At 67.5% G+C, this 57671-nt stretch carries 56 protein-coding genes (1 of these 56 running past the window's edge); 34 read left to right on the top strand and 22 right to left on the bottom strand.

The features are described 5' to 3' along the window. Window positions 1-121 carry the final stretch of an ABC transporter permease gene (locus VFA08_12210; protein ID HYZ14349.1) on the top strand. The gene continues 668 nt to the left of window position 1, outside the view, so the window shows 121 of its 789 coding nt (coding positions 669-789); its start codon lies beyond the left edge, outside the window; its stop codon occupies window positions 119-121. 54 nt (window positions 122-175) lie between these two features. Here the strand turns inward: VFA08_12210 and VFA08_12205 are convergent, their stop codons facing one another. After that, complete coding sequence (locus VFA08_12205; GenBank protein ID HYZ14348.1) at window positions 176-1120, bottom strand: hexose kinase; 945 nt, start codon at window positions 1118-1120, stop codon at window positions 176-178. Window positions 1121-1155: 35 nt separating this feature from the next. Between VFA08_12205 and melA (VFA08_12200) the strand changes: the two genes are divergently transcribed. Continuing rightward, window positions 1156-2478, top strand: coding sequence for an alpha-galactosidase (gene melA, locus VFA08_12200; protein ID HYZ14347.1), 1323 nt, complete (start codon window positions 1156-1158; stop codon window positions 2476-2478). A gap of 12 nt (window positions 2479-2490) precedes the next feature. Here melA (VFA08_12200) and VFA08_12195 read toward each other — a convergent pair whose 3' ends face one another. Continuing rightward, complete coding sequence (locus VFA08_12195; GenBank protein HYZ14346.1) at window positions 2491-3246, bottom strand: DeoR/GlpR family DNA-binding transcription regulator; 756 nt, start codon at window positions 3244-3246, stop codon at window positions 2491-2493. A 59-nt stretch (window positions 3247-3305) separates the two neighbouring features. On the opposite strand from VFA08_12195, the gene VFA08_12190 reads away from it, so the two are divergent. From VFA08_12190 to ugpC, 5 genes are read left to right on the top strand one after another with little or no spacing between them, the layout of a single operon-like run. Then, window positions 3306-4223, top strand: a complete 918-nt coding sequence (locus tag VFA08_12190; protein ID HYZ14345.1) for an SIS domain-containing protein — start codon at window positions 3306-3308, stop codon at window positions 4221-4223. 19 nt (window positions 4224-4242) lie between these two features. Then, window positions 4243-5562 carry an extracellular solute-binding protein gene (locus VFA08_12185; GenBank protein ID HYZ14344.1) on the top strand — a complete coding sequence of 440 codons (1320 nt, stop codon included), beginning with the start codon at window positions 4243-4245 and terminating at the stop codon, window positions 5560-5562. A gap of 21 nt (window positions 5563-5583) precedes the next feature. After that, window positions 5584-6585, top strand: a complete 1002-nt coding sequence (locus VFA08_12180) for a sugar ABC transporter permease (protein ID HYZ14343.1) — start codon at window positions 5584-5586, stop codon at window positions 6583-6585. Window position 6586: 1 nt separating this feature from the next. Next, complete coding sequence (locus VFA08_12175) at window positions 6587-7486, top strand: carbohydrate ABC transporter permease (protein ID HYZ14342.1); 900 nt, start codon at window positions 6587-6589, stop codon at window positions 7484-7486. Between the two features lie 6 nt (window positions 7487-7492). Next, a complete protein-coding gene (gene ugpC, locus VFA08_12170) occupies window positions 7493-8692 on the top strand; it encodes a sn-glycerol-3-phosphate ABC transporter ATP-binding protein UgpC (GenBank protein HYZ14341.1) in 1200 nt (399 codons plus the stop codon). Window positions 8693-8697: 5 nt separating this feature from the next. Here the strand turns inward: ugpC and VFA08_12165 are convergent, their stop codons facing one another. After that, a complete protein-coding gene (locus VFA08_12165) occupies window positions 8698-9816 on the bottom strand; it encodes an amidohydrolase family protein (GenBank protein ID HYZ14340.1) in 1119 nt (372 codons plus the stop codon). Next, on the bottom strand, window positions 9774-11129 hold the full coding sequence (gene melA / locus VFA08_12160) for an alpha-galactosidase (protein ID HYZ14339.1): 1356 nt from the start codon (window positions 11127-11129) through the stop codon (window positions 9774-9776). Before melA (VFA08_12160) ends, VFA08_12165 begins: the two co-directional genes overlap by 43 nt. Before the next feature lie 96 nt (window positions 11130-11225). Here melA (VFA08_12160) and VFA08_12155 point away from each other — a divergent pair, with 96 nt between their 5' ends. Genes VFA08_12155 through VFA08_12145 form a run of 3 tightly spaced genes read left to right on the top strand, consistent with a single transcriptional unit; the run spans window position 11226 to window position 13831 of the window. Next, window positions 11226-11978 carry an SDR family oxidoreductase gene (locus VFA08_12155; protein HYZ14338.1) on the top strand — a complete coding sequence of 251 codons (753 nt, stop codon included), beginning with the start codon at window positions 11226-11228 and terminating at the stop codon, window positions 11976-11978. A gap of 12 nt (window positions 11979-11990) precedes the next feature. Then, entirely contained in the window at window positions 11991-12833 is an 843-nt protein-coding gene (locus tag VFA08_12150; protein ID HYZ14337.1) for an MBL fold metallo-hydrolase, read from the top strand. Window positions 12834-12862: 29 nt separating this feature from the next. Next, window positions 12863-13831 (top strand): alcohol dehydrogenase catalytic domain-containing protein, encoded by a 969-nt coding sequence (locus VFA08_12145; protein ID HYZ14336.1) that lies wholly within the window; start codon window positions 12863-12865, stop codon window positions 13829-13831. Between the two features lie 18 nt (window positions 13832-13849). Here VFA08_12145 and VFA08_12140 read toward each other — a convergent pair whose 3' ends face one another. Both VFA08_12140 and VFA08_12135 read right to left on the bottom strand, forming a co-directional pair. Next, a complete protein-coding gene (locus tag VFA08_12140) occupies window positions 13850-14770 on the bottom strand; it encodes a carbohydrate kinase family protein (GenBank protein HYZ14335.1) in 921 nt (306 codons plus the stop codon). A 151-nt stretch (window positions 14771-14921) separates the two neighbouring features. Beyond that, window positions 14922-15239, bottom strand: coding sequence for a hypothetical protein (locus VFA08_12135; GenBank protein ID HYZ14334.1), 318 nt, complete (start codon window positions 15237-15239; stop codon window positions 14922-14924). A gap of 151 nt (window positions 15240-15390) precedes the next feature. On the opposite strand from VFA08_12135, the gene VFA08_12130 reads away from it, so the two are divergent. The 5 genes from VFA08_12130 to VFA08_12110 all read left to right on the top strand — a co-directional run bounded on the left by VFA08_12130 (window position 15391) and on the right by VFA08_12110 (window position 19340). Continuing rightward, complete coding sequence (locus tag VFA08_12130; protein ID HYZ14333.1) at window positions 15391-16077, top strand: response regulator transcription factor; 687 nt, start codon at window positions 15391-15393, stop codon at window positions 16075-16077. A 3-nt stretch (window positions 16078-16080) separates the two neighbouring features. Beyond that, the gene (locus VFA08_12125) at window positions 16081-17412 is read left to right on the top strand and encodes an ATP-binding protein (protein HYZ14332.1); all 1332 of its coding nucleotides are present in this window, start codon (window positions 16081-16083) and stop codon (window positions 17410-17412) included. A gap of 69 nt (window positions 17413-17481) precedes the next feature. Then, window positions 17482-18222: a hypothetical protein gene (locus tag VFA08_12120; protein ID HYZ14331.1), complete on the top strand. Its 741-nt coding sequence runs from the start codon at window positions 17482-17484 to the stop codon at window positions 18220-18222. A gap of 22 nt (window positions 18223-18244) precedes the next feature. Continuing rightward, window positions 18245-18586, top strand: a complete 342-nt coding sequence (locus VFA08_12115) for a PepSY domain-containing protein (protein ID HYZ14330.1) — start codon at window positions 18245-18247, stop codon at window positions 18584-18586. 46 nt (window positions 18587-18632) lie between these two features. Further along, complete coding sequence (locus VFA08_12110; GenBank protein HYZ14329.1) at window positions 18633-19340, top strand: fibronectin type III domain-containing protein; 708 nt, start codon at window positions 18633-18635, stop codon at window positions 19338-19340. Between the two features lie 11 nt (window positions 19341-19351). Here VFA08_12110 and VFA08_12105 read toward each other — a convergent pair whose 3' ends face one another. Next, window positions 19352-19783, bottom strand: coding sequence for a hypothetical protein (locus VFA08_12105; protein ID HYZ14328.1), 432 nt, complete (start codon window positions 19781-19783; stop codon window positions 19352-19354). An 18-nt stretch (window positions 19784-19801) separates the two neighbouring features. Between VFA08_12105 and VFA08_12100 the strand changes: the two genes are divergently transcribed. Next, window positions 19802-20239, top strand: a complete 438-nt coding sequence (locus VFA08_12100; GenBank protein HYZ14327.1) for a TIGR03668 family PPOX class F420-dependent oxidoreductase — start codon at window positions 19802-19804, stop codon at window positions 20237-20239. A 40-nt stretch (window positions 20240-20279) separates the two neighbouring features. Here the strand turns inward: VFA08_12100 and VFA08_12095 are convergent, their stop codons facing one another. Next, complete coding sequence (locus VFA08_12095; protein ID HYZ14326.1) at window positions 20280-20642, bottom strand: carboxymuconolactone decarboxylase family protein; 363 nt, start codon at window positions 20640-20642, stop codon at window positions 20280-20282. Window positions 20643-20735: 93 nt separating this feature from the next. Here VFA08_12095 and VFA08_12090 point away from each other — a divergent pair, with 93 nt between their 5' ends. Together VFA08_12090 and VFA08_12085 are read left to right on the top strand one after the other, a co-directional pair. Beyond that, window positions 20736-22343 (top strand): MATE family efflux transporter, encoded by a 1608-nt coding sequence (locus tag VFA08_12090; GenBank protein HYZ14325.1) that lies wholly within the window; start codon window positions 20736-20738, stop codon window positions 22341-22343. Then, on the top strand, window positions 22340-22729 hold the full coding sequence (locus tag VFA08_12085) for a GNAT family N-acetyltransferase (GenBank protein ID HYZ14324.1): 390 nt from the start codon (window positions 22340-22342) through the stop codon (window positions 22727-22729). The genes VFA08_12090 and VFA08_12085 overlap by 4 nt, the downstream gene beginning before the upstream one ends. 95 nt (window positions 22730-22824) lie before the next feature. Here VFA08_12085 and VFA08_12080 read toward each other — a convergent pair whose 3' ends face one another. After that, a complete protein-coding gene (locus VFA08_12080; GenBank protein ID HYZ14323.1) occupies window positions 22825-23022 on the bottom strand; it encodes a hypothetical protein in 198 nt (65 codons plus the stop codon). Between the two features lie 93 nt (window positions 23023-23115). Here VFA08_12080 and VFA08_12075 point away from each other — a divergent pair, with 93 nt between their 5' ends. Then, on the top strand, window positions 23116-23544 hold the full coding sequence (locus VFA08_12075; protein ID HYZ14322.1) for a VOC family protein: 429 nt from the start codon (window positions 23116-23118) through the stop codon (window positions 23542-23544). 8 nt (window positions 23545-23552) lie between these two features. Here the strand turns inward: VFA08_12075 and VFA08_12070 are convergent, their stop codons facing one another. The 5 genes from VFA08_12070 to VFA08_12050 are packed head-to-tail and all read right to left on the bottom strand — an operon-like array spanning window position 23553 to window position 29438. After that, entirely contained in the window at window positions 23553-24044 is a 492-nt protein-coding gene (locus VFA08_12070; protein HYZ14321.1) for a TIGR00725 family protein, read from the bottom strand. After that, entirely contained in the window at window positions 24041-26302 is a 2262-nt protein-coding gene (locus VFA08_12065; GenBank protein HYZ14320.1) for a DEAD/DEAH box helicase, read from the bottom strand. The genes VFA08_12070 and VFA08_12065 overlap by 4 nt, the downstream gene beginning before the upstream one ends. Window positions 26303-26341: 39 nt before the next feature. Next, complete coding sequence (locus tag VFA08_12060) at window positions 26342-27664, bottom strand: sodium:proton exchanger (GenBank protein ID HYZ14319.1); 1323 nt, start codon at window positions 27662-27664, stop codon at window positions 26342-26344. Between the two features lie 54 nt (window positions 27665-27718). Further along, the gene (locus VFA08_12055) at window positions 27719-28687 is read right to left on the bottom strand and encodes an LCP family protein (GenBank protein ID HYZ14318.1); all 969 of its coding nucleotides are present in this window, start codon (window positions 28685-28687) and stop codon (window positions 27719-27721) included. Between the two features lies 1 nt (window position 28688). Next, on the bottom strand, window positions 28689-29438 hold the full coding sequence (locus tag VFA08_12050; GenBank protein HYZ14317.1) for a hypothetical protein: 750 nt from the start codon (window positions 29436-29438) through the stop codon (window positions 28689-28691). 200 nt (window positions 29439-29638) lie between these two features. Here VFA08_12050 and nhaA point away from each other — a divergent pair, with 200 nt between their 5' ends. From nhaA to VFA08_12035, 3 genes are all read left to right on the top strand, one after another. Continuing rightward, the gene (nhaA, locus tag VFA08_12045) at window positions 29639-30931 is read left to right on the top strand and encodes a Na+/H+ antiporter NhaA (GenBank protein HYZ14316.1); all 1293 of its coding nucleotides are present in this window, start codon (window positions 29639-29641) and stop codon (window positions 30929-30931) included. 111 nt (window positions 30932-31042) lie between these two features. Then, the gene (locus VFA08_12040) at window positions 31043-33313 is read left to right on the top strand and encodes a sodium-translocating pyrophosphatase (GenBank protein HYZ14315.1); all 2271 of its coding nucleotides are present in this window, start codon (window positions 31043-31045) and stop codon (window positions 33311-33313) included. A 10-nt stretch (window positions 33314-33323) separates the two neighbouring features. Further along, window positions 33324-33692 carry a DNA-binding protein gene (locus tag VFA08_12035; protein ID HYZ14314.1) on the top strand — a complete coding sequence of 123 codons (369 nt, stop codon included), beginning with the start codon at window positions 33324-33326 and terminating at the stop codon, window positions 33690-33692. On the opposite strand, the gene VFA08_12030 is transcribed toward VFA08_12035, so the two are convergent. Genes VFA08_12030 through VFA08_12015 form a run of 4 tightly spaced genes read right to left on the bottom strand, consistent with a single transcriptional unit; the run spans window position 33682 to window position 37252 of the window. Further along, entirely contained in the window at window positions 33682-34419 is a 738-nt protein-coding gene (locus tag VFA08_12030) for a TrkA family potassium uptake protein (protein ID HYZ14313.1), read from the bottom strand. The two genes, VFA08_12035 and VFA08_12030, sit on opposite strands and share 11 nt — an antisense overlap. A 1-nt stretch (window position 34420) precedes the next feature. Then, window positions 34421-35080, bottom strand: a complete 660-nt coding sequence (locus VFA08_12025; protein ID HYZ14312.1) for a TrkA family potassium uptake protein — start codon at window positions 35078-35080, stop codon at window positions 34421-34423. A 58-nt stretch (window positions 35081-35138) separates the two neighbouring features. After that, window positions 35139-35834, bottom strand: coding sequence for a response regulator transcription factor (locus VFA08_12020; protein ID HYZ14311.1), 696 nt, complete (start codon window positions 35832-35834; stop codon window positions 35139-35141). After that, window positions 35831-37252: an ATP-binding protein gene (locus tag VFA08_12015; GenBank protein ID HYZ14310.1), complete on the bottom strand. Its 1422-nt coding sequence runs from the start codon at window positions 37250-37252 to the stop codon at window positions 35831-35833. The genes VFA08_12020 and VFA08_12015 overlap by 4 nt, the downstream gene beginning before the upstream one ends. 135 nt (window positions 37253-37387) lie before the next feature. Between VFA08_12015 and VFA08_12010 the strand changes: the two genes are divergently transcribed. The 4 genes from VFA08_12010 to VFA08_11995 are packed head-to-tail and all read left to right on the top strand — an operon-like array spanning window position 37388 to window position 42843. Beyond that, entirely contained in the window at window positions 37388-37624 is a 237-nt protein-coding gene (locus VFA08_12010; GenBank protein ID HYZ14309.1) for a hypothetical protein, read from the top strand. Next, the gene (locus VFA08_12005; GenBank protein ID HYZ14308.1) at window positions 37625-39913 is read left to right on the top strand and encodes an APC family permease; all 2289 of its coding nucleotides are present in this window, start codon (window positions 37625-37627) and stop codon (window positions 39911-39913) included. Window positions 39914-39967: 54 nt separating this feature from the next. Then, on the top strand, window positions 39968-42298 hold the full coding sequence (locus tag VFA08_12000; GenBank protein ID HYZ14307.1) for an APC family permease: 2331 nt from the start codon (window positions 39968-39970) through the stop codon (window positions 42296-42298). Next, a complete protein-coding gene (locus VFA08_11995; protein HYZ14306.1) occupies window positions 42298-42843 on the top strand; it encodes an HDIG domain-containing protein in 546 nt (181 codons plus the stop codon). Before VFA08_12000 ends, VFA08_11995 begins: the two co-directional genes overlap by 1 nt. Window positions 42844-42846: 3 nt before the next feature. Here the strand turns inward: VFA08_11995 and VFA08_11990 are convergent, their stop codons facing one another. Continuing rightward, window positions 42847-43524, bottom strand: coding sequence for a hypothetical protein (locus VFA08_11990; protein HYZ14305.1), 678 nt, complete (start codon window positions 43522-43524; stop codon window positions 42847-42849). 115 nt (window positions 43525-43639) lie between these two features. Between VFA08_11990 and VFA08_11985 the strand changes: the two genes are divergently transcribed. After that, window positions 43640-44122, top strand: a complete 483-nt coding sequence (locus tag VFA08_11985; GenBank protein ID HYZ14304.1) for a GNAT family N-acetyltransferase — start codon at window positions 43640-43642, stop codon at window positions 44120-44122. A 9-nt stretch (window positions 44123-44131) separates the two neighbouring features. Here the strand turns inward: VFA08_11985 and VFA08_11980 are convergent, their stop codons facing one another. Beyond that, window positions 44132-44824, bottom strand: coding sequence for a DedA family protein (locus VFA08_11980; GenBank protein HYZ14303.1), 693 nt, complete (start codon window positions 44822-44824; stop codon window positions 44132-44134). 232 nt (window positions 44825-45056) lie between these two features. Between VFA08_11980 and topA the strand changes: the two genes are divergently transcribed. The 4 genes from topA (at window position 45057) to VFA08_11960 (ending at window position 51275) form a co-directional block, all read left to right on the top strand. Then, a complete protein-coding gene (gene topA / locus VFA08_11975; GenBank protein HYZ14302.1) occupies window positions 45057-47585 on the top strand; it encodes a type I DNA topoisomerase in 2529 nt (842 codons plus the stop codon). A gap of 118 nt (window positions 47586-47703) precedes the next feature. Continuing rightward, window positions 47704-49698: a dTMP kinase gene (gene tmk, locus VFA08_11970; GenBank protein HYZ14301.1), complete on the top strand. Its 1995-nt coding sequence runs from the start codon at window positions 47704-47706 to the stop codon at window positions 49696-49698. Further along, a complete protein-coding gene (locus tag VFA08_11965) occupies window positions 49679-50803 on the top strand; it encodes a DNA polymerase III subunit (GenBank protein ID HYZ14300.1) in 1125 nt (374 codons plus the stop codon). Before tmk ends, VFA08_11965 begins: the two co-directional genes overlap by 20 nt. Window positions 50804-50900: 97 nt before the next feature. Further along, complete coding sequence (locus tag VFA08_11960) at window positions 50901-51275, top strand: response regulator transcription factor (protein HYZ14299.1); 375 nt, start codon at window positions 50901-50903, stop codon at window positions 51273-51275. On the opposite strand, the gene VFA08_11955 is transcribed toward VFA08_11960, so the two are convergent. Beyond that, window positions 51206-53386 carry a histidine kinase gene (locus tag VFA08_11955; GenBank protein HYZ14298.1) on the bottom strand — a complete coding sequence of 727 codons (2181 nt, stop codon included), beginning with the start codon at window positions 53384-53386 and terminating at the stop codon, window positions 51206-51208. The two genes, VFA08_11960 and VFA08_11955, sit on opposite strands and share 70 nt — an antisense overlap. Window positions 53387-53559: 173 nt before the next feature. Between VFA08_11955 and VFA08_11950 the strand changes: the two genes are divergently transcribed. Next, window positions 53560-53967 carry a universal stress protein gene (locus VFA08_11950; GenBank protein ID HYZ14297.1) on the top strand — a complete coding sequence of 136 codons (408 nt, stop codon included), beginning with the start codon at window positions 53560-53562 and terminating at the stop codon, window positions 53965-53967. Between the two features lie 2 nt (window positions 53968-53969). Here VFA08_11950 and VFA08_11945 read toward each other — a convergent pair whose 3' ends face one another. Further along, a complete protein-coding gene (locus VFA08_11945; protein HYZ14296.1) occupies window positions 53970-54638 on the bottom strand; it encodes a response regulator transcription factor in 669 nt (222 codons plus the stop codon). Window positions 54639-54679: 41 nt separating this feature from the next. Here VFA08_11945 and VFA08_11940 point away from each other — a divergent pair, with 41 nt between their 5' ends. Both VFA08_11940 and VFA08_11935 read left to right on the top strand, forming a co-directional pair. Further along, complete coding sequence (locus VFA08_11940; protein HYZ14295.1) at window positions 54680-55972, top strand: adenylate/guanylate cyclase domain-containing protein; 1293 nt, start codon at window positions 54680-54682, stop codon at window positions 55970-55972. Beyond that, on the top strand, window positions 55969-57671 hold a 1703-nt coding region (locus VFA08_11935), incomplete at its 3' end, for a histidine kinase (GenBank protein HYZ14294.1). The genes VFA08_11940 and VFA08_11935, both read left to right, overlap by 4 nt.

The following is a 57671-nucleotide window of genomic DNA, read 5'->3' as shown; positions in this document are numbered from 1 at the left end:
GTGGGGAAGCCTCCCATGGGCGTTCGCGCTCGACGTCGTGTACGGGGCAATCGCGTTCTGGTTCGCAAGGCGGATGTTCGGCACGTTCCTGCGGCGCGGCTTCGTGACGAGGTACATGTGAACGGCAACGAGGTTGCCCTGGGACCTCGACCCGCGATGGGCGACTCGTCCCTGCTCAGTACACCGACTCGATGACGGCGCGGGGGGCGAGCTCGATCGCGCGGACGCCGTCCAAGCGCCCGGCGCCGGGTCGCTCGGCGTTGGCTGCGGCAGCACCGAGCGCCAAGCGAAGCGCCGCCTCCCAGCCCTCGTCACGGTCCAACGCGGTTACGAGTCCTGCGAGAAACGCATCGCCGCTGCCGACGGGATACGGACCTCGCTCGTACAGACGCGCTCGCAGGACCTCATCCGCTGAGCGACAGACGAGCGCGCCCTCGACACCTCGCGTGACGATCGCGGCCGCATCGGGAGACGCCACCCGAGCCCGAATCTCACGCGCCGCCGCAGCGGCTTCCCTCTCGGTGGGGATGGGCGAGCCGAGGAACGCGCCCGCCTCATCGGCGTTCACCTTCACGATCGCCGGTTGCGCCTTCAGCGCGTGTGTCAGCGCATCGGGCTCCGCATCGATCGCCACACGAGCTCCGTTTTCGCTTGCGATCTCCGCGAGCCTCAGATACCCGTTAGCGCTGACACCGGGAGGCAACGATCCGGAGATCGTCGTCCACGAGGCATCGGACACGATGTCGCCGAGAAGCTCTTCGAGCCGGCCCCAGACGACGGGTTCGATGTCGGGTCCGCGCTCGTAGAACTCGGTCAGCAGTCCGTCCTCAGTCGCGGATGCGACCGAGAGGCAGGCCCGGGATTCGCCATCGGTCCATACGAACCGTCGCTCCACGCCTTCGCCGGCGAGCGATTCCTCGATCCAGCGACCTGTGTGTCCGGCCAGGATCCCGGTGGCGGTCACGTCGGCGCCGAGCGCGGCCGCAGCCCGCGCGCAGTTCAACCCCTTGCCCCCGGGAACCTGCGTGAACGAGCGAGGTCTGTGGATCGCCCCGATGTGGAGACGTTCCACCTCGAAGAGCTTGTCGATCGAAGGATTCGCGGCGACGCAGACGATCAAGTCATTGACTCCGTCGTCGCCGCTACACTCCGCCCATGTCGCGCTTGGCGGTGATCGGGGCGGGCAGTGTCGAGTTCACTCGCAACATCATCGCCGACCTGTGCTCGTACCGCGAGCTCCACGGGTCGCTGACGGTCGCGCTTCACGACATCGACGATGAACGTCTCGAGTACTCCGCACGAGCGGCGCGATCGATCGTCGAACGCACCGGTGCGGGATACACCGTTGAGGCGCACGCGGATCGACGCGCGGCGCTCGGCGGCGCGTCCTACGTGATCAATGAGATCCAGGTCGGCGGCTATCAGGCCACGCTTCGAGATTTCGAGATCCCCAAGAAGTACGGCCTCAGGCAGACGATCGGCGACACCATCGGGATCGGCGGCATCTTCCGCGGTCTCCGCACGATCCCGGTGATGGTCAGCATCGGAAACGATCTGAACGAGTTGGCGCCGAACGCGCTTCTCCTGAACTACACGAACCCGATGGCCATGGTTCCGTGGAGCGTGTACGCGGGGACGCCGTTCTCGAACGTTGTGGGGGTGTGCCACTCGGTGCGCGACACACACGCGTTCCTCGCCGAGACCGTCGGCGTACCGGAAGAAGACATCGCCTTTCGCACCGCCGGCTTCAACCATCAGTGTTTCGTGTACCTGTTCCGACGACGCTCAACGGGCGAGGACCTGTACCCCGTGCTTCGGCGGATCGTGGAAGCCGATCCAGAAGGGCTCGGTCGGCGCGTCCGGGTGGAGATCTTCCGACGCTTCGGGTACTTCCCGACCGAATCGAGCGAGCACTCGAGCGAGTACGTCCCGTGGTTCCTGCACCACGAGGACCAGGTCGAGCACTTTCGGGCGGAGATCGACGAGTACATCCGCCGGAGCGACGAGAACCTGCTCGAGTGGGAGCAAACGAAGCAGCGGCTCGATGCCGGTCACGAGCTCGAGGTGGAGCCCGCTTCGGAGCTCGCCTCCGAGATCGTCCATTCGCTGGAAACCGGCACGCCGCGTGAGGTCTACGTGAACGTCCGAAACGGCGGCCTGATCGAAGGGCTGCCGGAGGACGCATGCGTCGAGGTTCCGGCGCTCGTCGACAAGAACGGGGTGCAGCCGACGCGGGTCGGAGCCGTGCCGCCGCAGTGTCTGGCGCTGAACCGGACGTTCCTCAACGTGGTCGAGCTCACGGTGCGCGCGGCACTCGAACAGCGGCGCGAGCTCGTCTACCAGGCAGCGCTGCTCGACCCGAACACGGCCGCGACGCTCGCCATCGAACAGATCCTCGACATGGTGGACGAGCTGATCGACGCACATGGCGAGCTGATCCCCGAGGCGATCCGGGCGGCGCCCCCGGCGGCCCGCTAAGCGAAGAGGGGACTAGACGACCGTGACGGTCACTCCCGCGTGGCGGATCGCGGCGAGCTCGTCCGAGTCGCCATCCGTGTCCGTAACGATCTCGTGGACTGCATCGATCGGGCAGATCTGCACGAACGCGGCGCGACCAAGCTTTGAGCCGTCGACCACGACGACGACCATCGAGCCCCGGTCCATCACCGCGCGGTCGGTGTGCGCCTCGATCTCGTGGTGGGTGGTGAGCCCCGCCGCCGCGCTGATCCCGTCCGTGCCGATGAACACGACGTCGAGGTTCAGATCCGCGACGGCCGCGCCGGCGATCGGGCCGACGAGCTCGTAGGTCTCGGCACGGGCCACGCCGCCGGTCACCACCAACTTGATGTTGGGCCGGATGGCGAGCTCGCTCGCGATGTTGAGCGCGTTGGTGACGACCGTCAAAGATTTGTGCGCGATCGCTCGGGCGACCTCCGTCGTGGTGGTGCCGCCGGTGAGGCCGATCACCGCACCGTCGTACACCCGTCGAGCGGCCTCCTGTCCGATCCGGCGCTTCTGCTCCTGGCGTGTCGCGGAGCGGTACCGCAGCGGGAGTTCGTACGACACCATCTGCGCGACGGCCCCGCCGTGAGTCCGAGTCAGTAGGCGCTGCTCCTCCAGAAGCTCGAGATCGCGGCGCACCGTGGCCGCGGAAACGCCCAACCGGTCGCGGAGCTCGGTCACGCCGACGCTCCCCGATGTAGAGAGGTCCTCGAGGATCGCCCCGAGGCGCTCCGCCTGGCGCATGGCGCCAAGTATAGGAGCGCATTGCGCGAATGAGCGGTTCTGATCTAGAGTGCGCCGAAGTGAGCGAAATCGCGCACGAAATAGCCACTCAGCCAGGATGCTGGCGAGCGAGCGAGCTGCTCGCGGCGGACGTGACCGACGCGCTTCCATCGAACGGCGACCGCGTCGCCGCCGTCGGGTGCGGCACGTCGCTGTTCGTGGCCCGCGCCTTCGCCGCGCGGCGGGAGTCCTCAGGACGGGGTGAGACGGACGCCTTCGCGGCCTCGGAGTTTCCGTTCGGCCGACGGTATGACGCCGTCGTCGCGATCACGCGGAGCGGCACGACCACGGAGGTCCTCCGCCTCCTCGAACGGTTGGCGGGCGAGACGCCGACCGTGGTGATCACCGCCGAAGGCAAGACGCAGGCGCAGTCGCTCGCCAACCGGGTGATCGTGCTCGACTTCGCCAACGAGCGCTCCGTCGTCCAGACGCGGTTCGCCACCTCCGCGCTCGCGCTCCTGCGGACCGCGCTGGGGGATGACATGGCTGGGCCGATCGCGGACGCAGAGTCCGCGCTGACGATGGAGGCGACGGCGGAGCCGACCCTGTTCCATCGCTTCACGTTCCTGGGACACGGCTGGACCGTGGGCATCGCGGAGGAGGCCGCCCTGAAGCTCCGCGAGGCGGCACTCGTTCACAGCGATGCCTACCCGGCGATGGAGTACCGACACGGGCCGATCAGTCTCTCGGACGATCGGACGTTCGTCTGGATCCTCGGATCGCCTGACCCGGCCGTCGGTGTAGACGCCGAGGAGACCGGGGCGACCGTGCGCCGCGCGACGCTGGATCCGATGGCCGAGCTCGTGATCGCACAGCGGCTGGCCGTCGCGCTCGCCGAGGCGCGAGGCTTGAACCCGGACCGGCCGCGCTACCTGGCACGCTCGGTCGTGTTGTCGAGCTCGGGCGCCGTCGCAGATAGCGCACAGGACCGTATGTAGGAACTGACGAGGGGGAGCCATGATCTCGGGACGGTTCGGACGGTGGCTGGTCGGGATGCTCGTGATCGCAGTGGTCGCCAGCGCGTGCACGTTCGGCGAAGAAACGACGGACGACGACGGCGACGGTGGTGATGGTGGATCGGTCGAGCTCAGGATCTGGGCGCACCGGAGCCCATCGTTCAACGACGCGATCCGGGACGCGGCGCGCGCGTACGAGGCCGACCACCCGGGGGTGACGATCACGCTCGAGACGTTCGGCTACGACGAGTACATCCAGACGCTGCAGACCGCCCTGCCCGCAGGCAACGCGCCGGACCTCATCCATATGTTCGGGACGTGGGCGTGCACGTACACCGACTTCCTTCGGCCCGTCCCCGACGACGTGATCTCGCTCGCGGACGCACAGGAGCGCTTCTATCCAGGCCCGCTCGGTGGGTACACCTGCGACGACACGCTGTACGGCCTGCCGCAGGAATCGAACGTCGAGTACGGCGCCACGCTCGTGAACACGCAGATGGCCGAGGACGCCGGCACCAGCACCGAGGGCTGGTCGAGCTGGGATGAGCTCATCGCGGATGCCCAGCAGCTGACGGTGATCCAGGACGGCGCCATGGTGCGCGCGGGCTACAACTTCACCGCGGGCGACGGCCTGGCGCACTCGCTGCTGTCGCTGATCCTCCAGGCCGGCGGCAGCTACCTGAACGACGACGGCACGGCGTTTACGTTCAACACCCCCGAGGGTCAGGAGGCTCTGGGGCTGCTCAAGCGCATGGCGGACGTGCCGGTGGTCGATCCAGTGCTCTTCAACGACGAGGAGAACTGGGTCGGTGAATGCTACTTCACCGAGCTCTGCGCGATGGGTCTGGTGGGTCCGTGGGCTGTCGCCGACTACGCGCCGGACTATCCCGAGGTTGCAGAGAACACCGTCTACGCCAAGCTGCCGCCGCTCGAAGGGTCGGACGCGTTCGTTGCCGACTCCGGGTGGGGGATGACGGTGTCGACGGACAGCGCGAACCCCGACGTGGCGTGGGACTTCGCGGCGTTCGCCACGCTCGACCCGGAGGTAGCGAAGGACTTCAACCTCACCTCCGCGACGTTGCCGGCGCTTCGCGAGAACGCGGAGGGCGCGGCTCGCGACGAGCTGATCGCCGAGTTCCCGCACTTCGAGACCTGGTTCGAGGTCCTGCCGAACGCCCAGTTCGTCGGCCAGCTCCCGGACCGCGACAAGCTCTACTACGACATCATCTACAGCAACGGGCTGGAGGCGCTCCGCGGCGACGTGACGGTCGAACAGGCGTTGCAGTCGATCGAGACCGAGGCGAACGAGACGTTCGGATAGGCGCGGGGAGACAGAGCCGTCATGGCGAGCGAGACGATCCGGCTCAAGCGGGGTCGCCGCATCTTCGGCGGGCGCGAGGGTGCGCAGAAGAGGTTCGTGTTCGCCGTCATGAGTCCGGCCGTCATCTTCATGGCCATCTTCTTGGCGCTTCCGATCGTCTGGGCCTTCGCGCTCTCCTTCTTCGACTTCAGTCCCCGTCGTACGGGGTCGCCGATCCTCGGACTGGGCGCCGACAACCCGTTCGTCGGGTTGGAGCACTACCGGCAGATGACCGACTTCTCGCCAGACGCGACGCTCAACGTGCGGCAGTTCCATACGGCTGTGAAGGTCACGCTGCTCTTTGCGTTCCTCGTCGTGCCGCTGAACCTGCTGGTCACGCTCCCGCTCGCGGCGATGATCGAATCGGTTCACCAGCGTGTTCGTGTGCTCTACCGGACGATCTTCTTCCTTCCGGTGCTGGCGTCCTCGGTCGGCGTGGCGATCATCTGGGGCTTTATCCTCCACCCGCAGAACGGCCTACTGAACGGATTCATCGCGAAGATCACGGGCAAGACCACGATCATCGCATGGCTCGACGACCCCAACCTCGTGTACTTCGGGGTCCCCGTAGCGCTGCTGATGGTGATTGCCGCCTATCTATGGCAGGACATCGGATACAACCTGGTGATCTTCATCGCGGCGTTGCAGGCGATCCCTCGGTCGGTCACCGACGCTGCGCGGGTGGACGGGGCAAGCGCATGGCAGATCTTCCGTCACATCACGCTGCCGCTGCTGCGACCGACGATCCTGCTCGCCTCAATCCTCACGCTGATCTCCGCGTTCCAGGTGTTCGACCTGTTCCAGGTGATGACCGAAGGTCGTCCTGACGACCAGACGTTGGCGATGCCGCTGAACATCTACCGCAACGCGTTCAGGTATCAGCAGATGGGATGGGCAGCCGCGATGTCGGTCGTGCTGTTCCTGATCGTCTTCGTGATCTCGCTCGCGCAGGCGCGCATCTTGCGAACGAAATGGGAGTACTGAGTTGGCGACGACGACGCAGGGAAAGGTCCGCGTACTCGCGGCTCCACGCGCGACCGCGGCGAAGCCCTCTCGGAGCGCCCGTCACCGGTCCGGCCGTGTCACGCTGTACGTCGTCCTGACGGTCCTCGGCGTGATCGCCGCGCTGCCGTTCGTCTGGATGATCTTGTCGTCGTTCAAGCCGGAGGCGGAGGTCCGCGCGATCCCGCCGACGTTCTGGCCACAACAGGGGACCCTCGACAACTACCGGACGATCCTCAGCGACCCGGAGCTGCCCCTCGGGTTGTTCTACCGGAACTCCGCGTTCGTGGCAGTGCTGAACGTGATCGCGACACTGTTCACCGGATCGCTGCTCGGCTACATCTTCGCGAAGTTCGAGTTCCGGTTCCGCACGGCTCTGTTCTGGTTCATCCTCGCCACGATGATGATCCCGACCCAGGTGACGATGCTCCCCGGGTACCTGATCCTGCTCCAGCTGCACCTGCTGAACAACCTGTGGGGGTTGATCATCCCTTCGTTCATCGACGCGTTCGCGATCTTCGTGATGCGGCAGTTCATCCTTTCGATCCCGAACGACGAGATCTGGTCGGCGCGTGTGGACGGCGCCTCGGAATGGCGCATCTACCGCTCGATCGTCCTGCCACAGCTGCTGGCACCGCTCGCGACGCTTGGCCTGCTCACGTTCATGTTCAACTGGAACGCCTACCTCTGGCCGTTGATCGTACTCACCGAGCAGAACAAGCGGACGCTTCCGATCATCCTGACCTGGTACTCGACGCACCACTCGGTCCAGAACAACCTCGTCATGGCCGCAGCCGTCCTGATGGTCGTCCCGGTGCTGATCGTCTTCGCGGCTTCGCAGAAGTGGATCGTCCGCGGCCTGACTCTCACGGGCGGGAGGTAGGACACCGTGGCGACGATCACGTTCGAGGGCGTGACGAAGGTTTATCCGGGTGGAACCGAGGCCGTCAGCGACCTCGATCTGGAGATCGGTGACGGTGAGTTCATGGTTCTCGTGGGGCCGTCCGGCTGCGGCAAGAGCACCGCGCTCAAGATGGTCGCCGGTCTCGAAGGCATCTCCGACGGAACGGTGGCGATCGGCGACGACATCGTGAACGATCTGCCACCAAGGGACCGCGACGTCGCGATGGTCTTCCAGGACTACGCCCTCTACCCGCACATGACCGTGTTCGAGAACCTCGGCTTCGCCCTCAAGATCCGCAAGGTGCCGAAGAGTGCGATCGAGGAGCGCGTGCGCCAGACGGCCGCGATCCTCGGTATCCAGGACCTGCTCGAGCGCCGGCCAAAGGCGCTGTCCGGCGGTCAGCGCCAGCGCGTGGCGATGGGACGCGCGATCGTGCGCGAGCCGCGCGCGTTCCTGATGGACGAGCCGCTTTCGAACTTGGACGCGAAGCTCCGGGTCCAGATGCGCGCCGAGATCCGGCGGATCCAGACGGAGCTCGCCACGACGACGATCTTCGTCACCCATGACCAGACCGAGGCGATGACGATGGGCGACCGTGTCGCGGTGATGAAGAAGGGAGTCCTGCAGCAGGTCGACACGCCGCAGGCGTTGTACGACCGGCCGGCGAACCTCTTTGTCGCGGGCTTCATCGGTTCGCCTGCGATGAACCTGGTCGACGCCGCGCTCATGCGGAGGGACGGACGCGTCGTTGCTCGTTTCGGGTCGACGGAGCTCGCGATGGAGGATGCGTTCGTCGAGACTCACCCCCAGATCAAAGGGTACGAAGGCGGGCGCGTCGTCCTCGGGATCCGCCCCGAGACGATCGAACACGAGAAGTTCTCCGCGCTTCAGCCCGACGGACGCCGGCTCAACGCGACCGTCGACCTACGGGAATCCCTGGGGTCGGATGCGCTCGTGCACTTCAAGGTCGACGCGCCACCGGTAGTAACCGAGGACACGGTCGAGCTCGTGAAGGATGTTGAGGACGTCGACGAGATCGACGAGGCAGTCGAGGATCGCGCGTCGGTGTTCGTCGCGAAGATCGACGCTCGCGCCGACGCCCGGGCAGGTGAGTCGGTGGCGCTCGTCGTCGATACGTCGCGAGTGCACGTCTTCGACCCGAAGGACGGTCGGGCAATCGCTTGACGCCGCTACGGGCCGAGGCCTGGCACCAGGCGGAGCGCGTTCTCCGCGTACACCTTCCGGAGCACGTCGTCCGGCAGGTCCAACCCGCTGATCGCCCACCGCCCCATCAGCGGCACCTCCTCCGTCGAGTGTGCGAAGTGCTCGTCGCGCGTCTCGAGGAACCGGAAGTAGATCTCGTAGTTGTCGCGTTCGGGCGGGAACTCATCGATCCCGAACAGCACCCGGTCGGGGTGCGAAACGATCAGATCTCGGGTCGCCCTGGGCTGTCGTCCGAGCTCGGCCACTCGCGCCGCGATGTCGACGTGGAAGTTCGAGTTCGTATCGAGCATCCGTCCAACCCACGAGAGGTTCTCGGCATAGCTGCCGACGTGCACGCCGACGAACGTCGTCGACGGATTCGCGCTGACCAGATTCTCGAGCGACTCGATCAGTCGCTCGAACCGCGGGAACGACGGATCGGCGAAGGACCATTCGGGAAACGCGACGAGCTGCTCATACCGCTCGTTTCGTTCGTCGACCGGATCGAAGAACGCGACCGGATCGGCGGTGTGGATGAAGACCGGCACATCGAGATCGCCGGCGGCATCCCACAGCCGCGTGAGCCGGCGGTCGTCGGGAAGGATCAGCTCGCCTCGGTCGTCGCGTACGTGAAGGCCGAGGTCCTTCCAGATCTTGATGCCTCTCGCTCCTTCCCGAACGCTCTCGCGCAGGGAGGCAGCCGCGGCGTTGCCGACGTCTCTCGACGCTGCGGCCGACGACCAGTCGATGTGACAAAACGTCGCGAACCGTCCGGGATGAGCTCCGTCGTAGCGGTCGATGTTCGCCTTCAGCTCCGCGCCCCACCGGCCGTCGAGGTTCACGATCGCGCGGATGTTGCAGGCGTCCATCAGCTCGAGCAGCGCGCCGACGTCGGGGACCGTCCACGCTTCTGCGTCGTCGCTCACCAACGCCGACAGCCACCGGCCCAGATGGTTGTGCGCGTCGACGGCGGGAAAGCGGGACCGCTCGACCCGGTGAGCCGGCACGACCAGCTTGGGTTCGGGACGCCACTCAGCCAGAGGCAGGTCCCGCCGCCCGGCGTTCACCGAGCGAGCGCGGAGGCGCCGGCGAACCGCGGCAGCCATGGCGCCTCGGCCTCGAGCATCCGGTCGACCATCTCGTGGATCCGCGGCAGCGTCAGGACGGCGCTCGTCAACGGATCGAGCGCCACCGCGGCGTGCACCAGATCCCGATCGCCGTTCATCGCGGCCTCGACCGCGAGTCGCTGAACCGTGATCTGCGCCTCGTTCAAAGCGGCGCATGCCGACGGCAACGTTCCGTACCGGGTCGGGCGCACGCCGGTCGAGTCGGCCACGCACGCCACCTCGACACAGGCGTCGGCCGGAAGGTTCTCGATCGACGATCCGTTCCGTACGTTGCCGTAGACGACGCGCGGCGTCCCGGTGGTGAGGCTGTCGACGATCGGAGCCGCGAACTCTCCGCCGTGGATCGGACCGTGTCGGCGCGCGTCGCTCACCACGTCCTCGTTCGTGTAGTCGGCGTCGACGCTCCGGCAGACCTCGAGATAGTCCCAACGCCGATCGAGGTATTCCTCGGTCAGCTCCGGCGTCTTCCGGAACCACGCCCAGTACTCGCTCGCGTGGTGGCTCGACTCGGTGTGGAAGTAGCCGGTGAGCATCATCAGTTCCGTACGGACCCGCTCGATGCTCTCGTAGGCGTCGTCCGATCGGGGAAGGAGCGGCATCGTCCGGTCGACGTGGCGAGCCGTCATCACCTCACGGATGCGTGGGATCAAGTCCTCGTCGCCCCGAGCGAACGTCGTGAACCACGCGGTGTGGTTCACGCCCGCGCAGCGGAAGGTGACCTCCTCGAGCTGGACCCCGAGTTCGCGGGCGAGCAGCTCGGCGGTTCCCTGCACGCTGTGGCACAGACCGACGACCTTCACCCCCAGGAGGTCGGTGGCCCAGCAGTTGATCGACATCGGGTTCGCGTAGTTGAGCAGCCATGCGTTCGGACAATGCTCGAGCATCGCCTCGACGACCTCGCGCAGCGCTTCGACGGTTCGCAAGCCGCGGAAGAGGCCACCCGGGCCGAGCGTATCGCCGACCGTCTGGTCGATCCCGTACTCGCGCGGGATGAGTACATCGTGGGCGTAGGCCTCGACGCCGCCGACCTGGAACACCGTGATGACGACATCAGCACCGCGAAGCGCACTGGGAAGGTCGGGTGCGACGGCGACGGTTACATTCGACTTCGCGTCGTCGATCATCTGTTGCACGAAACCGCGGGTTCGCTCCGCCGCCTGCGGGTCGATGTCGTAGAGGACAAGCGACGCATGGCTTAATCCGGGGAAGGCGAGCACGTCACGCGACAGCTCGACGGGAAACACCCAGCCACCGGCGCCATCGATCACGATCCTGGGTGCGTTCTCCGGCATCCCGTGGCGTTCCCTCGCACTGGTCGGAACGATCGCGCGGCATGCTAACCCGGCGCGCACCGGTACTAGACTCGCCGCCGCGCGAGGGGAGCGCGGATGCGGGGGCTGGAGGGCAAGGGTGTCCTGGTCACCGGCGGCAGCCGAGGGATCGGCCTGGCCGCGGTCGAGCGCTTCCTCCAAGAGGACTCACGAGTGTTCCTGTGCGGGATCGAGCCCGGTGAGGTGGATACCGTCCTCGCTGACCTGCGGACCACCGGGATCGTCGACGGCATCGAGTGTGACGTTTCCCGAGAAGAGGAGGTTGATCGGCTCGTCGCAACGGCGGAGAGCTTCCTCGGTGCGATCGACGTCCTCCTGAACAACGCGGGGATCGCGTGGAGGGAACCGTTCCTCCAGATCACGCCGGAGCGGTGGGATCGTCTTCTGGCCATCAACCTGCGTAGTCAGTTCCTGGTGGCGCGCCGGGTGGCTCGGTCGATGGTCGAGCGTGGGCGCGGCGGCGCGATCGTCAACATGGCGTCGACGAACGCGCTCGAAGGAGAGGCAGGGTACGCGCACTACAACGCGTCGAAAGGTGCGATCGCCATGCTGACGCGGACGATGGCGATCGAGCTCGGTCCGTATGGGATCCGCGTGAACGCGCTTTGCCCCGGCAAGGTAGCCACGCGCCTCCAAGCAGACGCGGAGGACGCGGAGTACACGGCGAGATTCGAACGCGAGCGGATCCCCCTCGGTCGTTCCGGTACGCCCGCCGAGATCGCGGCCGCATACGCGTTCCTCGCGTCCGACGAAGCGTCGTTCGTCAACGGGGAGCTGCTCGTCGTCGACGGTGGGCAGCTCGCGATGTGAGGAATGTGAACTGTGAGTGATCGTTCGCCGCTCGACCGGCTCCGCGAGGTTCGGCCACCCGAGGGCGCGCTGGCGTTCGCATGGCTCGGTCAGGCGGGATTCGTCGTGCGATCAGGCGGCGCCGTTGCGCTGATCGACCCGTTCCTGGCGCCGTACGACGGACGACGGTATGAGAGCTCGCTCTTGCCCGAGCGCGCCGAGGGTGTCGACGTCGTGCTCTGCACGCACGAGCACGTCGACCACTTCGATGCGGCGAGCGCACCCGCGATCGCCAAGGCCTCGCCCGGCGCGACGTTCGTCGTCCCGACGCCGATCGTCGACATGGTCACCGAGTCGGGGATCGGCGGCGACCGCGTGACCGGGATCCAGCCGGGCGAGGTCATCGAGGTCGCCGGATTCACGATCCGCGCGGTGCCCGCGATGCACGGGGTCACCGTGGATGACGCCTACGGGTTCGGCGAGGAGCTCTCGGGCGGGCTCATCCGGTTCGTCGGCTATGTCGTGGACGCGGCCGGGGTTCGGCTGTACCACGCCGGCGACACCATCCACTACCCCGGGATGGAGGCGACGCTTCGCGAGCTGTCGCTCGACCTTGCGTTGTTGCCGATCAACGGGCGAGACCCCGGTCGCGAAGCGCGAGGGATCGTGGGGAACCTGTCCGAGCGCGAGGCGGCGTGGCTCGCCGGCGCGATCGGTGCGCAGGCCGTCGTGCCCATGCACTACGACCTGTTCGCCCGCAATCGCGGCTATCCCTCCAGGCTCGTCGAGAGCGTCCAGCGCGACCATCCCGGCACGCACGTCCTGGTTCCCGCACGCGACAGGCCCTTCGTTTGGACCTCCGGGAAGGTCGCTTGAAAGCTCTGGTGTATCTGGGGCCCCGGCGGATGGAGGTCCAGGAGGTGCCCGAGCCGGCAGCCGGGATCGGCGAAGTCGTGATCGAGACGGCGGCCTCGGCGATCTGCGGGTCGGACCTGCACGGGTTCCGCGAGGCGAGTTCTCGACGGATCCCGCCGCTGATCATGGGACACGAGACGGTCGGCGTGATCGCCGCGGTGGGCGAAGGCGTCGACGCCGCGCGCGTCGGGCAGCGCATCGTCCTGAAACCCATCCTGGCGTGTCGCTCGTGCGAGCCGTGCCGCTCCGGACGGACGAATCTCTGCCGCACGGGCCGACTGGTGGGACGAGATCTGACCGGAGGGTTCGCCGCTCGGTTCGTCGTGCCCGCTGAGAACGCCGTCGAGATCGAGGCCCACGTGCCCGACGACGTCGCCACGCTCACGGAGCCGCTGGCGAACGCGGTCCACGTCACTTCCCGCGCCGTCGTGCCCGATGACGACGTGCTCGTGATCGGCGCCGGCCCGATCGGCGCACTCATGGCGTGGATGGCCGTCGACCGGGGTGCGGCCAGGGTCTTCGCGACGGATCGTGTTCGGGCCCGGCTGGAACGTGCTCGAGCGCAGGGTTCGATCCCGCTGGGGACGGACGATCCGGAGGCGACGCTGCGCGAGGCGACGGACGGCCGTGGCGTCGACGTGGTCATCGATGCGGTGGGGGTGGCGGATACGTGGGCATCCGGGCTCCGCGCGGTGCGACCTGGTGGACGGATCGAGACGGTGGGGCTCGGGGCACCGGCCGGCGCCGTCGACTACTACGCGGTGATCGGCAAGGAGGCGACGATCACGGGGTCCTTCGCGTGGGTGGACGAAGACTTCGCTCGCGCTCTCTCTTTGATCCAGGACGGCGCCCTCGATACGGCGGGGTGGTTCAGCGGGGCGAGCTTTGCCGATGGTCAGCGAGTGTTCGAGGATCTCGTCGACGGGACCGATCGGTTCAAGGTCGTGCTGTCGCCGTGACACCGTTCACAACGCGCGTCACATCGCCCCCATGGCTTGGTTCAGCGTCGGCTGAGCCGCGGTTCCTCCAGCCGCCCTCGTGGAGATGGAGCCGCACACTACGGCGAGCCGCAGGCATCTCTCGAGCGGCCACCCCAGCAGACGGCCGGCGAGGAACCCCGCGTCGAAACTGTCGCCCGCACCGATCGTGTCGACGACCTCCGACGGGACCGACTCGCTCCTTACGATACCGTCGGCGTCGACGGCGAAACCGCCATCGGTCCCCAGCTTCACGGCAACAACTGTCGCGTGTTCGGCCAGTGCCTTGGCTGCCCCCTCCACGTCGTCGATCCCCGTAATCAGGCGCGCCTCGGCCGTGTTCGGGAAGAAGACGTCGGTTCGATCGAGGAGCTCGATCAGGCCGGAGTCCCAGCGCTCATCGGGGTCCCAGTTGGGGTCGATCGACGTCGTCGAGCCGCTGGCGTGTGCCGTGTCGAACAGCGCCGGCAGGTCACGTTGGAGGGAGCGCTGCATGAAGTACGAACTGACGTGCACGTGCCGGGTAGATTCGACGAGATCGATGTCGATGCTCGACCCGCGGAGGTCCGCGATGGTGCCCGTCGAGGTCAGGATGGCGCGGTCATCGGGGCGAGCCAGGATCACCGAGAGACCGGTCGGCCGGTTCCCGTCCACGCGAAGAGCTCGCGTGTCGATCCCCTCGTCCTCGATCGATCGACGAACGAACGCTCCGAACAGGTCGTCGCCGATGACGCCGGCGAGTGCCACCCCGAGCCCGAGCCGGGCGGCGCCGCAGGCCAAGATGGCTCCGGAACCGCCGAGCACCAGAGCAGCGTCTTCGACGATCGTTTCGACCTGTCCGAAGGAAGGGGCCGCCGTGACTCCGAGGATCAGGTCGGGATTCGCGTCGCCGAGCACAAACAGATCGAAGCGCTCAGCCACCGGCGTAGCGTAGCGTCCGCACCAACGGCTCTCGGCGCGCGCTCAAGGACATGTGGCGACAGCATGAGGCGCATCCGTCGCCCACCGTGAACCCCATCCGATCGTTGCCGATCGGATGGGGTCGCCGGTTGGATAGACCGAGGGTGGTGCCTTACATCGCCTCGACGATCTCGTACACGGTGACGCTGCCGCCGCCCTGAAGGACCGGCGAGCCCTTGGCGAGCTCGGCTGCACGGTCCAGGGACTCAGCCGACAGGATCGTGTACCCCGTGTGGGGCGACCCGGTGGCGCCGTCCCGGAGTGAGCCGTCGCTGCCGACCGTCTTGGCGGCTCCAAACGGGTTCCCCGCGTCCTTGATCGCCTTGCCGAGATCCTCGTACCAGTCGTTCCACGCCTTCATGACCCGAGCCGTCTCCTCCTCGGTCTCCGGCATGCCGCCGCCGCTGTAGAGCAGAGCGAAATCAGCCATGACTCCTCCTCTCGGCCCGATGGCCAGTCCGTCCGACGACCCTACGACGAACGGCCCGGAAGGAATTCGACACAGCCAGGCCGCCGTCGTCGTCGACGCCTAGCTGCCTCTCATTTCTCTCTCATCCGAACTCACCTACGCTCCGCCTGACATGCGCGTGCTCGTCATCGAGGACGAGGTGAAGATGGCCGGGCTCCTTCGGCGCGCCCTCGAGGAGGAGGGGTACGCCGTGGACGTGGCCGCAAACGGCGCGGACGGCGTGTGGCTCGGTACGGAGAACGAGTACGACGTGGTGTTGCTCGACCTGATGCTTCCGGACATCGACGGCTTCGACGTATGTCGCAAGCTTCGCAAGGCGGGACGGTGGAGCCCCGTGATCATGCTCACCGCGCGAGATGCCGTCGCCGACCGAGTCGCGGGTCTCGATGCCGGTGCGGACGACTACCTGACCAAGCCGTTCTCGATCGCCGAGCTCCTCGCGCGCGTTCGAGCGTTGGTACGGCGCGGCGCGGTCGAACGTCCCACGGTCCTTCGAGCGGGCGATCTCACGCTCGACCCGACCGCCAGATCCGTGCGGCGCGGCCGGAAGGACATCGAGCTCACGGCGAAGGAGTTCGCGCTCCTTGAGTACCTGATGCGGCACGTGGGCGAAGTGCTCAGCCGGAGCCGGTTGATCGAGCACGTGTGGGACTTCGCGTACGAGGGGGACTCGAACGTCGTCGACGTGTACATGCGGTACCTGAGGAATAAGATCGACCGACCGTTCAAGCGCGACTCGATCGAGACCGTTCGTGGCGCGGGCTACCGGTTCCGCATCGATCCCCGCGCGAGGAACTGAACGATGGGCCTGCGCATCCGAACGCGCCTCACGCTCGCGTCGGCGGGTCTCGTTGCGGTGATCCTCGTCGCCGCCGGCGTGTTCGTGTACGTCCAGTTCGAGGCGGACCTTCGGGAGACGGTCGACCTGGGGCTTCGCTCTCGCGCCGACGCGCTGTTGTCCTCCGGTGACCCGTCGCTCTCGTCCGCAGGCCTGATCGAAGCCGACGAGGCGTTCGCCCAGATCCTCTCGGCGGACGGCGACGTCCTCGAGTCGACACCAGGCGTGGCAGCGGCGATCCGCGCTGGCGAGGTCCGCGTGGCGAGGTTCGAAGACACGAGCGCCCGCACCGTTGAGGAGGTCGTTCCCGCGCGCGTGCTGCTCGTCCCGCTCGACGACGGACGAGTGCTCCTTGTCGGAGCGTCGGTGGAAGATCAGGAAGAGGCGCTCGCTCGTCTCGCCGCGCTCCTGCTGATCGGCGGCCCGGCGGCGCTCGCGCTCGTCGTCATCGTGGTGTGGCTGATCGTCGGCGCGGCGCTCCGGCCGGTCGAGGCCATGCGCTCCGAGGCCGCGGCGATCTCGGCATCCGAGCCCGATCGACGCCTGCCGGTCGGCCAGACCGACGACGAGCTCGCGCGCCTCGGTCGCACGCTCAACGAGATGCTCGAACGGTTGCAGCGCGCTCTGGAGCGCGAACGCCGTTTCGTCGACGACGCGAGTCACGAGCTCCGAACACCGCTGGCGAACCTGAAGGCCGAGCTCGACCTGTCCATTCGGCGCGCGCGAACGCCCGACGAGCTCGAGGTCGCGCTCCGAAGCGCCGCGGAGGAGACCGACCGGCTCGTTCGCCTCGCCGAGGACCTCCTCGTCCTGGCTCGCGCCAAGGGCGGGAAGCTTCCCGTTCGACGCGAGCAGGTCGATGCGGCGGCGCTCGTTCGAGACATCGTCGCCACGTTCGAGGGGCGCGCGTCCGAGCGCGGCGTCACGCTCGACGACGAGGCTGAGGACGGCGTGCGCGCGGACGTCGATCCCCTTCGGATGCGGCAGGCGATCGGCAACCTCATCGACAACGCGCTCCGGCACGCGCCGCCGGGTGGGCGCGTCTCGGTCGCGCTCGCGCGCGCGAACGGCGAACTGACGATCTCGGTGTCGGACAGCGGTCCGGGGTTCCCGCCGGAGTTTCTCGCCGATGCGTTCGAACCGTTCACGCGTGACGACGCCGCTCGGTCGCGCTCGGACGGCGGGACCGGCCTCGGTCTGGCCATCGTTCGGGCCATCGCCGAGGCCCACGGCGGGTCGGCGGAGGCGCGGAACACGGCGCGTGGCGCCGAGGTCGTCCTTCGCTTTCCGGCGTAGGCACGGCACGTTCACCGTCCTCTCATCGGCCGTGCGGCAAAGTCGAGACGACAGAGCGAGGAGGCACTCATGAGACGTTGGCTGACCGGGATCGGCTTGACGGTGGTGATCGCCGCCGCGGCCTTGCCCGCGACGTTCGCCGGCGCGAGGTCCTGCAACGATCCGCTCCCGCAGGGGAGCGAGACGGTGACGCTCGACCCGGCCGATTTCGTTCCGCGGATCAACAACCCCTACTGGCCGATGGCGCCCGGCACGCGATGGGTGTCCCGCGAGTTCGACTTCGAGGGATCCCAGCGCGTGACGGTGACCGTGCTCGAGCGAACCAGGGACATCGAGGGGATCGAAGCGACGGTCGTCCACGACGTCGTGAGCGAGCGGGGCCAGCTCGTGGAGAACACGTTCGACTGGTACGCACAGGACGTGTGCGGGAACGTGTGGTACCTCGGCGAGAACACCAAGGAGTACGAGAACGGCGACGTCGTCTCCACGGCCGGGTCGTGGGAGCACGGGGTCGACGGAGCGATGGCCGGCGTGGTCGTGCCCGGCGACCCGCAGGTCGGGCTGACGTATCGGCAGGAGTACTACGCGGGCGAGGCCGAGGACGCGGGCGCGATCGTGAGCCTCGACGAGCAGGCGCAGGTGCCGTTCGGACACTTCCGCAACGTGCTCCTCACCAAGGACTTCAGTCCTCTCGCGCCGAAGGTGCTCGAGTACAAGTTGTACGCCCAAGGTGTCGGGCCGGTGTTGGCGCTCGGCGTGTCGGGCGGTTCAGATCGCGAGGAGCTCCTGCGCTTTCGCGCGGGCGCGTGAACGAGCGCACGAAGGAGGAGATATGAACAGGAGGAGGAAGTTGATCGTCGGAGGCATCGTCGCCCTCGCCGTGATCGGTGGCGGCACGGGTATCGCGATCGCCACGGGACTCGGCGACGACGAGCCGCTCACCGGCTCGACGCTCGAGCAGGCGACGGCCGCGGCGCTCGAGCACACGGGGGGTGGCACCGTCATCGAGTCCGAAGCTGGGGACGGCGGCGCCGCGTACGGCGTCGAGATTCGACTGGATGACGGCAGCGTCGTCGAAGTCGCGCTGGACGAGAACTTCAACGTGATCGGCCAGGAGTCGGACGACGACGGCGCGAACGAGCACGAGGACGAGGGCGCCGCGGACGACGACTAGCGGCGTTCGAGCACTCGACGTTCGCAGACCGAAAGGAGCGTTCACGATGAGACGACGCGCTTGGTTCGTGCTGCTCTCCGTTCTCGCGCTGGTCCCGATCGCGATCGGCGTCGCGGGCGCCGGCACCGGACCGGTGCGCCTCGAGGCCGCGAAGGTGATCGTCGAGGTCAACCAGACCGACGGTGACGCCGGTCTGCAGATCTTCCTCGACGGAGATGCCTGGAGGCAGATCTCCGTGTTCCGACCGGACGGCCAGAAGATCGCCGAGTTCGCGACGGCCGGGCCGGTGAACGACTACGGCCTCACCGAGCTGTTCTCCGAGAGCAGCGAACCGCCGTTCACCGAGTTCCCCCTCAGTCAGTTCAAGACGCTCTTCCCCGAAGGTGAGTACACATTCACCGGCACGACGATCGAGGGACAAGATGTCGTGGGGAGCGCAACGCTGACCCACGACATCCCGAACGGCCCGAACCTGGTCGCGCCGGAGGACGGCGCTCGGCTCGATGCGAGCAACGTGGTGATTCGGTGGCGCGAGGGCGCGCAGCCCCAGGGAGTCCAGATCGACGCGTACCAGGTCGTCGTGACCCGCGAGCGACCGCTCCGGGTCATGGAGGTCGACCTTCCCGGAAACGTTCACCGGTTGACCGTGCCGAGCGAGTTCCTCGAGCCGAACACCAAGTACAAGTTCGAGGTGCTCGCGATCGACGCCGGAGGGAATCAGACGCTGACCGAGCGTTCGTTCGTCGCGCGGTAGCGCGGAAACGCTCAGAAGTCGACACGGCCGGAGAAGTGCTCGGCCACCTCCGGCCGTGTCAGCTCGTAGATCGCGACGCGTTGGCCGCCCGGCGTTCGGAACGAACGGCACGGCCCGTGCGGGATCTCCAGCGTTCGCTCCGCTTTCCACCCGCGGCGTTGGAGCTCGGTCGCCATGACGCGCAGGTCATCGACGCGATAGACGAGGATCGGGCGTTCCCCGCTCAGGTGGTCGGTCAACAAAAGGAGCGGCGGTCCGGTAGTGAGCTCGACCGCGGCCACCTTCGTTCCGTCCGAGTCGATGGCGAACACGACCCTGCCGCCCAGGGTGTTCGTGAAGTACTCGAGGTCGGCGGGCACGTCTCGGCTCGGCGTGTAGACGAAGTCGAGCGACAGAAACGGGGGAGGGGCGTCGTTGCCACGCGCTGTGACGCGATCGGTCACGCGAAGCAGGATAGTCACGTGGATGAAGGCGAAGCGATAACGCGGCTCCGAACGGCGCGCGTCGGACGGCTGGCAACCGTAACGCCCGACGGCTCGCCGCACGTGGTGCCGCTCGTGTTCGCGGTACTCGAACGAGACGGTGGCCTCGTCGCGTATTGGGTCGTGGACGAGAAGCCGAAGCGATCGCGCCGTCTGCAACGACTGCGCAACATCGAGACGAACCCGTCCGCGGCGATCCTCGTCGACGAGTACAGCGACGACTGGGGACGGCTGTGGTGGGTCCGCGCCGACGGCACCGGGCGGGTGGTTCGTTTTCGCTCGGAACGAGGCGCGGCACTCGATGCACTTCACTTGAAGTATCAGCAGTACGCGATCACGCCCCCGAATGGCCCGGTGGTGGCCATCGACATCCACCGTGTGACCGGCTGGGCCGCGGAGGATGCGAGCGGGGCGTAGAGCGAGTCGTCGCGATCGCGGACGGATCGCGGCCGAACGGCTAGTCGCGTTCCGCGGCGATCGTCTTCATGGTCGACCACGCGTTCATCGCCGGCGGGAACCCGGCGAGTACCGCCGTCTGGAGGATCACCTCGCGGAGCTCGTCGACGGTCAGTCCCGCGGAGAGCGACGACCGCAGGTGGATCGGCAGCTGTGACGAGCGGCCCAGCGCAGTGAGGACCGCGACCGTGGCGATCTGGCGCTCACGAAGGCTGAGTCCGGGCCTTGAGTAGATGTCGCCGTAGGCGACCTCGATGATCATCCTGCCGAGGTCGCCTAGAGCCTCGATCGTCTCGAGCGAACGTTCGCCGTGCACGTCGCGGAGCTTCGTGCGGCCGAGCTCGTACTTCTCATCAGTCGTCACCAGGAGCCTCCTCGTCGCATGTGCGAGGCACGCTACCGCCGTGAAGGGCGGAATCCTCGGATGGGAAGGGACCGCTGCAATACTTGGGCGCGCGTGGACGAGCCGACCGCGACAGAGGAGACCGAGGCGCTCGAGGCGTCGCCACCAACCGGCGACCACGGCCGCGACCAGCGGATCATCCTCGGGAATACCGGGCAGAACGTCCTTGGGCTGGCGATCGGCGCGCTCGCCACGTTCGCGGCGCAGGTAATCATCACGAGGCGTCTGGGCGACGAGGGCTTCGGCGTCGTGACCCTGACGACGCAGTTCGCGTTCATCGCCGCTGCGGCGACGCGGTTCGGGATGGATGTCGCGAACGTTCGTCTCGTTGCGATCCTCGTCGGGCGAGCGCAGGCCGCGCGCGCTCGAGGGCTGGTTTGGCGCTCAGCGGCGATCGCAATGGCGATCTCCGTGCCGTTCGGCGTCGCCGTGTTCGTCCTTGCGCCCTCGCTCGCAGACGCTTTCAGCGGACGGCCCGCTGCCGCTGAGGGCTCCTTCCGCGCGGCGGCTTTCGCGATCCCTGTCTGTGCACTCGCGTTCACGTACATGGGAGCGACGCGAGGGCTCAAGATCATGCGCTACACGCTGTACTCGCAGTGGATCGCGCAGCCGATCGGATGGATCGCATTCACGATCGCGTTCTGGGCGGCGATCGACGAGACCGCCGGTGTCGCGTCGGCGGCGTTCGCCGCGTCGTGGGCGCTCGCGCTGGCGATCGCGTGGTTCGGGTGGGAGAAGGAACAGGCGCGCTTCCCGGACGTCACGCGCCAGGACGGCGAGCTCCCGGAGGAACGAAGGTCGGCGCTGCTGCGGTTCGGCGCGCTGCGAGCTCCCGCGACGTTGTTCAGTCAGCTGATCTTCTGGACGGACTTCTTCGTGCTGTCGCTGCTATGGAGCGGCGAGGGCGCGCAGGGCGCCGCGGTAACAGGTGTGTATGGAGCCGTGCTCCGCGCCGGGCAGTCGCTGTTCCTGTTCCTCACCTCGGTCTCGTTGACGTTCAGCCCGTTCGTGGCCGACCTCCATCATCGTGGCGAACGCGAACGGCTGGACGCGCTCTACAAACAAGTAACCAGGTGGACGCTGGGGGCGACGATCCCGGTGCTCCTGGTGCTGGCGATCCTTCCCGGTCAGGTGCTGCGGATCTTCGGCGCTGACTTCGTCACGGGCGACGGAGCGCTTCGCATCCTCATCGTGGGGATGATCGTTCCGGTCATGGTCGGAACGGTCGGGTTCATCCTGATCATGGCGGGGCGCACCGCGTGGGATCTGCTCGTGTACGCGGGCGGATTCGTCATCGACGTCGCGGTTGCGTTCGCACTCGCTCGACCCAAGGCGCTGGGTGTCGAGGGAGCCGCGATCGCCCAAGCCGCTACGCTGACGTTCAGCGCGATCGCGCGGCTGCTGCTCGTTCGGCGGTTCCTGGGCATCTTCCCCTTCGATGCCGGATACCTGCGGCTCGTCCCGCCGACCGTCGCCGGCGGGGTGGCGATGGCGCTGGTCCACGCCGCGATGCCGTCGGAGCGCTGGTTGGTCGATCTCGTCGTCTCGTTCGCGGCCGGCGGTGTGGTGTACGTCGCGGTGTTGCTCGCGGTCGGGTTACCGAAGAGTGAACGAGCGAGCGTGCTCGCGATGGCGGGTAAGGTCTTCGGCCGCGCCCGATGATCCTCGTTCGGCCGCTCCGACCCGGCGACCGGGATTGGGTGCGCGAGAAGGTCGCCGAACGGTGGGGTTCGCCGATCGTCGTCGCACACGGCGTGGTCTACGAACCGTCCTCGTTACCGGGCCTCGTCGCCGAGGACGATGGCCGCCCCGTCGGCCTGCTGACGTTCATCATCGAGAGCGACGAATGCGAGATCGTGACGATCGACGCGTTCGAGGAGGGCCAAGGGGTCGGGGCGGCGCTGATCGACTCCGTCAAGAGCATGGGTCACGAACGTCTGTGGCTCATCACGACGAACGACAACTCCAGGGCACAGCGCTTCTACGAGCACGTCGGTTTCCGGCTCGTTCGCGTGCACCAGGGCGCCTCGAGCGATCGCGCGCGCTGAAGCCGGAGATCCCGCTCGTTGCGGCGGACGGAACGCCGATCCGCGACGAGCTCGAATACGAGTTCCGGCCGTGGATGCGCCCGCCCGTCTGAGCGCTAGCCTTGCCCGGCGCCCGTGGCTCTCGAGGTGAACTCGTTGCAGGTGTCCCCGCCGCGGATCACCCCGCGAACGAGGCGGCACCCGCCGTACGCGAGCGGCGGCCACATGAACTTGCAGTCGCGACACCGAACGCCCGGGCGCGGCGCCTGACGGTAGTTCGCCTCCGCTTTCGACAGTCCCCAGATCTTGGCCACGCCGCATCCTGAGCCCACCCGGTGACCTCGCGCAACCGAGCCCGTCGGGGGCCGGCGCTACGCTTGGAGTTCCCGTTCAATCGAGGAGGAACCATGACCGCGGCCGTACTGTCGATCGTCACGCTCGGCGTCGACGATCTCACCCGCTCGTCGGCGTTCTACGATGCGCTCGGACTCGAGCGGTGCACGTCATCACTGGACGAGATCGTGTGGTTCCGGACGCCGCACTCGTACATCGGCCTGTTCGGACGCGATGAGCTCGCCGAGGATGCGGCGATCGAGCCCGGTGGGAGAACGGCGTTCGGCGGCGCGACGTTCGCCATCAACGTCTCCTCGGAGGCCGAGGCGGACGAGTGGTTAGAACGTGCCTTGGCCGCCGGCGCCGACGTGCTGAAGCGGCTGGAGAAGACGTCATGGGGTGGGTACTCCGGCTACTTCGCGGATCCGGACGGGCACACGTGGGAGATCGCGCACAACCCCTCGTGGACGATCGGCGACGATGGCCGACTGATGATCCCCTGAGCGGGTCGCTACGACCCGCGCAGTGACGCGGCGAGCCCGAGGGCCTTCGCCACGGCGTCCTCGGCCGACGTCGCCCGGACGATCGCATCGATCGCAGTGCCTTCGCGAACGAGCTCCCACGTGCCGAGCCCGACGACTGGCTTCCCCATCTTCAGCGCGAGGGCGATCTCGGACAGCGTCCCGTACTCGCCGTGCACAGCGATCACGACGTCGGCCGTTCGCACGACGATCGCGTTTCGCGCCTCGCCCATGCCGGTGGCCACCGCGATCGTGAGGTAGGGGTTCGCGTCGAGCCGCGACGCCGTGGGAAGGATCCCCACCGTCGTCCCGCCGCCGTTGATCGCTCCTCCCGCCGCGGCCTCCATCACGCCGCCCATCCCGCCGCACACCAACACGGCGCCCCTCTCCGCCAGCAGCCGCCCGACCGTCTCGCCGAGCGCGAGCTCCGACGGCGTTCCGGCCGATGCGCCGACCACCGCCACGTACGGCGCTCGTTTCATCCCCACGCCTTCCCCAGCATCGCGGCGAGCAGCGCCACCGCGGCGGCTTTGTCGAGCGGCTCGTTCCCGTTGCCGCACTTCGGCGACTGTACGCACGAAGGGCATCCATGCGAGCACGGGCAGTTCCGGACCGTCTCCAGCGTCGCCTCGAGCCAGCGCTCTGCCGTTCGGAACCCTCGTTCCGTGATCCCCGCACCGCCCGGATAGCCGTCGTACACGAAGATCGCGCACGAGCCCGTGTCCGGATGGAACGCTGTCGAGACGCCGCCGACATCCCATCGGTCGCACGTCGCCACGAGCGGCAGGAGCCCGATCGCCGCGTGCTCCGCAGCGTGAGCGGCACCTGGCAACGCGCTCTCGGATATCGACGCGCGCTCGATCGTGCTCGGCGGGATCGCCCACCACACGGCCTTCGTCTCGAGCGTCTGTGGGGGAAGCACCAGCGGCACCACGTCCAGGATCTCGCCGGTCGCGACGTGCTTGCGTGCGAACGCCGTCACCTGGTTCGACACGTGGACGGTTCCGAAGAATGAGGGAACGCCCCCGCTCGTGTCGCCGGTCTCGTCCACGCCTTCGACTCGGATATCTGTGATGTCGCGGGCCTGCGTGTAGTAGTCCGGGTCGCTGCGCGACACGAGCGCCGCGTGACCGACGAGGTCGAGCTCCCGCACCTCGAACTGCTCTCCCTGGTGCAGGTAGATCGCGCCGGGATGGACCTGGGTGAAGGCCCTCGACTCGTCGACGGTCCCGAGGAGCTCGCCGGTCTCCTCGATGACGATGGAGAACGTGTGGCCGCCGGCGCTTCGCATGTCGACCTTCCGGTGGGGGACGTCGCGGCCGCGGTAGTGCCACTTCTCTTGGCGGCGCGCGATCTCCCCCCGCTCCTCGAGTCGCGCGAGCGAGTCCGGCGCGTCCGGCCAGAAGGTCTCGATCTCTTCGTCCGAGAGCGGGTACTCGCGAGCGGCGCACGCAAGGTGCGGCTCGAGCACGAACGGGTTGGTCGGATCGATGACCGCGGCCTCCGCCGGCTTGTCGAACACGTCCGCCGGATGCGTGACCAGATACTGGTCGAGCGGCTCGTCCTGCGCGACCAGCACGGCCAGCGAGCCCTCGTTCCGGCGGCCGGCGCGGCCGGCCTGTTGCCACATGGACGCGCGCGTTCCGGGGTATCCCACGAGCACGGCCGCGTCGAGCGAGCCGATGTCGATGCCCAGCTCGAGCGCGTTCGTCGACGCGACGGCGATGAGCTCGTCGTTCGCCAGTTGGCGCTCGAGCTGCCGCCGATCCTCCGCGAGGTAGCCCGCGCGATACGACTTGACGCGATGTCTCACTTCCGGGTCGAGGTCGCGACGCGCGAATTCGGCCAACAGCTCTGCGGCGCGCCTCGATCGGGCGAAGCCGATCGACTTCACGCCGTGCTCTGCCAGGCTGGCGACGAGCTGTGACGCCTCAGTCAGGGCGCTTCGTCTCGCGCCGGACTCCTCGTCGATCACCGGGGGATTCAGCAGAGCGAACAGCTTCTCCCCGGTGGGCGAGGCGTCCTCTGTCACGGCATCGAACGGGACACCGACCAATCGCTCGGCGAGCTCCGCTGGGTTGCCAACCGTCGCGCTGGCCAACACGAACCGAGCATCGCCGCCGTAGTGGGCCACCAGCCGTCGGAGCCGCCGAAGCACTTGCGCGACGTGAGATCCGAAGACGCCGCGCGAGACGTGCGCCTCATCGACCACGACGAGCGACAGTCGAAGGAAGAAATCGGCCCACCGAGCATGGTCCGGCAGGATCCCGGCGTGGAGCATGTCCGGGTTCGACAGCACGAGGTTCGCGTTCCTCCGCACCAGCGGGCGTTCGGCGCGTGGCGTGTCGCCGTCGTACACGGCGGCGCGGATCTGCGGCAGCTTGAGCTCGCGGACCTGACGGAGCTGGTCGCGCGCGAGGGCCTTCGTCGGGAACAGGTAGAGCGCCGTGCTCTTCGCGTCGGCGACCGCGGCCGCCGCGAACGACAGGTTGTAGACCAGCGTCTTCCCCGACGCGGTGCCGGTCGCGACGATCACGTTCCGGCCGGCGCGAACGGCGTCGAACGCCGTGCGCTGGTGCGCGTACAGGCCGGTCACGCCGATGAGCCCGAGGCGGTCCACAACGATCGACGGGACGTCGTCGGGAAACGGGCCGGGCTCCGACGTTCGTGCGGGGAGCTCGCGAAGGTGCACGAGCGACTCATCCCGTTCGAGCGACGCGAGGAACGCGCGGGCGTCCATCGCGTTCGATGCTAGTGCGGCCAGGTGGATCAGCGGGGGCTACTCGCCCGGTATCTCGCGATCGCCGTTCAGGTGCTTGTACGGGGTGAACAACCCGTCCCGCACGAGCGGCCCGATCAGGTGGCGGTCCCGCGCGAAGATCGCCAGTCCCAACAGGATGTAGACAGCAGAGACGCCGACGCGTTCGGCGAATGTGACGGACTCGGGCACCACCGCCCCGATGATGAACTGGGCCCAGAACAGCGTGAACAGCAGGATGGCCTCGCGCGTCGAGATCGACAGCGTGAGCAGAACCGCGAGCGCGAAGAACGACTGTGCCGCGGTGAGCAGCAGCTCCTCGCGCTGGTGCGCGTCGATCGGTAGGCCGTGCAGACCTCCCGCCGCGATGCTGAACACGATCGGCAACGTCCCGACCAACAACGTCCACTGGTTCACCTTCGACGAGACGAGCGTGCCCAGTCCGGCATTCGTGTTCAGCCTCCAGGCGTACAGTCCCGCCACGAGGAGCTCCGGCGCTTCCGAAGCGAGCGGCGCGAGCCACTGGATCAACAGGAACTCGCTGACGCCGAACTCGCGACCCGTATCCACCAGCGCCTCCGCGAACACCTCCGCAACCAGGAGGATCACCGTCGCCGAGAAGACGAACATCAGGATGACTGAGAGCCGCCGCTGGGGCGTGCGAAAGGTGCCGACCAGGCGTGCCGGCCCGACGAGATGTGGTTGCTCCGCCGGCGCTCGCGAGACGCGGATCGTGTATGCCATGAAGAGGGTCACGAGGATCGCGGCGTCGACCGGTGTGATGCTCTCCTTCAGTGGGAGCGTCAACGAGTAGATCGTCGCGATGCCCAGGAAGGTCACCTCGACGGCGTGTGAGCGCTCGAGCTGAACCTCGGTCATACGCCGCGGGCCTCGGCGGGACCGGTAGTACGCGATGAAGACGACGAGCGACCACCCGATCCCGATCAGCAGGCGGTTCGCGCCGGTCATGTTGGCGAGCGCGAGCGAGCATGCGCTCTCTCCCAGGTCGCCCGGCGGCTTGCACTCTCTTCCGAACTCGGCGAAGTCCTGGCCGCCGTTGAAGGCCAGCACGAAGTCGACGGCGTATTCGGGCAAGACGGCTATGAACGCGAGGACTGCGATGGCGAGGCCGGCGGAGATGTCGAGCTGAGCTACTTCCGCCGCCCATGACAGAACGAATGCCGCGCCGATGATTGCGAGACCGAACAGCAGTGCCTCGATCGGATGCGGAACGTCGGGGTGGTACAGCCGGAGGAGGATCCCGGGGATCGTGATGCCGATCGCGAGCCCCACGCCGAGGCCCTGGCGCCCGGGATGGACGTCCCGAAGCTCCTCGTCCGTCACGCGCGCGAACCTAGCAGAGGAGCTGCGCCACAGGGTTCTGAGGAGATCGGTGCGCTACGACAGGAGCTGCTGGTTCGGCGACGGCGGGATATTTGTTCGTTTCAACAGGCCGTCGCTCTCGAGGTCGCGCGAGATGGTCTGAAGCTCTGTCTGGTTCAGGTTGACGATGGAAGCGGTCCCGCTCATCCCCACGGACCCCGGGAGGACGATGTTCACGACGCGCTTGGGATTCACCGTCGTAGCTGTGAACGCGAGTGTCATCAACTCGTCGAGGGGCACGTCGCTCTGCGCGTTGCGAAGTCCGGCCCCGATCCACACGAGCAACCGGCTCGGGTCCTTCGTGAACTCGCGCTTCAGCTGCGCGAGGGCCGCGACCATCAACCTGCCCTGGTTCTCCGAACGGCCGAAGTCGCCCGACGGGAGTGCGTGGCGCGCTCGGGCAAACGCGAGCGCGTCGTCTCCGGTCAGCTCCTGGCGTCCGGCCGGGATGTTCGCCTCGGCGGCGGAGTCGACCACGCTGAACGGCACGTCCATTGTGAGCCCGCCGACCTGCGTGATCATCGCGTCGAAGCCCTGGAACCCGGTCAGCGCCCAGTAGTCCATCGTGATCCCGGTGAGATCCTCTACGGTCTCTAGCACGAGCTCAGGACCTCCGCTCACCATCGCCGCGTTGATCTTGGTGGTTCCGAAGCCGGGTATCGGCACGATGGCATCGCGCGGGAAGCCGACGATGGTCATCTTCGCCTTGGCCGGATTGATGGCGGCGATGTGGATCGAATCGGCACGCACCTCGCCGACCTCCTCCCCGGGACGCGCGTCGCTGCCGATGAGCAGGACAAAGATCGGCTCCGAGCCGTCGAGCACCGGAACGTGTTCCGCGTGTGCCTGCTCGATCTGGAACAGCGGCATCGCTCGCGCGGTCGTCGGACCCGACGTCGTCCCCACGGTCGAGCCGACAACCCACGCCGTGACGAGCGACACGGCGAGCGCGATCCGGCGAGCCCTGTGAACGCGAACTGCCACGCTAGCCCGTCGCTCCGGTTGCGCTCGGCGTCGCGCCGGACGGCGCCGGCGTCGGGGGCGTCGTTTCGCGGTCGTTGCGGAGGACGTCGAACGCGATGACCTTCCACCCGTCGCTTTCCCGCAGGAAGAGTTCGCCCGCACTCACGATGGCAACGAATGTCCCGTCGTTGAGCTCCGCCGTTGCGCGGAACCGCACGCTTGCCGTCACCGTGTCAGGATTGTTGTCGCGGTTGAACAGCACCGTGTAGGTGATCCCGCCGCGGTCGGGCGTGACGCGCTCGTATTGATCACCCGCGGTGGTTCCGAGCGTCAACACGTCCACGTTGCTCCGCGCGGTCGTCGCGGCGTCGGCATCGAACAGCGAGAAGAGCTCCTCGTAGTCGCCGCTCCGCCAGTTGGCCGGATCGAGGAACCCGTCAGTCCACAGCTCGTCGATGACCGGGGTGATGTCATCGGTGACCAGTGCCTCGGCCTCTGTCTTGAGCGCTTTGGTGTCAGCGTCGGCGACGACACGTTCGACACGCACTCGCCCGACTCGGAAGTCGAACGGCGGCGCCGCCTCATCGTCTTCGTCTCCACCGATGAGACCACCGCCGTTGCCTCCGGAGACGACGAAGAAGAGCACGACGCCTGCCGCGACGAGCGCGACGGGCACTAGCAGGGCGGCGAGGGGGAGGCGGCGCTTGCGGTTGCCGTTCCTGCGTTGCGCGCGGTTGGCGGTGACGGGCTGCGCGATACGACTATCGGTCAAAGCCCGCTGAGGGTATCGGCCGGACGCGGCCATCACAACCACCTCATCTCGGAGTAACCTGCACGGCGTTTCATGGAGGTGTGCCGGGAAGCCTGGTCGGCGGGGAGACGACCATGGCCTCGACCCAACCACCCGACCCGATCGCCGACGAGGGACCGCGCGCTCCATGGTCTCGCTCGCAGCGACCGTTTCCTCGTCGCGTGGTCCAACCGCTTCAGTCTTTCCTCGAGGAAGAGACGTCCTCCGGGATCCTGCTGCTCGCCGCCGCCGCGATCGCCCTCGCGTGGGCGAATTCGCCATGGAGGTCGACCTACGAGGACCTGTGGAGGACCGTCATCACGATTCGGTTGGGCGACTGGGTCCTCAGCGAGGACCTTCGGAACTGGGTCAACGACGCGCTGATGGCTCTGTTCTTTCTTGTCGTCGGTCTCGAGATCAAGCGCGAGTTGCTGACCGGCGAGCTCCGGCGACCCCGGGCGGCTGCCGTCCCGGTGATCGCCGCGATCGGCGGGATGGTGCTACCCGCCCTCATCTACCTCCTGTTGAACGCGACCGGCGACGGGTCCCGCGGATGGGGCATCCCGATGGCGACAGACATCGCGTTCGCTCTCGGCGTGCTCACGCTCGCGGCCCGGAGTGCTCCACCGAGCATGAAACCGTTCCTGTTGACGCTCGCCATCGTCGACGACATCGGGGCCATCCTGGTCATCGCGCTGTTCTACTCAGATGGCGTCAGCGTCACGGCGCTGCTCCTCGCGGCCGGGCTGGTCGCGTCGATGGTTGCGCTGCAATGGCTAGACGTTCGAGCCGGCGTCGTCTACGTGGGCCTTGGCATCGCCGTGTGGCTGGCGTTCTTCGAGTCGGGCGTCCATCCAACCATCGCCGGAGTGATCCTTGGAGCCGTCACGCCTTCGCGGCCCTTCCAGCGTCCACGAACGGTGAGCGACGAGGCGAACCGAACGGCCGAGAAGACCGTCGACGATCCCGAACCGCCAGACGCAGACGCGCCACAGTGGCTACGGCTGGCGTCCCTCACACGCGAAGCCGTCTCCCCGCTCGCTCGTGTGGAGGCAGCTCTTCACCCCTGGACGAGCAACGTCGTCGTCCCGGTTTTCGCGTTCGCGAACGCCGGCGTCGCGTTGTCGGCCGACGTGCTCGCGGACGCGGCGACGAGCACGGTGACGCTCGGCGTGATCCTCGGCTTGGTTGTCGGCAAGATCGTTGGGATCACGTCGGCGAGCGCGATCGCCGTCCGAACGGGGCTCGGAGTTCTCCCGGCCGGCTGCGGATGGCGCCACATCGTGGGCGTCGCCGCCGTTGCGGGGATAGGCTTCACGGTCTCGCTGTTCGTCGCCGACCTCGCGTTCGCCGATCCGACGCTCACCGGGCACGCGAAGGTCGGCATCTTCGCCGCGTCACTTCTCGCGGGAACGGCCGGCGTCGCGGTTCTTCGTCTTGGGCGGAGCTCGAGGAACTCAGAGGCCTCCTCGTGACGCGGATCTGGGCGCGCCGCCGACGCGGCCCTCTCTCTATAATTCGCCGAGTCCTGCGGCGTCGCGTCGCGTTCAACGAACCAGACCGAGGAGGTTCCGCTGTTGCACGGAGTGCTGGCCCAGGAGGGCGGCCCGCTCGAGGTCGTCTTCGGGGCGTTCGAGACCAGATCGCTCTGGATCATCTTGCTCATCTCGCTCGGCGCACTCGTCTTCGCCTACTACCTCGCCCGCCAGGTCCTCGCCGCGCCCGAGGGAACCGAGAAGATGCGGCAGATCGCCGGCGCCATCCAGGTCGGCGCGAAGGCGTACCTGAACCGCCAGTTCCGCACCGTGGGCATCTTCATGGCGCTGCTCACGGTGGTCCTGTTCTTCGCTCTTCCCGTAGCCGAGAGCGGGACGCACAGCGAGACCTTCATCCGCGTCGGTCGATCGCTCGCGTTCATCCTCGGCGCCGGGTTCAGCGCCCTCACCGGATACGCGGGCATGTGGCTCGCCGTCCGAGCGAACGTACGCACGGCGAACGCGGCGCGTGAAAGCGGTCTGCGCCGCGCGCTGAAGATCGCGTTCCGAGCCGGCGGTGTCGCCGGGATGTTCACCGTTGGGCTCGGCCTCCTCGGCGCGACGGTGATCCTGTTGATCTACAAGGAAGACGCGACAAGTGTGCTGGTCGGGTTCGGCTTCGGTGGCGCGCTCCTGGCGATGTTCATGCGCGTGGGCGGCGGCATCTTCACGAAGGCCGCCGACGTGGGCGCCGACCTCGTGGGCAAGGTGGAGAAGGGTATTCCCGAGGACGACCCGCGGAACGCTGCGGTGATCGCCGACAACGTGGGCGACAACGTCGGCGACTGCGCCGGGATGGCCGCCGACCTGTTCGAGTCCTATGAGGTCACGCTGGTCGCGTCGTTGATCCTCGGCGCTGCCGCCTACGCGGGGACCGAGGTCGGTGCGATCGCCGGCGTGATGTTCCCGCTGTTCGTCCGCGCCGTGGGCGTGATCACGTCGATCATCGGGATCCTCGCGGTGACGCCGCGGAGCGAGACCGAGCACGGCATGAAGGCGATCAACCGCGGTTTCTTCCTATCGGCGGCGGTCTCCGCCGTCGCCGTGTTCGTGATCAGCGGCATCTACATCGATGACTGGCGCCCGGGTGCCGCGGTGTTGTTCGGTCTCATCCTGGCGAGCGTGATCCAAGTGCTCACGCAGTACTTCACCGACACCAAGTTCAAGCCGGTGCAGGAGATCGCCGAGTCCACGCAGACGGGGCCGGCGACGACGATCCTGTCGGGGTTCTCCGTCGGGCTGGAGTCGACCGTGTGGGCGATCCTGGTGATCGCGGCGGTGATCACCGGGGCGTTCGTCCTCGGCGACAACGTGAGCGAGCAGCTCTACTTCATCTCGCTGACGGGCATGGGGATGCTCACGACCGTCGGCGTGATCGTGTCGATGGACACGTACGGCCCAGTGTCCGACAACGCGCAGGGCATCGCGGAGATGTCCGGCGAGTTCGAGGGTCGGCCCGCGCAGGTCCTGACCGGACTCGACGCGGTGGGGAACTCGACGAAGGCGATCACCAAGGGGATCGCCATCGCCACTGCGGTCATCGCCGCAACCTCACTGTTCGGTTCGTTCGCCGAGGCCGTTCTCGGTGCGCTCGGGGAAGAGGGCGTCTTCCCGATCAGCGTCGACAAGCCCGACGTACTCGTCGGCCTGTTGATCGGTGGCTCGGTCGCGTTCCTGTTCTCCTCGCTCGCGATCAGAGCGGTGGGCCGGGCCGCGTCGCAGGTCGTCGTCGAGGTCCGCAACCAATTCCGCGAGCACCCCGGGATCATGGAGTACAAGGAGCAGCCGGACTACGCCCGGGTCGTCGACATCTGCACCAAGACGTCGCTTCGCGAGCTGCTGACGCCGGGATTGCTCGCGGTGTTGAGCCCGATCATCGTCGGGTTCGCCCTCGAGGCCGAGGCGCTCGGAGCGTTCCTGGCCGGCTCGATCCTCACCGGGCAGCTCCTCGCCGTGATGTTCTCGAACTCCGGTGGCTCATGGGACAACGCGAAGAAGTTCGTCGAGGAGGGCCACTACGGTGGGAAGGGGAGCGAGTCGCATAAGGCAGCGGTCATCGGCGACACGGTGGGTGACCCGTTCAAGGACACGGCTGGGCCGGCGCTCAACCCGTTGATCAAGGTGATGAACCTCGTGGCGCTGCTCTTCGCTCCGGTCGTGGTCGAGCAGGCCGACAGCGAGCTTGTCCGGATCGTCGTCGTGATCGTCGCGGCGTTGATCGTGGGGAGCGCGGTCTGGGTGTCGAAGGCCCGCAAGTCCGAGCTCGTCGTGGAGACGGACCCCCCGTCGGAGCCGGCTCGCGAGGTCGAGAAGGTCTCCTAGGCACCGGACCGTGGGGTTCCTCGATCCCATCCGGCGGCTCTTCAGCCGGATGGCGGAAACGGACGAACAGCGCTACGCCGACGAGATCCAGACGTGGTCGGCCACGGTCCCCGGCACGGTCCGGATCCGCGACGCGACGACGCGATCGCGCGTAAAGGTCGCCGGCGTCGTGCGACGCATCACGATTCGGCCGCTCGAGGGCAGCGAGTCCCTCGAGGCACTGATCGACGACGGGACGGGCGAGGTGAACGTGGTGTGGATGGGACGGCGTTCGATCCCCGGTGTGAACCTCGGGACGCGCCTCGTCGTCGAGGGGGTCCTGGGAGAGCAGCGCTCTGAACGCCGACTGGTGAACCCGAAATTCGAGTTCAGTGGGTGACGTTGGCGCGCGGGTCGTCGCCCGTCGCCACGGGTTCTGACGCCGCCTCGGTTCCCGACTCCGCCTCGCCCACGACAGCCGCGCGAAGCGCAGCCTCCGCATCGGGCACCGACAGCGCGAGCACCTCGTCGCCGACCGTGATGACGGTCTCGGGCTGTGGGATCACGACGTGTCGGTCGCGAATGATCGCGACGACCGCCGCGTCCGGCGGCAGGCGAAGCTCGTAGAGGGGACGCCCCGCGTTCGGCGCGTCGGCGGGGACGGTCATCTCGACGATCGAGATGCCGCCTCGCTCGAGCGGCAGGAGCCGCACGAGGTCGCCCACCGATACCTCTTCTTCGACCAACGCCGTCAACAGGTGCGGCGGCGAGACGGCGGCGTCGACGCCCCACTGGTCGTTGAACAGCCACTCGTTGTCGGGGTGGTTCACCCGCGCGAGGACCCGCGGCACGCCGAACTCCTGCTTCGCGAGCAGCGACGTCACGAGGTTGTCCTCGTCGTCGCCGGTCGTCGCAACGACGACGTCGGCACTCGCTAGATCGGCCTTCTCCAAGACCCACGGCTCGCACGCGTCGCCGAGCATGAGGTCGACGTCTGGCGCCCACTCCCCGGCGGTCTTGAGGACCTCGGGCACCTGCTCGATGACGGTCACCGTGTGCCCTCGCTTGGTGAGGTCCGCCGCGAGATGCCTCCCGACGGCGCCCGCACCGCTGATCACCACGCGCACCTCAGTGTTCTCCCGTCTCCTCGAGCAGCGAGTCGACCTCCTCAACGGCGTCCTTCTGCACGATCAAAGCCGCGAAGTCGCCCTCCTGAAAGGTGCTTCCCCCGACGGGGATGTAGCCCTTGCCGCCGCGGTCGACGCCGGCCACGAGGACCTTGCCGTCGACGTTCAGCGACGAGACCTTCTTGCCGACGAGGTGCCGGGGGATCTCGATCCGCATCCGGAGCAGGTCGCCGCCGGCCAGCGCCTCTTTGATCTCGGTGTGTTCGTGGCTGAGCATCAACATGATCTGCTTCACGCCCCAGCGCGTCGTCGACACGGTGGGGATGTTCAGCCGCTCGTAGATGTCGGCGCGAAGCGGATCGTAGATCCGTGCGATGACCCGGGGCACGTGGTAGTACTCGCGCGCGACGCGGGCGGAGACGATGTTGGAGTTGTCACCGCTCGACACGGCGAGGAACGCGTCGGCCTCCTTGATTCCGGACTCCTCGAGCACCTCGCGGTCGAACCCGAGCCCGACGACCGTCCGCGCGTCGAACCCCGGAGGAAGTCGGTCGAACGCATGCGGGTTCTTGTCAATGACCGTCACGCCGTGACCGGCCTTTGCCAGCTCCTGTGTCAGCAGGATCCCGACGCGGCCGCACCCCATGATGATCACGTTCACGGCTCGGTAGCCTAACTCCGACAGCCCGGTGCCCACGCGGTCTGACGCCGCGTGGTCCTCATGCCGGGTCTTCCGGCTCCGGCTTCCACCGGTACCCCAGTCCTGACTCCGTGACGATGTACCGCGGCGCCGCGGGGTCGTCGCCGAGCTTGCGTCGCAACTGACGGACGTAGACGCGCACGTAGTGCGATTCGTCGGCGTACCGCGGACCCCATACCTGCTGCAGCAGCCACGAGTGCGTCAGCAGCTTGCCTGGATGCGTCGCCATTGCCTCGAGCAGGCGGTGCTCGGTCGGCGTGAGATGGAGCAGCTCACCGCGGAGCTTCACCGCTTCGCGGGCCAGGTCGATCTCGAGCTCACCGAAGCGGAGGACCGCCCTCGGCATTTCCCCGCTTGCTCTCCTCCCAACCGCGCGTATCCGCGCCAGGAGCTCCTCGATGGCGAACGGCTTGGTGACGTAGTCGTCGGCGCCCGCGTCGAGCGCCGCCACCTTTTGCTCCTGGCTGTCTCGAACCGTGAGCACGATGATCGGGACGTCTCGCCACGCGCGGGCCTGCTGGATGACCTCGTGTCCATCGATGCCCGGCAGCCCGAGATCGAGCAGAACGACGTCCACCTTCTCGTCGCGAAGGATATCCAGCGCGGTTTCGCCGTTCGACGCTGTGCGCACGTCGTAGCCGCGCCCCTTGAGGCTGGTGCGGAGCGCGCGGAGGATCTGCTCGTCGTCGTCGACGGCAAGCACATTCAGCGTCATCTCGCCGCGACTGGAAGCCGGAAGACGACCGTCGTTCCGCCGCCAGGCGTCCCCTCGATCCAGATCCGTCCGCCGTGCGATTCGACGATCGCGCGCGAGATCGACAGGCCGAGTCCGGAGCCGGTCGCCGAGCCCTGCTCTCCTCGCACGAACGCTTCGAAGACGCGCTCGCGCTCCTCGCTGGGGATGCCGGGCCCATGGTCCACGACGCGCACCTCGGCGGTGTCATGCCATCTTGCGGCCGAGATCGTCACCGCGCTTCCCGCCGGACTGAATTTGACGGCGTTCTCGATGAGGTTCGTCAGCACCTGGTCGATCTGGACAACGTCCATCGAGATCTCGGGAAGGTCGCCTCGGAGCATGAGGTGGATCCGGTGGTTGGCAAGGACAGCCTGAAGGCGTCCGACCACACCTTCGATGACGTCCTCGATCTCGCCGAGTGTTGCGTTGGGCGTGACGGCGCCGGCGCGGATGCGCGACAGATCGAGGAGGTTGCCGACGAGCCGGTTGAGCCGCTCGGCCTCGTGGCGGATCGTCTCGAGGAGCTCGCGCCGGTCGCCCGGCGTGAACCTCGCGCCCTCGTCGAGCAGGCTGGTGACCGACGCAGTGATCGACGCGAGCGGCGTCCGGAGGTCGTGTGTCACCGATGAGAACAGCGCGGCGCGCAGGCTGTTCGTCTCCGCATCCAGTCGCGCCTTCGACGCCTCGGACGCGAGTCGCATGCCCTCGAGTGCGAGCGCCATCTGGCTGGCGAACGTTCGCACGACGTTGCGCTCGTCGTCGGAGAGCCCATCCGCTTCGGCGTCATGGACCAGCACGATCTCGCCGACCTTGCGGCCGGCGGCCTCCATTGGCATGACCTCCGGAACGCCGGCCGCGGCGGCCGGGCGTTCAGACACCACCGGCTCGTCCGTGACGTCCGTTCGGATCTCGCACCGGACGATCCCGAACAGGTCGGTCACGGCCCGCGCGAAGCTCGCCAAAACGCCCTGCGGAGGTTCCCCCGACAACAGGCGCGCGCCGAGACGCTGCATCAACACGGCCTCGCGCTCGCGACGTTCCGCGCGCGCGCGTTGCGCGACCGCCGCTGAGAGCAGCGTGCCCACGATCACCGAAACGATCAGGAACGCGGCGAGCGCGACGAGATCCTCCGTCTTCGCCACGCTGAACGTGCCGGTCGGCTCCGTGAAAAAGAAGTTCAGCGGGAGGAAGGAGAGGATCGACGTGGCGAGCCCCGCGCGGAGCCCCGCGAACGCCGTCGCGCCGGTAACCGCGAGCACGTAGACCAAGGCGGCACTCGCCGTCGAAATGCCGCCGGGGACCGCCGCCAGCGACGTCGCAACCCCGGCAGATACGGCAGCGACGAGTAGCGGCCGGACGATCCCGCCGCGGCGAGTGCGAACGCCCAGACAGCGCATCAAACGCAAGCTTCCCGCCACGCCGTCTGCAGCACAACAGACGTGCGGGAGCTCGTGGCCGTCCTTACAAGTTCTCTACGGCCGGAGGCACGGCCCTTACACCTTCCTGACGCGTTCGCGTGCACGCTGAGAGCCATGATCGGTGTTGCGCTTTCGGCGGACCTTCTGACCGGCCTGGCCCTCGGCCTGTGCGTGGGGATGTTGGTCTCGCCCCTCCTCCGCGCCTGGCTGACCTGGCGCGAGTGGCTCGAGGCCTCACATGAAGCGGATCTGATGGGCGACGTCCTGCGACGGATGGACGCCGACGACGAGCGATCGCAGGTCGATCTGGAGCACGCGCCCAAGGCCGAGCCGAAGGGGCTCAGCGCCTAGGTGGCCGCTACGGCGACGGTGAAGCGCGTCCTCATCGGGCGCGCGATGGCGAGCCACAAGCTCGAGCACCAGCTCCTACCCAAGTCGCTCGCGCTTCCGGTCTTCGCCTCCGACCCGCTCTCCTCGAACGCGTACGCGACCGAGGAGATGATGCTCGTCCTGGTGACGGCGGGAGCCGGGGCGCTCGTGTACCGCATTCCCATTGCGTTGGCGATCGCGACGGTCCTGATCATCGTCATCGCCTCGTACCGGCAGACCGTTCGGGCGTACCCGCACGGTGGGGGCTCATACATCGTCGCGCGCGAGAACCTCGGGACGATCCCCGGACTCACCGCCGCATCGGCCGTGCTCATCGACTACGTACTCACCGTGGCTGTCTCGGTCGTAGCCGGCGTTCTCGCGGTCACCTCGGCGGTGCCTTCGCTCGCGGATCACAAGGTGCTCGTCGCGATCGGCTTCGTTCTCCTGCTGACGCTGGCGAACCTCCGCGGCGTTCGAGAGGCCAGCATCCTTTTCGCCGTACCGACATACGGCTTCGTCACGATCATCTTCGTGATGCTGGCGGCGGGCCTCGTCCGCTGCGTCAACGGATGTCCTATTGCGCCGAGCGCTTCGTTGCCGCTTGAGGCGCAAGCTGGCGTGAGCCTGTTCCTCATCCTCCGTGCGTTTTCCTCGGGATCGACGGCGCTCACAGGCGTGGAGGCGATCGCGGACGGCGTTCAGGCGTTCCGCAGGCCGCACGCGAGGAACGCCGCGACGACGCTCGCGGCGATGGGCGCCATAACCGTGACGATGTTCATCGGCCTCACCGTCATGACCGTCCTCCTTCACGTCAGGGTAAACGAGGAGATCGCCGAGTCGCGGTCCGTCTTGTCGCAGATCGGCGAGACGGTGTTCGGGCGCACCCTCCCGTACTTCGCACTGCAAGCGTTGACAGCCGGGATCCTGATCCTCGCGGCCAACACGTCGTACCAGGACTTCCCTCGTTTGTCCGCGATCCTGGCGCGCGACCGGTTCGCGCCGTCGCAGTTCAGGAACCGCGGCGACCGGCTGGTGTTCTCGAACGGTGTCATCGTTCTCTCGGTTCTGGCCTCGGCACTCGTCTACGTGTTCGACGCGAACCTCACCGACCTGATCCAGCTGTACGTCGTCGGTGTCTTCACGGCATTCACGCTGTCACAGGCCGGCATGGTCAGGCGGTGGCACCGCCTGAGGGAACCGGGGTGGCGCCGAGGCATGGCGGTGAACGCGCTCGGCGCGACGGCCACCGGCGTTGTTCTGGTGATCGTCGCCGCCACCAAGTTCGTCCACGGCGCGTGGATCGTGATCGCGGCGATACCCGTGCTGATCATGTTGCTGCTCGCCGTGAACCGGCACTACCGCATCGTCGGCCAAGCGCTTCGCGTCAAGGGGGTGTCACCGGCGGAGCGGGTCGCGAACACGTTCGTTCTTCTGGTGCCGGACCTCGACCTGGCGACCGCCGACGCTGTTGGTTACCTTCGATCGCTCCGGCCGGAGCGCGTCGTCCCCGTGTTCTTCGGAGATCCAAAGGACTTCGAACACACGTCCACGGCGTGGCCGTCGTTCGCTCCGCGGATGGGCGGCCTCACCGCCTTACCGGGGAACGGGAGTCGCGTCCACAGCCTTCGCACCTACCTACGTGCGCTCCATGGAGGTTTCGACGACTTCGTAACGGTCGTCGTTCCCGAGGAAGTTTCGAGCGACTCGCTCTTCAATCTGGTGCGACGACGTTCGCAGTTCTGGCTCAAGGTGCGTCTGCTGTTCGAGTCGGGTGTTGTCGTTACGAACGTCCCACTCGTACCCGAGGAGCGTCCGCTCGCGGCGGCACACGGCGAGCAACCGGTCGAGCCGCTCCGGAGTGTCGTCATCGTGCCCGTTTCGGCTGTTCACGCGGCAACGGCACGAGCGGTCGCCTATGCCACTTCGCTGAACGCTGCGGAGGTCGAGGCCGTCTACTTCTCGCTGGACCCGGAACAAGACCGAACGATCGCGGACGAATGGATGGACTGGAGGATGACGATCCCGCTGTCGATCGTGGAGGCGCCGTTCCGAGACATCACGAATCCGATGCTTGAGGAGATCCGCAAGTTCACGTCTCGCCCGGGCACGGTCGTGACCGTCGTGCTTCCCGAGCTCGTCGTGCGGCACACGTGGGAGCAGCTGCTCCACAACCAGACGGCGCTCTTCCTCAAGCGCCTGCTCCTGGTCGAGCCGAACGTGGTGGTCACGAGCGTGCCGTTCCACGCCCGCGCAGACTCCCGCTCATAGCGCGCGCGGCTCGCTCGGACGCTCCAGCTGAGAGGCGTCCTACAATCGATCGTCTTGGCGACGACGACGAAGCGTGGCACGACGCAGCCCGCCGGCATCCTGAAGCGGCTCGTCGTTGGGCGCGCGCTCGCGTCCCACAAGCAAGAGCATCAGCTGCTGCCGAAGGCGCTGGCGCTGCCGGTTTTCGCGTCGGATCAGCTGTCATCTGTCGCATACGCAACCGAGCAGTTGATGCTGGTGCTCGTCGTGGCCGGCGCCGCCGCGCTCACCTGGATGCTCCCGCTCGGCATCTGCATCGCGCTCCTCCTGGCCGTCGTCATCGCCTCGTACCGCCAAACATGCCGCGCGTACCCGCGGGGTGGCGGCTCCTACATCGTCTCCAAGGAGAACCTGGGAACGGTTCCCGGTCTGGTCGCCGCGGCCGCGATCCAGACGTCCTACGTCCTCACGGTCTCGGTGAGCGTGACGGCAGGTGCGATCGCCGTCACGTCCGCCGCGCGATCGCTGGTTCCGTACAAGGTGCCGTTGGCGCTCGCGTTCGTGCTGATCATCACGATCGCCAACCTACGTGGCGTGCGCGAGGCCGGAACGTTGTTCGCACTGCCGACCTACGGCTTCGTGGCGATGGTGTTCGTGACGCTGGCCTTTGGTTTCGTCCGATGCCTCGACGAGTGCCCCCAGGCGGACACGTCCGATCTGCCGCTCGAGTCCGCCGCAGGTCTCAGCGCGTTCCTGTTGCTCCGCGCGTTCTCGTCGGGGGCGACCGCGCTGACGGGGGTCGAAGCGATCGCCGACGGGGTCCAGGCGTTCCGGCGACCGCAGGCCAAGAACGCCGCCACGACGTTGGCACTCATGGGCGCCATGAGCATCCCGATGTTCCTCGGCATCACGCTTCTCGCTCGATTGCTCGAGGTACGGGTGAACGAACACGTCGCGGAAACGCGATCGGTGCTGTCCCAGATCGGGCTGACCGTGTTCGGTCGGACGGGGCCGTTCTGGATCCTCCAGGCGCTCACGGCCGCGATCCTCGTCCTGGCGGCGAACACGGCATATCAAGACTTTCCGCGTCTCGCGTCGATCCTGGCGCGGGACCGGTTCATGCCGTCGCAGTTCCGGAACCGCGGCGACCGGCTCGTGTTCTCGAACGGAGTGCTGTCGCTCACCGTGTTGGCGGGCGTCTTGGTTTGGCTGTTCCAGGGGGAGCTGAGCCGGTTGATCCACTTGTACGTCGTCGGCGTGTTCACGGCGATCACGCTGTCGCAGGCCGGCATGGTTCGGAAGTGGTTGCGGGAGAAAGGTCAGAACTGGCGATGGAACCTGACCATCAACGGCGTTGGCGTCACCGCGACCGGTGTCGTCCTCGCGATCGTCGCCATCACGCAGTTCGCGCTCGGGGCGTGGATCGTCATCGCGTCGATCCCGGTGATCGTCGGCATCTTCCTCGCCATCCGCACTCACTACGATCGTGTGGGGGGCATCCTTCGCGCGAAAGGGCTCACCGCCGACCGCGAAGCGGCGAACACGTTCGTTTTCCTCATCGAAGACCTCGACACCGCGACGCTCGATGCGATCAGCTACCTCCGAGCGCTGCGCCCCGAGGACGTCCGCCCGCTGTACGTCGGATCGCCGAGACGGTACGCGTCCGTCGCTGAGGGGTGGGAGGCGTGCGCGCCTCGGCTGGGCCGGCTCGAGCTGCTCGAGGGCGGCCATGAACGCCTCGTCCGAGCCCTTCGCCGGTACATCCAGGGCATCGTCCGCGGCCGCGGTGATTTCGTCACGGTCGTGATCCCGGAGGAGCTTCGGGGTCGGTCCTTGTTCCAGTTCCTGGTCAACCGAGACCCGGTCCGGTTGAAGACCGCGCTGCTGTTCGAGCCGGGGGTGGTCGTCACCGACGTGCCGCTCGTGCCCGAGGAGATGGAGATAGCCAAAGCGCACGCGGCTCATCCGGTCGAGCCGGAGCGGAACGTGGTCTTGATCCCGATGTCGGCGGTGCATGACGCCACCATCCGCGCCGTCATCTACGCGAAGTCGCTCAATCCAACGCATATGGAAGGGATGTTCTTCGTCTCGGATCCGGAAGACGTCGAGGGCGTCGTCGACGAGTGGCATCAGCGCAAGGTCGATGTCCCACTCGTTCTGGTCGAGGCGCCCTTCCGCGAGCTCGGCGAGCCGCTCCTGGCCGAGGTCCGCAAGTACACCGAGGACGGAGACACGATCGTCACGATCGTGCTGCCGGAGTTCATCCCGCGGCACTGGTGGGAGAACGCGCTCCACAACCAGACGGCGTTCTACTTCAAACGGATGCTGTTGTTCGAGCCGAACGTCGTGGTGACGGACGTGCCGTTCCACCTTCGCGCTCCCGAGGTCGCGAGCGTGGAGGGGTGATGGATCGAGACGCCGCGATCGCCCTGTGCCGGGAGAGATGCCTCAAGGAGACGACCGTTCGTCACCTCATCTCGGTCGAGGGCGTGATGCGAGCGCTCGCCCGGCGCTTCGGCGAGGACGAAGACCTGTGGGCGCTGACGGGCCTGTTCCACGACCTCGATCAGGACCACACCGGCGACGACGCGTCGAACCACGCGCGGATGGCCGCCGAGTGGCTCCGAGAGGCGGGCGTCGACGAGCGCGTGATCAACGGCGTGCTCGCCCACGCCTACCCCGAGTACCGGACCGATCGCATGTCTAAGGCGGTCGTGCACGCCGACGCAGTCGCAGGATTGCTCGTCGCTGCGGCGCTCGTTCGTCCGGAGCGGAGCGCCGGGATGAAGGTCCCGAGCGTGAAGAAGAAGCTCAAGGAGAAGGCGTTCGCGCCCGGGGTGAACCGCGACGAGGTCACGGGCGTCGAGGACGGCATCGGGCTTCCTCTCGACGAGTTCATCGCCGTGTCGATCGAGGGGCTGCAGGGCGTGGGGAAAGAGATCGACCTGTAACGCTTACGCCGATCGCGGTGTGCGCCCGCGATCGGTCGCCCGAAGGAACCGCGTCACCAGATCCCCCGGCCGCCGGTCGTCGAGCGGGCGAAACATCTCCTCGGGCAGGCGGTCGACCTCATACGTGTTGAGGAGCTCCTGGAGCACATCGTTCGCGGGGGTCGACCTGCCGACGGCCGTCGGCCGCCGCGAGTGTTCCGCGCACACCGGGCGGAGCCACGTTCCCCGCTGAACGACGCGGTCCGGCGCCGCCGGCATGCGCCCGCGCCACAGACACCACGCGCACACAAGCGCGAGTCGCGATGGGTACGCCTGTTCCGCGCGGTACCCCTTGGTGTGCTCGATCACGCGGCCCCACATGGCGACGCGACCGATCACGGCGGTGGATCGACCGGCGCGGGCGAGCCGCGCCGCATCCTTGACCGCGTGGATTCCGCACGTGCACCCGGGTTCTGGGCTGTGGTGCGACGCGGCGAGCTCCGGGTTGAACACCATGTACATGCGGGTGTGACTGCCGCTGCACGTGGCGCGGACCGGCTGGCGGGGCTCCCAGGCGGCGCGCGGCGTGGACGGCACGATGCGAAGGTCGCCGGTGGAGTTCCGCATAAGACGCCACGCGCGCCAACCCAGGATGGGCTCGAGCGACTGCTCGGCCTGGGGTGGGCGGAACGGGTTCTCCACGCGTTGGGCTCCTTCGTTCGAGCGTACGACCGGCGAGGGCGAACGGTTTGCCGGACGCAGACCGAGCGTTGGTGCGCTAGGGTTCCCTTCCAGTCCTTCCCCGGAGGCGATGCGCGTGAACGTTCGGCCCGCCGGGCCCGGTGACGTGGAGTTCCTGAAGAAGATGCTCTACGAGGCCGCGGCGTGGAACTCGGACTGGCCGCGCGAACGGATGATCGCCGCCCTCGCCGACCCCATGCTCGAGCGGTATCACCGTGAGTGGGGGCGCCGAGGGGACGGAGGAGTCATCGCCGAGCTCGACGGAGAGCCGGTCGGCGCCGCGTGGTACCGGCTGTTCACCGAGGAGGAGCCGGGCTGGGGGTTCGTCGACGAGAAGACGCCCGAGCTCGGGATCGCCGTCGCGCCGCTCCATAGAAGGAGAGGGATCGGGGAGACGCTCCTCCGCGCGTTGATGGTTCAGGCCCGGGAGGACGGGTTCCAGGCGCTGTCGCTGTCGGTCGCCGTGCACAACCGCTCGCGCATGATGTACGAGCGTGCGGGGTTCGAGCGCGTGAGCGAGGACGGCGAGTCCTGGGTCATGCGAGCCGATCTGTCCTAGCGTCGTTCGTCACGCGGGCTCTTCGGACGACTCCCGCGCCTGCTCCGCGATCGTTTCGGCCTCGGCGGCGCGCGCCACGAGCTCTAGCTCCTCCCGGCGGATCGTTCGGATCCGGCGCCACACGAACCACACACCGCCGACGAGGATGACCACGGCGATCCCCCACGAGAACGGGCGGAAGATCCGTTCGACCGTCTCCCACCGCCTGCCGAGGAGGTACCCGAGCCACGCCAGCAGCAGGCACCACGGAAAGCACCCCAGAACCGTGTACGTCGTGAAGCGCCAAAAGCCCATCCGGACCACGCCCGCCGGCAGGCTGATGAAGGTGCGGACCACCGGAAGGAGCCGACCGAGGAATACGGCGAGCTCGCCGTGGCGCTCGAACCAGTCGTGCGCCCGGTCGACCTCGTGGGGGCGGATCAACAGGTACCGACCCCACCTGTGGATGAACGGACGCCCTCCCGCGTACCCGGCCCAGTAGGCCAGCCACGAGCCCACGAGGTTCCCGCCGGTCCCGGCCAGGGTCACCAGCCACAGGTCGAGCTGCTGCTCCGGCGCCAGCGCCGAGGCCGTGACCAGCGCCCCGCCGAACAGCATCGTCACCTCGGAGGGGATCGGAACGCACGCCGATTCAAGGACCATCAGGGCGAAGATCGCCACGTAGCCGTACCTGGCGATCTCCTCGGTGACGAACGAGTTCAAGATGGCGAGCAGCGACAGCCTCCGCGCCGCTGGGAATGCGGCGACCCTACCATCGCGTTCATCGGACAGGTTCGGCCGCGGCCGGAGTTGCCTCCCGGGACATCTCCCGAGACCTCTTCCGAGACCTCAAGAGCGCTTCCCGGGTTGACGACGGGGTACTGGTACCCTCGCCGCGGAGGCCCCTGGAGGTAGCCGGCCTCCATCCTCCAAAAGAAACGGACGTGATACGCGCATGGCAAAGACCCTGGTGGTCGTGGAATCGCCCGCGAAGGCGAAGACCATCGAGAAGTACCTGGGCCCGGACTACGCAGTCCGTGCCTCCTACGGCCACATCCGCGACCTGCCCAAGAGCGACCTCGGCGTGGACGTCGATCGGGGCTTCCGCGTCACCTACGAGGTCCCCGAGGATTCCAAGAAGCACGTCACGGCGCTGAAGAAGGCCCTGAAGCAGTCGGAAGAGCTCGTCCTGGCGACCGACTACGACCGCGAAGGCGAGGCGATCGCCTACCACGTGGCCGATCTGCTGGGGCTCGATCCGGGTGAGGCCAAGCGCGTCACGTTCACCGAGATCACCCGTGACGCGATCCTGGAGGCGTTCCGCCACCCGCGGGAGATCGACCTGAAGCTGTTCGACGCCCAGGAAGCCAGACGCGTACTCGATCGACTCGTCGGCTACAAGATCTCGCCGATCCTGTGGCGCCGGGTCCGCCCGGGGCTTTCCGCCGGGCGGGTGCAGTCGGTCGCCGTTCGTCTGATCGTGGAGCGCGAGCGCGAGATCCGGGCGTTCCAGGCCGTCGAGTACTGGAGCGTGGACGTTCGCCTCACGCCGGATGAGGACGACCACGTGTTCACCGCGCGGCTGACCCAGATCCCGGAGGGCAAGCTCGCCGCGAGTCCCGACAAGAAGGGGATCGTCCTCTCGAACGAGACGGATGCGGCAACGCACGTCGAGCGTCTCCGGTCCGCCGGCTATCGGGTGGCGAACGTCGAGCGGAAGGAGCGCAAGCGCTCGCCGTCACCGCCGTTCACGACGTCGACGCTGCAGCAGGAAGCCGCGCGGAAGCTGAGCTTCACGGCGCGCAAGACGATGACCATCGCGCAACGCCTGTACGAGGGCGTCGACCTTCGCGGCGAGGGGACGGTTGGCCTCATCACGTACATGCGAACGGACTCCGTGAACCTCGCCGAGAGCGCGATCCGCGAGATCGGGGAAGTCATCAGGGGCGAGTTCGGGGAGCTATACATGCTGTCCGAACCGCGTCGCTACAAGACCCGTTCCCGGAGCGCGCAGGAGGCGCACGAGGCGATCCGCCCGACCTCGGTGCTGCGGACGCCGGATCGCCTCGCCAGCACGCTCGACCGCGATCAGCTGCGGCTCTACACGCTGATCTGGCAACGAACGGTCGCCACGCAGATGGCGGAAGCGCGGTTCAACCAGGTCGGCGTCGACATCGAGGCGACTCCTCAGTCGGGTGGTGCGACATACGGACTGCGCGCGACCGGACAGACGCTGATCTTCGACGGGTTCATCCGCGTGTACACCGAGGGGCGCGACGAAGGCATCGACGAGGACGCCGAGAGCCGCCTACCCGAGCTCACAGCGGACCAGCTCCTGCGGATGCTCGAGGTGCTACCCGAGCAGCACTTCACGCAGCCGCCGCCCCGATACACCGAGGCGTCGCTCGTGAAGACGCTCGAGGAGCTCGGCATCGGGCGCCCGTCGACGTACGCGTCGATCATCTCGACGATCCAGGACCGTGGATACGTCCGGCTGGAGGATCGCCGTTTCTACCCCGAGGACGTCGCCGAGGTCGTCACCGACAAGCTCGTCGAGCACTTCTCCGAGATCGTCGACGTGAACTTCACGGCCAAGATGGAGCAGGAGCTCGACGAGATCGCCGAGGGTGAGGCGAAACGCGCGGGCGTATTGAAGGAGTTCTGGGTGCCATTCGCCGAGGACCTCGAGCGCGCCGAGGAGAAGTTCGAGCGCTACGTCGAGGACCTCGACGAGGAGTGCCCGCGGTGCATAGAGGAGGGGCGGCGTCCTCCGGGCCGCCTGCAGATCCGACTCGGTCGGTACGGCCGATTCATCGGGTGCTCGCGGTTCGCCGAGGAGGACGGTGGATGCCGCTACATCCGCAACATCAACGGCGAGGAGCGCCCCGAGCCGGAAACGCTCGACGAGAGGTGCCCGGAATGCGGGCGTCCGCTCCAGCGCAAGGTCGGCCGGTACGGCCCGTTCGTCGGCTGCTCCGGGTACCCGGAGTGCCGCTACATCAAGAAGGACCCGCCGAAGAGTACCGGGGTGACCTGCCCGCAGTGCAAGCGCGGCGAGATCGTCGAGAAGCGCACGCGATTCGGCATGTTCTTCGGGTGCGACCGCTATCCAGAGTGCGACTTCGCCGCCAGCAATCCGCCGGTAAAGGATCGTCCGTGCCCCGAGTGCGGGTCGCTCCTTCTGGAACGTCCCAAGAGCTACCGTTGCTGGAACTGCGGGGCCGAGCTGGACAAGGCGTTCAACGTGAAGAAGCACGGGGATCCGGAGGCCGAGGCGGCCGCGCGCGCGGCGAAGGCGGCAGCGCGTGCGGAACGCGCCAAGTCCCGCTCCGCGAAAACCGCGGCCAAGCGCTCGACCGGGAAGCGCTCGACTTCCAAGCGGTCGCCGGCCAAGCGGACGTCGCGCAAGCGCACGTCGAGCGGCGCGACGGCGGCGAGCGCGGCCTCCCCCGACGTCGACTCCACCGGGGGCAGCGGGGGGTAGCACAGTGAGCGAAGCGAACGTTGTGCGGACCCCCGCAACATGAGGGGGCAGCGGGGGGTAGCACGGTGAGCGAAGCGAACGTTGTGCGGACCCCCGCGACATAGAGGGGTAGCCGGAGGTGTCGACGAGCTTCGCGGATGAGGTCGCCGCGCTCCGTGGCACCCGGCCCGCGACCCTCAAGGATCTCGTCACCAACACCCAGTTCTCCAGGCTCCTCATCGCGCAGACGGTCAGCTCGTTCGGCGACTGGGTCGGCTTCGTCGCGGTGACCGCGCTCGTCGCGAGCAAGGGCGGGGGCTACGCCGTAGCCGGCGTGATGGTCGCGCGCCTGCTGCCGGCGATCCTGTTCGGACCGCTCGCCGGCGCGCTCGTCGACCGGTTCGACCGCAAGACGCTCATGATCGGATCCGACATCGCGCGCGGCGGGCTCTATGTGGTGATGCCATTCCTCGGTCCGTTGTGGGCGATCTATCTGATCTCATTTGTCATCGAGTGCTTCTCGCTTTTGTGGACGCCCTCGCGCGACGCTTCGCTGCCGAACCTCGTGCCACGACGTCAGCTCGGCAACGCGACATCTCTCGGGCTGGTCACGACGTACGGCACGTTGCCACTCGGCGGCCTCGTGTTCGCGTTCCTTTCTGGCGGTTCAGATCTGCTGCCATGGCTCCAGGACAATCCGACATCGCTCGCGCTGTGGCTCGATGGCGCGACCTTCGCCGTCTCCGCCTCGCTGGTCTCGCGGATCCGCATCACCTCCCCCGCGCCGGCCCGCGTGGGGAAGTTCGAGCTGTCGCGCGTGGGGCGTGACATCGTCGACGGCCTCAAGTTCCTGCGCGAGAGCACGCTCGCATCGGCCATGACGCTCGGCATCGTGTCGGCGTTCAGTGCCGTCGGCGCGGTGCTCGCGCTCGGGCCCATATTCGCCCGAACGCTCGGAGCGGGTAACCCCGGGTGGGGAATCCTGGTGACCTCGTTCGGCATCGGCATGGGTATAGGGATGGCGTCCTCGAACAAGGTGGTCGAGTTCGTGGAGCGAGAGTTCGTCTTTGTCTGGTCGATCATCGCCGCCGCCGCGATGTTGTTCGTGCTCGCCTTGATCCCCGGCATCGAGCTCGCGGCGGTGATGACGGTCGTGCTCGGTGCCTTCTGCGGGTCTGCGTGGGTCAGTGGCTACGTTCTCTTGCAGGAGAACGTCACAGACGAGTTCCGTGGAAGAACGTTCGGATCGCTCACGGTGCTGTCGCGGCTGGGACTCTTCCTGTCCCTCACGGTGTTTCCGATCATCGCGTCGGCGATCGGCGAACATGACGTCACCATCGCGGACCGCCGGATCGACCTGTCGGGCACGCGCGCCGCGTTGGCGCTTGCGGGGCTCGGCGCGGTGCTCGCCGGCGCGTTCACGCGACGCGGTTTGCGCCGGTTTCGCGTGACGAGGCCACAACCGCTCGGATTGGTGCCGAAGCTCAAGCGCGCCCCCGCGGCGGGGCTGTTCGTCGCGTTCGAGGGCGTCGAGGGCGCCGGTAAGGGCACGCAGATCCGCCTGGCGCAGGAGTGGCTCGAGGAGCAGGGTGCCGACGTGCTCGTGACTCGGGAGCCTGGCGGGACCGAGGTCGGCGAACAGCTCAGGAAAGTGCTGCTCGGTCATGACACGGGACACCTCGAGCCGAAGACCGAGGCGCTGTTGTTCGCCGCGAGCCGCGCACAACTCGTCATGACGGTCATCCGTCCCGCGCTCGCGGAAGGGAAGGTCGTCATCGCCGACCGGTATATCGACTCGTCCGTGGCATACCAAGGGTGGGCGCGAGGCCTCGGCGAGCAGGACGTCTTGACCCTGAACGTGTGGGCGACGCAGGGCCTGTTTCCCGATCTGGTGATCCTCCTGCACCTGGAGCCCGAGGCCGGTCTCCTGCGCTCGCTCGAGGAGCCGGACCGGATCGAGATGGAGGGCGGAGACTTCCACGCCAAGGTCGCGGACGCGTACCTTCGCATCGCAGAGGAACATCCCGAGCGGTTCGTCGTCGTCGATGCCGACGGGCCGCCGGAGCAGGTTCACGACAAGGTCGTCGAGGCGCTGAAGCACGTGGTGAAGGAGCGTGAGGAGAACGCAGACTGAGTTTCCCGTCCTGGATCGCGTCCCCGGACAGGAGCGGGCGATCGCCTTCCTCCGCCGGGCGGCCGAACGTCCGCACCATGCCTACCTGCTCGCCGGTCCCGAGGGCGGCGGGAAGACGCTCGGCGCCCGCGCCTTCGCGGCGGCGCTCCTGTGTCACGTCGGCGGCTGTGGCGACTGCCGCGATTGCCGTCTCGCGCTCGCCGACAAGCACCCGAACCAGGTCGTCGTCGAGCCGGAGGGGCGCGACATCCACGTCGACACGGTCCGTTCGGATGTCTGGCACCCCGCGTACCGAACCGCGCCCGAACCCGGACGCAAGGTGTTCGTGATCCGTGAGGCAGATCGGCTGAACCTCGCGGCGGCGGACGTCCTGCTGAAGATCCTGGAGGAACCGCCCGCGGACACCGTGATCATGTTGCTCTCGGCTCGTCCGGACGAGCTTCCCGAGACGGTCGTCTCACGTTGTCACGTCGTGTCGTTCCTTCCGCTGTCGGAGCGATTCGTCTCGGACGCGCTTCAAATGGAGGGCATCGACGCGGAACGCGCCGGGCTGGCCGCTCGGCTCGCCGGGGGGAACCTCGGTCGAGCGCGCAGACTCGCTGCGGAGAAGGACGGGCTCGCGTTCCGCGATGTCGCAATTCGCGCGGTCGATCTCGCCGGCGCCGGCCCGGGGGGCGCGCTCGAGGCAGCGGAGCTCGTCCTGGCGGAAGCCGAGCGCTACAAGAAGGACGTGGCAGACAGTCAGAAAGACGATCTGCTGCCGTTCCTCGACGAGCGAGGCCGGCCAGAGGACACCTATCGGGCGGCGATCCGCAGGATCGAGGAGCGTCACAAACGACAGGTGCGCCGGGCCGAACGCGACTACGTCGACCGCGTCCTGCTCGCCGTCTCGGCCCTCCTGCGCGATCGGGTCGCGGCCGTGGTGGGAGGCGGATCGGAGGTCCTGATGAATCCTGACGTCACGCCCGCCATCGCGTCGGTCGCGGGTTCGGCAGGTGGCGTCGCCGCCGCCGAGGAGGCTCGGGCCGCCCTCGCCGAGGATGTCAACCTGAACCCCCGGCTGGTCTTGGAACAGGCGTTCCTGCGGCTCGCGTCGGCCGGCTGACCGGCCTCTGCGCGGTAGCACGGCGATGCAACTGTGGTGTTGGCATCACTGTCGCTGGGCTCGTCCCGTGCGACGCTAGACCGTGGAGGAAAGCGCGATGCCCGTTCGTGTGCTGATCGTGGACGACCAGGAGCCGTTCCGTATGGCGGCGCGTCTGGTCGTCGAGGCGACGGAGGGGTTCGACGTCGTCGGCGAGGCCGACACCGGCGAGGATTCCGTCGCGCTTGCGCGCGAGCTCACGCCGGACCTCGTCCTCATGGACGTGAACTTGCCCGGGATCAACGGCCTCGACGCCACACGCCAGATCCTCGACGGGCAGAGTGAGCCCGTCGTCGTTTTGTTGCTGTCGACGTACGAAGAAGAGGAGTACGCACCCCGCGCGGCCGAGTGTGGGGCGGCCGCCTACATTCCCAAGGCCGTCTTCGGTCCCGACCGGCTCGAGTCCGCCTGGGCGGCGGCGAAGCCTTCGTAGTTCGATCCGCCTTCTCCCACGGGAACCCTTCCCTGGACCGTCGTGCCGGCTCCGGGACCGCTCTTGATGTCGAGCGACCCGCCGATCGCGTCGACGCGATCGGTCATCCCTTGCAAGCCCGTCCCGCCCGTTACTGTCGTTGGGTCGAATCCAACGCCGTCGTCGCGAACAGCGAAGACGAGCTCGTCGCCGTCGCGACGGAGCTCTACGTCGATCTTCGTCGCAGATGCGTACTTCGCCACGTTGTTCAATGCCTCGAGGACACAGAAATAGACCGTGGCCTCGACGTGCTGGGGGTATCGGCCGACGCCGTTCGGGCTGACGCGGATCGGTACGCTCGACCGTCGCGCCTGCGCCTCCAGCGCCGCAGCCAGGCCCTGATCCTGCAACAGCGGCGGGTACACGCCCCTCGCCAGATCGCGGAGCGTATCGAGCGCATCCGTCGTCTCTGTCTGGAGCTGAGCGAGGAGCTCGTGCGCCTTCGCCGGATCGCGATCGATCAGCGTGTCGGCGAGCCGGATCTTCACGGACAGCGCGACGAGCTGCTGTTGTGCGCCGTCGTGGATGTTCCGTTCCAGCCGGCGACGTCCCTCGTCGACCGCGGCGACGATCCGGCGCCGGGACTCACGCAGTTCCTCGATCAGCTTGACGTTCCGGAGCACGAGGCCCGCCTGCGACGCGAGGTCCCGGATCAGCCGTTCCTTTGACGGGTTCATCGGGTCGTTCGCCGGCATGGAGACGGCAAGCGCTCCGAGCAGCTCAGTTCGGTCGCGCACCTCGACAGCCGCGTCGGACGCGAGCGATGGGAGGACGTCACCGGTCAGCGAGATGGCGCGCGGTTCGTCCCCCGTCGGCGAGACGGCGGCTGGTCGGAGCTCGTCCCCGACGCGGAGCCAGACGGTGGCCCGGCTCGCTCCCACGGCATCTCGCAGAATCCGGGCCATCCGTGGAAGCACGTCGTCGGCTTCGTAGGCGCTGCCGACTCGCGTCGAGAACTCCGAGAGGATCTCGTACGGCGTCGCCCGCCGTCCGTACACCACCCGATCCGCGATCCTCCGCGCCACGCGGAGCGACGGCCAGAACGAAACGCCGATCACGGCGGCGGCAACGACCGCCGCGGTGTCGCTCCCGCCCGCGAGCGAGCCGATCACGACGGCGACGACGACGAAGACCGCGGTGAGAAGCGCGGCGACGGTCGCGTAGAGCACCGTCTTCTTGACGACGACGTCGAGGTCGTAGAGGCGATACCTGAGGACCGCGACGCCCATGGCGACGGGGATGCCGATGCCGATCATCGAGAACGCCGCGAGGAAGAAGGCTTGGGCGAGGACGGTGTCGCCGAAACCCTCCCCGACAACGAGCGCGACGAGCAGGCTGGTCACGATCAGTGCGGCGGTGGTGCCGGCGACGTAGGCGAGCCAGCGGATCTGCTGTCGTTCCTCGCCACGCGATCGTCGGTATCGGAGCACGAGTGCCGCGAGGGACAGTGGAGCGATCACCAGCAGGCCGAGGCCGGCCGTCACGCCGACGATGTCGGCCAGCGGCTCTAGCGCATCCACGCCGAGCGGGTTCGAGACGGACGACGGCAGACCGGCGTCCTCGAGCGCCATCGGCGAGAGCGCATAGCCCACGACGAACAGCGCGATGAATGTCACCGCCACTGGCGGAAGGAAGCGCCACCGCGGCGTCGGCACGCGACCGGTCGGGTAGAGCGCCGCGAGGAGACAGATGCTGACGATGATGGGGAGCCACAGCATCTCCGACAGCAACGCGGCGAAGCTCCCCAGTGGCACCGCGCCGGGATGGGTCACGAACGCGTAGGTGCCGTACTCGCCGGTCACGCCGGTGAGCGCGAAGGCCAGGCCGATCCCCATCATCAACCATCCGATGACGTTGCCCCTGGCACGCGAGGCGAGGATCGCTCCGACCGTCGAGTACCCCACGACCATGGCTGCGGCGAAGGGCACGAACAGCACGTCGTCTTGCCCGAATCCGTTCAGGATCGTGAACGTGATCGCCGCCGCCAGCGCGAGGATCGCGATGGTCCACACAACCCACGGCGCGCGCGCACGGGTGGTGTCTCCGACGGCGGCCGCCTCTGCAACGTTCACGTAGGGATGCTGACACCCGACGACCCCCGCTCCAAGGGGGGCGACCCGCCCATTTGTGTGCCCGAACCACACCCGCGCCGTGGTGGTGGCACCCCCCCGAGGTTGTGGTGGGTGCGCCGTCGTAATGGGGGTCGGACGGACCTACGGTGGGCCGGTCGCAGAGGAGGACTCAGATGAAGAAGGTCCTGGTCGGGACGGATACGACGGCGTCGGCCGACATCGCCGTTCAGGCCGCAGCCGAAATCGCTCGTGTCGCCGGCGCCGAGCTGTTGGTCGTGCACGTCCGGTCGAACGGCGCGTCGCACGACGCCGCGGATCCGAGGAAGGCCGCGGATCCAGACCGATACCTCACCGACATGTCGCGGCGGTTCCCGAACGTGGACGTTCGAACACGAGCCGAGAACGGCGCCGCCGCCGACCGGCTCGTCGAGATCGCCGAGGCCGAGCGCGTCGACACGATCGTGCTGGGCAACCGCGGGACGCACGGTTCGTGGTGGCGCGTTCGTGACAGCGTTCCGAACATCGTCCTGCGGCACGCGCCGTGTTCGGTGTTCATCGTCGACACGCGGAGGGCGCAGTGACGCTACGCGTGGTCGCTCTCGCGGAGGAAGGCGAGCACCGCCATCACGCGTCGGTGCACGTCGGGCTCTTCCGTGAGAGCGAGCTTGTGGAACAGCGAGTTGATGTGCTTTTCGACGGCGCGCTCGGTGAGGAACAGTGCCTTGGCGATCGATGCGTTGTTCTTGCCTTGTGCCATCTGCTCGAGGACCTCGCGTTCGCGGTCGGTCACGTTCGCGAGCGGCGAGTGCGCCATCTTCTCTTTGGCGGAGACGAGCGACTCGACGACCTTCGGATCGAGGACCGAGCCGCCCTTCGAGACCTCGTTCAACGCCCGGACGACCTCGTCGAGGTCACTGACGCGCTCCTTCAACAGGTAGCCGAGCCCGGCGGCGCCGTCCTTCAACAGTTCGTAGGCGTACTCCTCCTCTGCGTACTGCGACAGGACGACGACGCCGACACTCGGATGCTCCTGGCGGATCCGCTTGGCGGCGTCGATCCCCTCGGTCGTGTTGGTCGGGGGCATCCGGATGTCGGTGAGGACGGCCTCCGGGCTGGTCTCCTCGACCTGGGCGAGCAGCTCGTCGAACGAAGCAGCGGTGCCGACCAGATCGACGGAGCCGGCGTGCTGCAGGAGCGCTGCAGTCCCCTCCCGCACGAGGTAGTTATCCTCCGCGAAGACCACGCGGATCATGGGCGGATGGTACATGCGGCCATCCGCCGGAGGGGCGCCGCTTGAGCATTCGGGTCGTCCTCGGCGAGGACAATGTGCTGGTACGCGAAGGCGTACGCGCGCTGCTGGATTCGTACGACGACGTGGAGGTCGTCGGTGTGGCGGCGGACGCGCCGTCGCTACTGCTCGCGGCCCGTGAGCACCAACCGGACGTCGTCGTCACCGACATCAAGATGCCTCCTAACTTCCAGCTGGAGGGCATCGACTGCGCGCACTCGATCCGCGACTCGCACCCAGGGACAGGGGTCGTTGTCCTCTCCGCCCACGACGACGAGGCGTACGCGATCGCGCTCCTCGGCAAAGGCCAGAGCGGGCTGGCCTACCTGTTGAAGGACCGAATCTCGCAGGGCGACGAGCTCGTCAAGGCGATCCGGGAGGTCCACGCCGGCGGGAGCGCGGTCGATCCGGTCATCGCCGAGCGTCTCTCGGGACGAGGGGACACGGGCGAACACGATCGCGAGCTGCTCGAGCTCATGTCGCAAGGCCTCGGCTACGCCGAGATGGCCGTGCGCCTCGGCACGACCCAGGAGGCCGTTGACCGCCGGGTGACGAAAGTCTTCACCACGATGGCGGCGAGCGCCGGAACCGGCGAGGCGAGCGCCGTCGACGATCTGAAGCGTCTGCACGCCGCGGTCGTCCAGAAGGAGATGGCCGCGAGCGCGTTCCGATCGTTCGTTCCGGAGCAGGTCGCGGTGAAGCTCCAGGCCACCGGCTTGACCTCGCTCCGCGAGGAGCTCGAGGCAACGATCCTGTTCTCCGACATCCGTGGCTACTCGACGCTGGCCGAGCGTCTCTCGCCCGGCGAGGTCGCTGAGGTCGTTGGCCGACACCTTTCCGCGATGGCGGAAGTGATCATCGACCTCGGAGGGATGGTCGATCAGTTCGTCGGCGACGCCGTCATGGCCGTGTTCGGTGCGCCGGACCCGGTCGAGGATCACGCCGTCCGGGCGATCACGTGCGCGCTTGCCATGCAAGCACGGCAGGCGAGCCTGAACCGTGAGGCCGACGAGGATGGTCGCCCGCACGTCACGATGGGCATCGGCATCAACACGGGTCGCGTCGTCGCTGGAACCGTCGGCGGCGCTGGTCGCCTCGAGTACACAGTTGTCGGCGACGCCGTGAACATAGCGGCGAGGCTGCAGTCCGAGGCGGCCGCAGGCGAGATCGTCGCGAGCGAGAGCACAATCGCAGCGGCCAGCGACATCGACGTCGAGCCGATGGGTCCGCGGCACGTCAAGGGACGCGAAGGGCCCGTGGAGGTCTACCGCGTCGTCTCGGATTCGGTTTCGACGTGAGGGCGCGCACCGCAGCACCGGCATCTCATGCGCTCCGAGCGCCGGCGAAGTGGCCGTGGTTCGCGCTCGCGATATTCCTAGCCATCGCCACGGTCTCCATGGTGGGAGTCGTCGCGAACGAGGAGTCGATCTCCGAGCAAGTGCCGTTCATCGTTGCGTTCTCGCTGTTCGGGATCGTTGGTGCGCTCATTCTCAGCCGCCACCCGCGCAACCGGATCGGGGGCTTGCTCCTGTACGGGTCGTGTATGACCGCCGTCTCCTTTGGTGCAGGAGAGCTCGGCACCTATCTCCTCGAGAGTGGCGCGACCGGAGGTGCCCTGCTGTCCGCCCTCTTTGTCATCTCTGGCTTGGGCTGGTTGTTCGGCATCATCCCCGTGCTCATCCTCATCCCGCTGCTGTTCCCAGACGGGCGGCTGCCGTCCCCTCGATGGGCTCCATTCCTCTGGGTTTGCATCGCAGCAATCGTTTATCTCTTCGTCGGCCTCGTTTTCGGGGAGCGGCTGCTCACCGGCTCAACCGAGGACATCGTGATCGAGAACCCGCTGTACATACCGCTGTTCGGCGGTATCGGAGTCAGCGACATCGTCGTTTTCGTGTTGCTGCTCGCCTGTATCGGTGGCTCGGTCACGTCGCTCGTGATGCGGTTCCGCCGATCACGTGGAGTGGAACGCCAGCAGATCAAGTGGGTGGCTCTCGCGCTGCTCCTTGTCCCGTTGTCATTCGTCCTGTCGGTGCTGCTGCCGGCGTTCGGTGTGTCCCCGTTCGTGGCAGACTCCATCATCAGCGGTCTCGCATTCACCGCGATCCCGCTGTCGATCGGAATAGCCGTTCTCCAATATCGGCTGTTCGAACTCGACGTCGTCGTCAAGAAAGCGGTTGTCGCCGGCACGCTCGGTGTCTTGACCATCGCCGTGTATGCCGGCGTCGTCGGCCTGCTCGGCATCATCACGTCCGAAGGCCGGAGCGCGGCGACCGTTTTCATTGTGGCGCTCGTGCTCGGGATCGCGTTTCGTCCCGTTACTCGAATCGCGCGGCGACTTGCCGACAGGCTCGTCTATGGAGTTCGCGCGACGCCGTACGAGGTACTGACCGAGTTCTCTGAACGCGTCGGCGAGGCGTATGCGACAGAGGACGTCCTTGGCCGGATGGCGCGAATCCTCGGCGAAGGCGTCGCCGCGCAGAGCGCGCGCGTGTGGTTACACGTCAGCGGGGAGCTGCGTCCGGCCAGCGCGTGGCCGTCCGACGCCGCGCCCCGGGTGGCGGTTCCCGTCATTGGCGAGCGTTTGCCGGAGATCGAAGGCGAGACCGCCGTCGAGGTCCGCGACAAGGGAGAGCTGCTCGGCGCGCTTTCGGTGGCGACGAAGGCGAGCGAACCCATGACCGTAGCGAAGGAGCGGCTGGTACGAGACCTGGCGTCGCAGGCCGGGCTCGTCCTTCGCAACGTTCGCCTCGTCGAGGAGCTTCGAGCCGCGCAGCGCCGGATCGTCGCCGCCCAAGACGAGGCGCGACGGCGTCTCGAACGGAACATCCACGACGGCGCGCAGCAACAGCTGGTCGCGCTCATCGTGAAGCTCCGCCTCGCCGAGTCGCTGGTGGCGAAGGATCCCGCGAAGACAGAGGCGATGCTCCAGGACGTTCAGAACGAGACGCAGACCGCGCTCGACGACCTCCGCGATCTCGCGCGCGGGATCTACCCGCC

The sequence above is a fragment of the Actinomycetota bacterium genome (assembly GCA_035640355.1).
GTDB lineage: Bacteria > Actinomycetota > UBA4738 > UBA4738 > HRBIN12 > CALGFI01.
Note: the sequence above shows the minus strand (reverse complement) of the source record. Positions and strands in the feature narration are given on the sequence as shown.

Bases quoted from the DNA above. Each gene is read 5' to 3' on its own strand.
- melA (HYZ14347.1), top strand. From the start codon at position 1,156: ATGTCGCGCTTGGCGGTGATCGGGGCGGGCAGTGTCGAGTTCACTCGC.
- VFA08_12195 (HYZ14346.1), bottom strand. From the start codon at position 3,246: ATGCGCCAGGCGGAGCGCCTCGGGGCGATCCTCGAGGACCTCTCTACA.
- VFA08_12185 (HYZ14344.1), top strand. From the start codon at position 4,243: ATGATCTCGGGACGGTTCGGACGGTGGCTGGTCGGGATGCTCGTGATC.
- VFA08_12180 (HYZ14343.1), top strand. From the start codon at position 5,584: ATGGCGAGCGAGACGATCCGGCTCAAGCGGGGTCGCCGCATCTTCGGC.
- VFA08_12165 (HYZ14340.1), bottom strand. From the start codon at position 9,816: ATGGCTGCCGCGGTTCGCCGGCGCCTCCGCGCTCGCTCGGTGAACGCC.
- melA (HYZ14339.1), bottom strand. From the start codon at position 11,129: ATGCCGGAGAACGCACCCAGGATCGTGATCGATGGCGCCGGTGGCTGG.
- VFA08_12155 (HYZ14338.1), top strand. From the start codon at position 11,226: ATGCGGGGGCTGGAGGGCAAGGGTGTCCTGGTCACCGGCGGCAGCCGA.
- VFA08_12145 (HYZ14336.1), top strand. From the start codon at position 12,863: ATGGAGGTCCAGGAGGTGCCCGAGCCGGCAGCCGGGATCGGCGAAGTC.
- VFA08_12135 (HYZ14334.1), bottom strand. From the start codon at position 15,239: ATGGCTGATTTCGCTCTGCTCTACAGCGGCGGCGGCATGCCGGAGACC.
- VFA08_12130 (HYZ14333.1), top strand. From the start codon at position 15,391: ATGCGCGTGCTCGTCATCGAGGACGAGGTGAAGATGGCCGGGCTCCTT.
- VFA08_12125 (HYZ14332.1), top strand. From the start codon at position 16,081: ATGGGCCTGCGCATCCGAACGCGCCTCACGCTCGCGTCGGCGGGTCTC.
- VFA08_12120 (HYZ14331.1), top strand. From the start codon at position 17,482: ATGAGACGTTGGCTGACCGGGATCGGCTTGACGGTGGTGATCGCCGCC.
- VFA08_12115 (HYZ14330.1), top strand. From the start codon at position 18,245: ATGAACAGGAGGAGGAAGTTGATCGTCGGAGGCATCGTCGCCCTCGCC.
- VFA08_12110 (HYZ14329.1), top strand. From the start codon at position 18,633: ATGAGACGACGCGCTTGGTTCGTGCTGCTCTCCGTTCTCGCGCTGGTC.
- VFA08_12085 (HYZ14324.1), top strand. From the start codon at position 22,340: ATGATCCTCGTTCGGCCGCTCCGACCCGGCGACCGGGATTGGGTGCGC.
- VFA08_12075 (HYZ14322.1), top strand. From the start codon at position 23,116: ATGACCGCGGCCGTACTGTCGATCGTCACGCTCGGCGTCGACGATCTC.
- VFA08_12070 (HYZ14321.1), bottom strand. From the start codon at position 24,044: ATGAAACGAGCGCCGTACGTGGCGGTGGTCGGCGCATCGGCCGGAACG.
- VFA08_12065 (HYZ14320.1), bottom strand. From the start codon at position 26,302: ATGGACGCCCGCGCGTTCCTCGCGTCGCTCGAACGGGATGAGTCGCTC.
- VFA08_12020 (HYZ14311.1), bottom strand. From the start codon at position 35,834: ATGACGCTGAATGTGCTTGCCGTCGACGACGACGAGCAGATCCTCCGC.
- VFA08_12015 (HYZ14310.1), bottom strand. From the start codon at position 37,252: ATGCGCTGTCTGGGCGTTCGCACTCGCCGCGGCGGGATCGTCCGGCCG.
- VFA08_12010 (HYZ14309.1), top strand. From the start codon at position 37,388: ATGATCGGTGTTGCGCTTTCGGCGGACCTTCTGACCGGCCTGGCCCTC.
- VFA08_11995 (HYZ14306.1), top strand. From the start codon at position 42,298: ATGGATCGAGACGCCGCGATCGCCCTGTGCCGGGAGAGATGCCTCAAG.
- topA (HYZ14302.1), top strand. From the start codon at position 45,057: ATGGCAAAGACCCTGGTGGTCGTGGAATCGCCCGCGAAGGCGAAGACC.
- VFA08_11960 (HYZ14299.1), top strand. From the start codon at position 50,901: ATGCCCGTTCGTGTGCTGATCGTGGACGACCAGGAGCCGTTCCGTATG.
- VFA08_11950 (HYZ14297.1), top strand. From the start codon at position 53,560: ATGAAGAAGGTCCTGGTCGGGACGGATACGACGGCGTCGGCCGACATC.
- VFA08_11945 (HYZ14296.1), bottom strand. From the start codon at position 54,638: ATGATCCGCGTGGTCTTCGCGGAGGATAACTACCTCGTGCGGGAGGGG.